Genomic DNA, 57,671 nt, shown 5'->3' with positions numbered 1-57,671 from the left:
TGTTCCCGCTGTACCTGATTCTGATCAACCTGTTTGTATTGCCCATTGCCGGTGCTGGCCTGATCAGCGACCTGCCCATCAGCATGGCGGATTTCTATGTGCTGCTGATTCCGCAGCAGGCCGGTGAGCAGGCCCTGACGCTGCTGGTGTTTATCGGCGGTTTCTCGGCAGCCACGGCCATGGTGCTGGTCACCACCATGACGCTGGCCACCATGGCCTCGAATCACCTGCTGCTGCCTCTGTTCGAACGCACCCCGGGCCTCAGGCGGGCGCGGGGTTCTCTGCTGCAGGTGCGCTGGGTGCTTATCGCGCTGATTCTGGTGTCGGCCTACGGCTTTGCCGTCGAATTCGCCGAGTCCTACCTGCTGGTGACCATTGGCCTGCTGTCCTTCGCCGCGGTACTGCAGTTCGCGCCGGCACTCTTTGGCGGTCTGTTCTGGAAGCGCGGCAACAGTGCCGGTGCGCTGGCGGGCCTGTGCGTCGGCTTCCTGATCTGGTGTTATACCCTGGCACTGCCCACCTTTATTCGCCAGGGCTGGTATGAACCTGGCCTGCTGACCGAGGGCCCCTGGGGCATAACACAGCTGCGCCCCGAAGCGCTGCTCGGGCTTGACGGCCTGCCAACCCTTACCCACAGCGTATTCTGGTCACTCCTGATCAATATCGGCGCCTATGTGCTGGGCTCACTGCTCTACAGCCCCGGCAAGGGCGAGCGCACCCTCACCAGCGACTTCCTCTCTGCCATGCTGCCACAGCAGCACCGCAGCCGGGCCCGTCACACCGGGCTGCATGCCTACATCGACCTCGCCCCCAAGATCGCCGAAGCCCGCAGCCTGCTGGCCAAATACCTCAGCAGCGACAAGGCAGAAGCTGCAGTGCACAACCTGCTGCAGGACTTGCAGGTGGCCGACAAGCCCCATATCACCATTATCGAACTGGTAGAGTTTCATCGCTCGCTGGAACATATCCTGGCCGGTGCCATCGGCGCCGCCAGCGCCCACAGCGCCATCGAAGCCTCAATCCACTACAGTGACCGCGAAGCTGCCGACCTGAAAGCGCTCTACAGCCATATAGTGAGCGAACTCAATGGCCCGCACCTGACGGCATCTGCGCTCAACAGCCCCAGTGCCGCAGCCCAGGGTTCTGCGGACCATTACGGTATGGTGAGCGAACTGCAACGCAGCATCGAAAAGCTGGAACAGAATATCAAGCAGCAGAAAAACGAGATCAGCCAGCTCGAAACCAAACTGGAAGAGCGCTATACGGATATTTTCCGCTACCGTATCGATGCCCAGAAACTGCTGCAGGAAAACGAGCTGCTACGCCGGGAACTCGGCGCCCTGCGGGCCGAGGATCAGCTGTAGGCTCGGCCCCAGGCAAGACGCCAACCCAGATCACAGAGCCCTTAACGCAAAAGACCGCCAACAGGCGGTCTTTGTATGAGGGGCTACCCGTAATGGGCAGCAGGCCGATCAGGCATCCTGCTTGTGCAGATGAACATCCATCTGCGGAAACGGAATACTGATGCCTTCCGCATCCAGGCGCAGCTTCACTTTTTCTGTGGTATCCCAAAGCACAGGCCAGTAATCGGCACTCTTGACCCAGGGACGCACATTGAAGTTCACGCTGCTGTCCGCCAGTGCCGCCACGGCAATGACCGGTGCAGGTTCGGCCAGTACACGCTCGTCTGCGGCCAGAATTTCGCCGAAGATGCGCTTGGCCTTGAGCAGGTCGGCGTCATAACCAATACCGAATACCATATCAACGCGACGTGTAGCGCGTTTGGAGTAATTGATGATCACGCCACTATAGATACCGCCATTGGGCACCACAACCTCACGGTTGTCGCCGGTACGCATGATGGTGCTGAAAATGGAAATATGCTCAACAATACCCGACACACCACCGGCCTCGATGAAGTCCCCTTCCTTGAACGGACGGAACACGATCAGCAGCACACCGGCGGCAAAGTTCTTCAGCGAATCCTGCAGTGCCAGACCAACCGCCAGACCCGCCGCACCCACCACGGCAATCAGCGATGTCGTATCCACACCCAGCTGATCCACCGCGGCGACAATCACGAACAGCAGCATCAGCACATTGCTGATCGCACTGATGAAGTTGATCAGCATCTGGTCAACCCTGGCCTTGCGCAGAATCCGGTCGAGCAGATTCAGTACCAGCTTGGCCAGCCCCCGGCCCACCAGAAAGATGGCCAGCGCAAAGAAAATATTGATCGCCCAGGGCACAGCATAGGCATCAATGTAGTCTGCATAGAACGTATCCATACACTCACTCCGTAAATTGAAAAAAAACCGCTTCCCGCTCCAGCCACCCCTGGCACTCGAACAGACCCAATACTGTCGGGTTAGCGCGACAAGCTACCGCCGTCGCGCGGCCAAATGACGCCCGATGGCGACATAGGATAATAAAATCCACCACGATCGCAACCGTTGTGACGTTACAGGGTTTCAGGATTTTTTTTCGGAACTATAATCAGGAACCTTGGACAGCGGTTATACGTCAGATACTGAGACTCTGCGCCGCACAGGCGGCATCACATTCAAGCCCGCTCCATCGGCAGGCAACCCGGCAACCAAGGACAACGACTTTCGAAACTCAATGATTATACTTCCGGACTCACGCACCCCGACACGACTCGCCACCGGCCTCATTCTGCTCGCCTCCCTTTGCCTGCAGCCGGTTTTCGCTCAACCAGGCCATGTCGCCGACGACGTTTACACCTTCTATCACAGTGGCCCGAGCAATCAGTACCGCATTGCCGGCCGGATTCGCAGCGGCGATGCCGTGGAAATTCTCAAGCGCGACGCCAGCACCGACTATATCCAGGTCAAGCTGGAAAACGGCCGTACAGGCTGGCTGCCCGGTGATCAGATCACCGAAGGGCAAAGCACCCTGGCCCGGTTGCCGGAACTGCAGGCCGCCCTGAATGAAAAAAGCACCACGACCGTGCAACAGGCCGATGAGATCGAACGCCTGCGCTCGGAACTGGCCGATATCAAGACCCGCAACCAGTCCTACGATGGCGAGCGCGACCAGCTTAATCGCCAGATCAAGGACCTGAACAACCAGATCGAGAACATGGATGACAGCAACCTGATGCGCTGGCTCACCCACGGCGGCCTGGTGGCACTGGGCGGCGTGCTGCTCGGACTGCTTATTCCCTACTTCCCGAAACGCCGCAAACGCAACACTGACTGGTTCTGATCACCCAGCAGATCGCTGCTCAGATAGTGGCAGTCACCGGCTGACTGTCGCTATTTCGCGTCGATTGTTTTGCCATTCGGTGCGTTTTTGATTGAATATTCATTAAAGGGCATAGATAATGCGACGCCTGTGTAATACGTGATCAATAGACAGCCACACCTATGCAACTCACCAAGCAGACCGACTACGCCATACGCGTACTCATCTACCTTGCCACCGCCCCTCGGAGCAAACTCTGCACCGTCGCGCAGCTGGCGTCTGCGCTGGATATCTCATCCAACAACCTGGCCAAAATCGTCAACCGCTTTGCCGCCCAGGGTCTGATCACCACAGTTCGCGGACGCCACGGTGGCATGATGATCAATACCGACACCCTGGACTACCGCATGGGTGACCTGGTGGTCTCGTTTGAAACCGATACGGAACTCGCTCGCTGCGAGCAGCCCCTATGCATATTGTCGACGCAGTGCCGCTGGCGCCAGATTCTGGCCGCCTCCCTGCACCATATGATCGAATACATGAACCAGTACCGCCTGCGCGACCTGCTGCACGACAGCGACTGGCTCGAGCAGGTACTTCAACTCGCTCCTCAGCCCCCCAGCGATAGTCTGCAATAATCATCCTCATTGCGATGCCCAATTGGTCGCACTTCAAGCCCCTGTGTTCTACTGGCCAGCACTAACTGACAGGAGCAGCACTATGGAACGCATTACCATTTTCGGCCGTGAAGGCTGCGGCTACTGCCGCCGTGCCAAAGAGCTGTGCGACATCAAATCCCTCAACTATCGCTATATCGATATTCAGCGCGAGGGCATCAGCAAGGCTGACCTGGAAAAGACCATCGGCAAGCCCGTGCTCACCGTGCCGCAGATATTTCATGGCCAACAGCACATCGGCGGCTACACTGAATTTGCGCGTCTGCTGCAACAGACCCCGGCCTGACCTGACCGGCAGCCAAGGCAGGTCCACGTCACCCGGCGCTGTCATAGTGGGCGCAGAACTGGTACAAAGGGAACATGTTGTTCGGGCAAAGGGCCTGGCGCATGCGCTGATTCACAGCACACTATGTCTGAAACGGAGGCATGCCATGCTTACTCTGACAATACTCGCGTTACTTGCAGGTGGCCTGATGATAGTGGCAACATCCGCCAAACACCGCGCCAGGCCGGAACCCCGCCTCATCCCGATACGGATAAGCGAAGACCGCAGGCCCCGACGCTAGACCGCCGGGCTCAGCCCCATAGCCGGCCAGCCAAACCGCTGGCCCGCTGCGTACGCCGCGCAATAACCCTTTTCAGCAGGTAATCCGGCGCATAAAGTTCGAATTGTTTGCGCGCCCGCGTGATCCCCGTATAGAGCAACTCCCGCGTCAGCACCGGCGCATCCTCAGGGGGCAGCAACAGCAACGTCTGATCGAATTCGGATCCCTGCGACTTGTGTACCGTCATGGCATAGACAGTGTCATGTTCCGGCATGCGACTGGGCAACAGCGCCCGCACCTCGCCCCCCTGATCAAACCAGACCCGCAACTCACCCTCGGCATTTTCCATGGTGATACCGATATCGCCGTTGAAAAGATCCAGCGCCCTGTCGTTGCAGGTGACGATCACCGGCCGCCCGGCATACCAGCTGGCGCCGGGCGCAATAAGCCCGGCGGCGGTCAGCGCCTGCTCTATACGCTCATTCAGACCCGCCACGCCATAGGGCCCGTTGCGCAACGCACAGAGCAGCTGAAAACGGTTGAATGCCGCCAGCACCTGCGCCGCCGGCTGCCGTGCCGCTATCGCCTGCAGATAATCCCGGTAGCCCTGCACACAGCGATCAATCAGCGTCTGATAGCCGGCACTGTCCAACCCGTGCCAGACGATATCGGCAAAGCCCCCCTGCCATAGCGCCTCAAACTGCGCCCCATCCCCCTGGTTGACCGCCCGGGCCAGGCGCCCGATGCCGCTATTCACACCAAAGCGGTAGCTGGTGCGCAGCTGCGCCAGGGAATCCGCGATGGGTCTTGCGTCCTGCGCCACCAGCACAGCACTATCAAGCCTGCAGGCCTGGGCCAGATAATCGGCCTGCGCCTGGCCGTAACGCAACTCGCCCGTCCAGCTGCAGATATCCCCCAGCACGCTGCCCGCCTCCACCGAGGCCAGCTGATCGCGGTCACCGATCAGGATCAGCCGCGCACTGTCTGGCAATGCCGCCAGCAAGCGCGCCATCATCGGCAAATCCACCATCGAGGCTTCATCCACGATCAGCAGATCCAGATGCAACGGGTTGTCGGTGTTATGGCGAAAGCCGCGACTGCCCGGGCGTACGCCGAGCAGCCGGTGCAGGGTCGAGGCGTCCTGCGGGATCAGGCGGGCCACCTCGTCGGCCAGATTGAGTCCTGCCCGCGCCGCCGAGATGGACTCCGCCATGCGGGCGGCGGCCTTGCCGGTCGGCGCCGCCAGGCGAATGCGCGGCCTGGCCCCCACCGCCAGCTGCTGCTCGATATAGAGCGCCAGCAACTTGATTACCGTGGTGGTCTTGCCGGTGCCGGGCCCGCCACTGATGACCGAGAAGCGCCGATTCACCGCCGCCGCCGCCGCAACCCTCTGCCAGTCCGGCTCCGCAGTGCCTGCGCCAAACAGCAGCTCCAGCGAGCGTCTAAGTGTATTGGGATCAACCTCCAGCGGCTCACTTCGCTGCAACAGAAAGCCTGCGACATCACATTCGAAACGCCAGTAACGCTGCAGGTAGAGCCGATCCAGCTCCAGCACCAGCGGCGTCAGGCGCTCACCAGCAGACAGTACTGCACCACCGGCAGCCGGGTCCGGCGTGCCACTGAACCAGGGCCGCAGCTGCTCACCCAGGCCAGGCGCGAGACTGTGCAGCAAGTCAGGCACCGCCGCCAGCGGCAGACAAACATTGCCGCGCCCAAGCTCAAAACTGGTGAGCGCCGCCAGCAGCAGCAGATTGGGATCCTGACAATGGCCGGTCTGGTGCACAAAGCGTGCAAACTGCACATCCAGCGAACGCAGGCCTCCGGGCACAACGGCGCTCTGCAACAGCTTCAGTATCTGCATCGCTCAGGCCTCCGCCAGGGTTAGACTCTGGCCGGCAAAGAGCCGGTCGAGGGATTCTATCAGGGCTCTGTCGGGCCTGCGCTGAAACACGCCAGGGCGCTCCTGTGCACCGACACGCATGCCGCGCACAAACAGATAGAAGACCCCGCCCATGTGGGTGTCGTAATCGTAATCCGGCAGGCGCTGGCGCAGCAGCCGGTGCAGCGCCAGGGTATAGAGCTGATACTGCAGATCGTAGCGGTGCTCGAGCATGGCGCCCTCCAGTGCCTCCTGTGCATAGGCTTGGGTGTCATGCCCCAGATGGTTGGATTTGTAATCGGCGATGTAATAGCGCTCATCGACGCGGAACACCAGGTCGACAAACCCCTTGAGCATGCCCTGCACGCGGTCAAACTGCAGCAGGCCGGCCCTGGCCGAGAGCGCATCGCCCTCGGCCAGCAAACGATTCAGGGCGCGGCAGTCGAGCCCCGCCACCGGCAACAGGAACTCCAGTTCCACCAGCCGATCGGCCGCCGCCACCTGGCGCAGGCAAACACCGTCAGCATCCAGGGGCGCATCCAGCACATCGGCCACCAGTTGCTCCAGCACCGGCTGCCACAAAGGGTCATAACCCTCCAGCTGCAGACGCTGCTGTACCACCTGCGCCAATACAGCCCCGCGGGCATCGGGGAAATCCAGCTGCTCGAAGAGCCCGTGCAGGAAGGTACCGGCGCGGGCCCCTTTGGGGAAACTGAATATATCCGCCTGTTCAATCAGAGGCGCCGCGCTATCAGCCTCGGCGACAACCTCCAGATCCAGCCCCGGCAACTCGGTGAGAGTCTGGCTGCGGCCATGGGAACTCAGCCCCGAGTAGCTGGCGATACGCCAGTTGCGCAAAATGGCGGTGCGAAACGCCCGCGCCTGCAGTGTCACCTCACCTTGCGATGGAGTCTGCAGGCTGCGCTCGTGCAGCGGTGGCTCGCATAACGCAATACCTGCTGCGCTGGCGAAATCCTTCAGACAGGCGCTCAGCTCGGCGGGGCTGGCGCCACGCAGCAACAGATAGCCCAGCGCGCTGGCCGGCAGCACACTCTTGTTGCCACGGCCAAGCCTGATATCACTGATACCCAGGTAGCAGGCGTGCACCGAGCGGGTCAGGGCCACGTAGAGCAGCCGCAGATCCTCGGCCAGGCGCTCGCCATCGGCCTGCTCCATGGACTCCCTGGCACCGCTGAGATCCAGCACAGTGCCCTGGTCTTCATCGTGATACAGGGCGGTGGAGGCGACCCGGAAACTGTTGGGAAAGGGCAACAGCACCACCGGATACTCCAGCCCCTTGGACTTGTGAATGGTCACCAGGGTCACGCGGTTGCGGTCGCTCTCCAGGCGCAGCTGCTGCGCGGTGCTGGCGCTATTGGGGTTTTGCAGGTGCTCACCAAACCAGCGCATCAGCCCCGGCATACCCTCCAGCTGCTGACTGGCTTCCTGCAGCAGCTCCGCCAAATGCAGCAGGTCCGTCAGGCGGCGCTCACCGCCCGGCAGCGCCAGCAGGGCCGGCGCGAGCTTGCGCTGCTCCAGCAGCTGGTGCACCATCGCCAGCACGCCAAGATTCTCCCAGCGCAGGTGATAATCCATAAACTGCGCCACCAGCGCTTCCCAGCAGCGCTCATCCTCATTCAGGGCGTTCAGCGCCGCCGCATCCTGCAGCAAAAGCCCACTGGCCAGGGCCGTACGCAGATAGCGCTCCTGCTGCGGCTCCTGCACAGCCTGCAAAATGCGGTAAAGGTCGATGGCTTCCTGGGTACTGAAAACACTGTCGCGGCCCGACTGATACACCGAAGGCACATTACGCCGTTGCAGTTCGCGCTGCACCGCCGCCGCCTCGTAGCGATCCCGCACCAGCACCGCCAGATCTGCGGCTTCCAGCGGCCGATCGCCCAGAGTCGCCTCTCCCTCCAGCAGCGTGACCACCTGACTGGCGCAGCTGGCGGCAAAACAGGCCAGGTAATCGGCCTTGGCGACAGGCTCGCCGGGCAGATGCCAGAGCGTCATTGCCGGCACCACGTCACCCTGCAGTTTCAAGGGTTTCTTGTCGGCATGGGCAGCAGCACGCACCGATACAAAGGGAATGTCCGCGTCATAGATGAAGGGGGCGTCATGGCGGGCAAAGAGCCGGTTGACCGCATCCACCATCTTCTGGCCCGAGCGCCAGTTGGTCTCAAGCGTGTAGTGATCCGCCACCGCCCGGCGCGCCTGGATATAGGTAAAGATATCGGCGCCGCGAAAGGCATAGATCGCCTGCTTGGGGTCTCCGATCATAAACAGGCCACAGTCCGGGGCCCCCGCATACAGAGTACTGAAAATACGGTACTGCTGCGGGTCTGTATCCTGGAATTCATCGATCAGGGCGACGGGATACTGCGCGCGGATGGCCGTCGCCAGGCGCTCACCGGCAACAGAGGCCAGCGCCCGGTCGAGACCACTGAGCAGATCGTCAAACCCCTGCACCCGGCGTTGTTGCTTGTTGCGCGCCAGACGCAGACGCACCTCGTGCAGCGCTTCGGTGAGAATCAGTTCGCGCAGCGGCGCCCAGCTGGTGCAGAGTTCCTCCAACTGCTCAAATAACAGATGTTCGGGCGAGACGCCGTTCTTTTTGGTTTTTTCGTAAAGACGGCTCTGGCAAAAGCGCTCCAGCACTTCGCTCAGCTTGCTATCCGGCAGCACCTGGGGCGATTCGCAGTAATCATCAATGGCCTGTAGCCAGACGGGCATCGAGGCCTTGCGGTAACTGTTGCCGTTCAGATCGGCGACCTGCAGCAAGGCCAGCAGATCATCCGTATTGCGGCTCCAGGCCTGTTTGAAGGCAGTAACGCGCAGATCCTGCTTGTGCCACTGCTCAAGCAGGTCAACCCCCGCCAGATCCGGCTCCAGCCGCAGACCATCGGTGGCCAGATGGGGCCGAATGTCCTTGAGCAGCCGACTGGGCTCGGCCCAGAGCGTCAGCACCTCGTCGGCCAGGGCATCCGGCAGGGTATAGACCCGCTGGCGCCAGTAGTCGAGCATGGCCTCGTGCAGCAGGGGTGCGTCATCCTGCTCCAGCTCGGTATCGAACAGGCTGCCGCTCTCAAACGCGTGCTGCTTGAGCATGCGCTGACAGAAACCGTGGATGGTGAATATGGCCGCCTGATCCATGTTGCGCGCCGCATCGCCCAGCAGCCTTGCGGCACCGGCGTGATCCGGCGTATCCGCCAGCAGCCCCTGGATAAAGCCATCATCGCTGGCGCCGCGCATAAAGGCACGCCGCGCCTCCTGGATGCGCGCCCGCACACGGTCGCGCAGCTCTCCAGTAGCAGCCTCGGTAAAGGTCACCACGAGGATTTCATCGACATCCAGCGGCCTTGCGTGGGCGCTGCCCTCAGCCCCGTGACCCAGCAGCAGGCGCAGATAGAGCGCGGCTATGGTGTAGGTCTTGCCGGTGCCGGCGCTGGCCTCGATCAGGCGCATGGCGTGCAGCGGAAAACTCAGGGAGTCCAGTATCTTATGGGCTGTCATGCTCAGGACGCCTCTTCAATGGAAGCCACAACATCACCGAACAGCTGCTCACTCAGGGACGGCAGCTGCACACTGATAGACTCGAAATCGGGCCAGGCCCGGGCAATGTAGGGATCGTCCCCCTCCCCCGGCACCAGAAAACCGGTATTGAAGGCATCCCGCGCCCGCTGCAGCGCCTGATCCTTGTCTTCCTCGGCAAGCCAGGCCCAGGCGGTATTCGGGGCCAGCGCCAAAGGTTCGCACAGGCCGCGACGATAGCCCGCCAGCAGGCGGTTGAGCGCCTCGATCGCCGCGTCTCTGTCTATGGGCTTGAAGCGCAGCGTCGTGACGCCGGCCTTGCGGTCCACCCCCAGATACTGACACCCCTTCAGGCCCGCCCCGGCAGACGCCACCAGATGCAGTATCCAGCCACGCAGATAGTCGTGTCCTTTCAGGCCCGCGGGGCGATAGCGGATCAGGCAGCCGTCATGCACGCCATCAAGCCAGCCGCTGAGCAGGCAGTCGTCCAGCTCAAGGCTGATTTCGTGCCGGGCGGCAGGGCTTGCCAGCAGGGGCTGCAGCGCCTGTGCCAGGGGTGCAACATCGGCCCGATGCCGATCGAGCAAGCGGGTGCCCGCCTTGCCCACCGGCAGCCCACCCTGGGCCATCAGCCGGCGCGCCAGCAGATCAAGCGGCTCTGCCCGCAACTGTGCCTGCAAAATCTGCTGCTTGAGGCCGTAACCTTCCAGGCCATCGAGGGCGAAGGGCTCTTCATCCAGGGTATCGACGCCCTGCTCGTGGAAACTGACCCGCAGCCTGCGCTGGAAAAAGTACCGACTGGGGTTGCGGTAGAACGCCAGCAGCTCATCGAGTTCCAGCTCAGCCACAGGTTCCGCCGCCAGGGGGGCAGCACAGAAGGGTTCCGCCACGCCACTTTGGCTGCAGGCAGCAGGCAGCCACTGGGCGGCATAGCTGAACAGCCGTGGCGATTCAGCATTGAAATAGCGCTCGCTGTAGGCGGTCAGCGGATGCTCGGTGACCAATGCCTGGCGCAACGCACGCGCACTGTCTTCAGGGCTCAGATCCCGATGCGCTGGCAGCACGAAGCCCTGGGCACTGTATTCGAGCAGCTCGCTCACCAGCACCGAGGGCACGCGCTCGCGGTTGTCCTGAATGGAACGGCCGATGTAGCTGATGTAGAGCAGGTCCCGGGCCGACAGCATGGCCTCGAGAAACAGGTAGCGGTCATCGTCACGGCGCGAGCGATCGCCCCGACGCGGATGCCGGGCGATAAGGTCAAAGCCCATGGGGGCCAGGGTGCGCGGATACACGCCTTCATTCATGCCTAGCAGACAGACAACCCGAAACGGAATGGAGCGCATCGGCATCAGGGTACAGAAGTTGACCGGCCCCACCATGAAACGCTGACTGCTGCGCTGCTCACCCAGACTCTGGGCCAGATAGTCCACCAGGATCTCGGCGCCCAGCGGCTCCTCGGAGGCCGCATCGGCCAGTTCCTGATGCAGGCCTTCCAGTACCCGGCGTACCTGGGACAACGCCAGCTCGTCCTCTTCATCGGGGGCGTAGCAGGCCTGCAGCAGGCGGTTGATTTCACTCACCCAGTCAGCCACCGGACGGGCACCGCGAAACAGCCCACAGGTTTCTTCCAGCAGGTCGATGAAGTCCGCCAGCGGGCCCAGCAGTACCGCGCCCAGCCCCTCAATTTCGCCATAGGGTGCCTGCTCCTGCCAGAGGCTGGTATCGTCCATCAGGGCATAGCCTGCCAGCATCCGGCGCAGGCCAAAACGCCAACTGTTCTGCTCGAACGCAGGCAGCGCCAGGGACTCACGCTGGCTGGCATCCAGCCCCCAGCGCACACCGGCCTGCTCGATCCAGGCCCGCAGCTGATCAAAGCCTTCATTGTCCAGACCAAAACGGCGCAGCGTGGCCGGCACTTCCAGCAGATCCAGCACCTCCGACACCCGCAGCCGGCTTTGCGGCAGCTGCAGCAGCGCCAGAAAACTCTGCAACAACGGGCTCTCCTGCTGCAGGGATCTGTCCGAGATCGCAAAGGGGATACGCCGCTCGTAGCGCGCGCTGCCAAACACCGCTTCTATATGGGGCGCGTAGGCGGCCACATCCGGCATCATGACAATAATATCCCGCGGCGCCAGAGTAGGATCGGCCTCGAACAGCGCCAGGATCTGATCCTGCAGCACTTCAAGTTCGCGCAACGGGCTATGGCAACTGTGCAGCTGCAGGGAGCGATCTTCCGGCGACAGCACTGTCTTGTAACGGGAGTCCTGCGCATCCGGCGGCTCAAGGCTGCGATCGTCCAGCTCCAGGATATCCCGCTGCACATGGCCCAGCAGCCTATCGGACGCCTGCAGCTCTTCCCCCGGCAGCTCGAAGAAATCAAATCCGGTGAGCTCCATATCCTGCAGCTGATGCAAATAATCGCGCCCCAGCTTGCCCATGGAGGCCAGCAGCGGATTGCCGCTTTCCAGGTACCCCGCGTTATCGGCGCTTCCCTGCCCCGCGCTGCCTGATTTGAAGAGCCGGCGGCTGAGCTTGGCCAGATAGGCCGGGTCAATAATGTCGCCCCAGTAATGGCGGCAAGGGTTGAGGATCATCAGGTGCACATCGATGCGCTGACCCAGCGCCTGCAGTGCCTGCAGGAAGGTCTGGGGCAGGGCTGAAATACCGAATACGAAGAGCCTGGACGACAACCCTTGTGGCGTGCGAGCCCCAAGGGCCTTTACAAAGGTCTGCTGCATATTGGCCCGGTGCCAGTGCGGCTGCCCCAGGGCTTGGGTTTTAGCCACCAGCGCACGCCACAGCAGCGGCTGCCAGGCCTGATCCCCGAGCGGCGCAGGCATCGCTTCAGAGCGATCCCAGGCTTCAATCCAGTCGGGTCTGTACACCAGGTACTGATCGAAGATATCGGCGATCTTGCCGCACAGCTGATAGCGCTTGAAGCCGGCCCCATCATCGTCCAAGTACTGACGCAGCGGCAGGAACTCCTCCAGCGGCAACAGCGGTGGCAACAGTTCCATCAGCTTCCAGGTCATGGCCTCCTTGCGATAGGCCGAACGCTCCGGCACCTCGGGCAGAAGCGCGGCGAAGCTCTCCCACAGGAAGGTGGCGGGCAGCGGAAACTGCACCGCGGCGGCAATACCCAGGCCCGCAGCCATTTCCAGCTTAAGCCACTGCGCCATGCCGGGGCTCTGTACCAGGATGGTTTCATCCTGAAAGGGATCGGGCAACGGATCGCGCTCGATCAGCAGCACCAGCAGGTCTTTCAGATTGGTCAACGAATGGGAGTGGTAGATCTGCAGCATGTCCTGTCCCTGGGAAACCGTGCGTACGTGAAGCCGCACCAGCTTTAAGTGTGCACGACGATGATGACGCCCTGGCGTCATCAGATTGTCGCAACCCGCGGGTCTAATAGTGACCATTCAAGCGATCGTCACGAACCGATTACGGGAGCCCAATCATGAATATTCAGCCCCAGAGTCCCGCCAGGCCCTTGCAGCCTCAGCCCAGGCCTTCGCAACAGAGCCGCAGCCAGTCGCGCCAGCGCCTGCTCAGCCGTGCCCGGGATATCCGCCAGCAGGCCCGCGGCACCACAGATCTGTGGCTGGCGGCACAGTATGAGGCCGCGGCCGAACTGCTCTAGACGCCCATCCAGGCTAACCAGGCGGCGGTTCCCTGGATGCCGTGATCGGCAGATTCGGCACTATGACCGGCTCAAACTGACCAAAACCTTCATCCAGGGTCCAGAGCGTTAACCCCTGCTCGACCCGCACTACACCGTCAAAGCGCTGACGCAGATACACCACCGCATCATCGAAGGCGTCTATGTCACACAGAATGACGCCGCCACGGCCATTCTCGGTACTGAACAAATAACTTTTCATTGCGCTCTCCTCGGGGGCCGAATCATCGCACAAAGCCGCACCCAGTTTAAGCCATTGCGTGTCGGCAGGGTCTTTGCCCCCACTGCAATTTCACGACGCTGCGCAGAACGTAAAAAAATCACGAAAGTAATTTACATCCGGACTTAAGACTTTGTCCGCATGCTGTTATTCTGATCACCATTAAGCCACCTTCGGTTGCCCCGCAAGCCCCCCTGACACAGAGCGTGAAGGCTGCACCGCGACCGGCACAGGCCAGAATTTTTAAAACTGTACGTCTGAGGTATGTCATGAAAAAGCAAGTCGTCATCATTGGCGGCGGGGCGGGCGGGCTCGAACTCGCCACCCGTCTGGGTCGCCGCTATGGCCGCAAGGGGATGTCGGTCACCCTGGTCGATTGCAACCAGACCCACCTGTGGAAACCGCTGCTGCATGAAGTAGCCACAGGCTCGCTGGACGCCGGTATCGATGAACTGAGCTACCGCGCCCAGGCCACCAACAATCATTTCCGTTTTCGCATCGGCCGTCTGGATGGATTGGATCGCAGCAATCGCACGGTGCACCTGGCCGCGGTGACCGATGAAGACGGGCTGGAAATTTTGCCGCAGCGCTCGCTCAACTACGACCTTCTGGTGCTCGCCATCGGCAGCATCACCAACGATTTCGGCACCCTCGGCGCCGCCGAGCACTGTGTCTTCCTCGACAGCCGCGAACAGGCCGAGCTATTCCGCCACAACTTGCTCAACGCCTACCTGCGCACCAGCGCCGATCCTCATCCGCTGAAGATTGCCATCGTCGGTGCCGGCGCTACCGGGGTCGAACTTTCCGCCGAGCTGTTCAACACCGCCAAGGAGCTGACCAGCTACGGCTTCGAACAGGGTGACGCCCAGCAGCTGGAAGTTAGCCTGGTGGAAGCCGGGCCGCGCATTCTGCCGGCACTGCCGGAGCGCATATCCGGTGCCGCCCACCAGGAACTGGAAAAGCTCGGCGTGCGCGTTCGAGCATCGACACCGGTGCGCGAAGTGACGGCAGAGGGTCTGATGACCGCCACCGACGAACTGATCGAGGCCCACCTGATGGTCTGGGCGGCCGGCATCAAGGCCCCCCCCGTTACCCGGAATCTGGACGGGCTTGAAGTCAATGCGCGCAACCAGCTGCTGGTTAACGCCAGTCTGCAGACCACCCAGGACCCAAGCATCTTTGCCCTGGGCGACTGTGCCGCCTGTCCAATGCCGGATGGCAAGGGCCAGGTACCGCCACGGGCCCAGTCGGCTCACCAGATGGCCTCTCACCTGCACCGCCATATCCGCAAGATTCTGGACGGCCAGCCCATACCGCCCTACGTTTACCGCGACCACGGATCCCTGGTCTCGCTAAGCCGCTTCAGTACCGTCGGCAGCCTGATGGGTAACCTGGGCGGCAAGAGCCTGATGATTGAAGGACGCCTGGCCAGGCTGGTGTACATCTCGCTCTATCGCATGCACCAGGTGGCGCTCTACGGCGTGACCAAAACCATCCTGGTGACCCTGGTTGATCGCATTAACCGGGTGCTACGCCCGCGCGTCAAACTGCATTAATCGATCATCAAGCAGTAACCTGCAGCCGACAAACCGCAGCTGACAAAACAGGGCCGCCCGGCCCTGTTTTCTCCTGCCCAAGCCGGCGTCATCCTCCCCTGCCCCGCAGGCCCATTCCGTTAGCGACAGATTCGCCACAGAGGCCGTCGTACGGGCCTTAGGCTGCCTGTCTGCAATTGCGCCAGTGCGGCGCTTGTGCGAGTATCGAAGGCAAACTCACCCGTTTGCTCCCATACGGACAAGGATTTCGGAGTTCAACCTATGCTCCACTCCCTCTCGACGCTGACGTCGCTGGTACAGGACATATCCCGCGCCGAAAACGCTGTCGCGGCCATGCGTCAGATCGTCGTCAAGCTCACTGAACTGTTTTCAGTACCCGTTTGCAGCCTTTATTTAAAGTCGTCATCCGAACAGCGTCTGGTTCTGGCCGCCACTGCTGGTCTGGCCGATGTGGCCGTCGGCAAGGTCAGCCTGGCACTGAATGAAGGCCTGGTCGGCAAGATCGGTCGTACGCTGCATCCACTGAATCTGGCCGATGCCCCGACCCACGACAAGTTCGTGTACATTCCCGAAACCCACGAAGCCCCCTACCATCAGTTTATGGGGGTGCCGCTGATTCACCTGCGCGAGCTGATCGGGGTACTGGTCATTCAGGGCACCGAGCAGCAGCGCTTCAGCCAGGATGCCGAGGCCTTTATGGTCACCATCGCCAGTCAGCTGGCCGGCACCCTGCAGTCGATACAACGCTCCGGCGCCTGGTTGCCGCAACAGCCCGTTACCCATGACATTGACCGCTACAGCGGCGTCAAGAGTGCCCCTGGCATCGGCTGTGGACGCCTGGAAGTACTGCACCTGAACCTTAGCCTGCAGGACATTACCCAGCAGCGCAGTACCAATATAGACGCCGACCTGGCTCGCTTTGAGGCTGCCGTCGCACGGCTGACGGACGAGCTGACCCTGGGGGCATCACGCCTGGGTGACAGCCTGCCCTCCGATATCGCCAACCTCTTTTCTGTCTATCTGATGATGCTGCAGAGCCCTGAGCTGCACGAGCGCACCGTGCAGCACATCCAGCAGGGCTTCAAGGCCAGCTGGGCGCTGCGCGAAACCATCGATGAACTGGCCGGCGCCTTCGACCAGGCACAGGACCCCTATCTGCGCGCCCGGGGCGAAGACATTCGCAATATCGGCAACCGCCTGCTGCGCCACATGCTCAGCAAGACCCCGCTGGATACCGCCAGCGAACAGCGCGAACTGGTACTGGCCAGCGACCTGATCAGCATTGCCGACCTGTCGATCTACCGCCCCGAGCAGATCAAGGGCATCATCTGCACCGCAGGCTCCGCGCTGTCCCACACCGGTATTGTCGCCAATGCCCTGGGTATTCCGGCGGTCATGGGGGTTACCAGCCTCGATCTGAAGAAATTCGATGGCGAAGAGGTCATTGTCGATGGCTATCGCGGCGAATGTATCCTGCATCCGCAACCTGCGCTGCTGAAGGAATACCGTCGCCTGCAGCACGCCGACGCCCAGTTTATCGACCAACTGGCCTGCCTGCGCGACCTGCCGGCCGAAACCCGCGACGGTGTGCGCGTGCAGCTGCTGACCAATACCGGCCTGCTGGCCGACGTGACCCCTGGCCGCAAGCACGGCGCCGAAGGCGTGGGGCTCTATCGCTCCGAAATTCCCTTCATGCTGCACGACAGCTTCCCGACAGAAGACGAGCAGTATGAAATCTACCGCCAGGTACTGAGCGCCTACTCGCCATTGCCGGTCTCCATGCGCACCCTGGATATCGGCGGTGACAAGCAGCTGCCCTACTTTGAGATTCGCGAGGACAACCCCTTCCTCGGCTGGCGCGGCATTCGCTTCACCCTGGACAACACCTCACTGCTGGTGACCCAGCTGCGCGCCATGCTGCGGGCCAATGTGGACAACGACAACCTGCGCCTGCTGATCCCCATGGTCAGTCGCATCGACGAGCTGGAAAGCTTCGTGCGCATCGTCGATGACACTCTGGAAGAGCTGCAGTCCGAGGGTGTCGCCGTGGTACGCCCGCCCATCGGCATGATGGTGGAAGTCCCTTCTGCGGTGCTGCTGTTGCCGCGCATGCTGAAGTACGTGGATTACGTCTCCATCGGCTCCAACGACCTGACCCAGTACCTGCTGGCGGTGGACCGCAACAATCCCAAGGTATCGGCGCTGTTCGACAATCTCAACCCGGTCATGCTGGTGGCGCTGGAGCAGATCGTCGCCCACACCCAGGCCGCCAATATCCCACTGTCGCTGTGCGGCGAAATGGCGTCGGACCCTGCCGCCGTATTGCTGCTGCTGGGCATGGGGCTGCGCACCCTGAGTCTGAACGCCCACAGCATTCCCAAAATCAAGTGGCTGATCCGCTCGGTCAACTGTACCGATGCCCAGGCGCTGCTGCACAAGGCGCAGCATCTGGCCAGCGAGGTGGAAATACGCGCCCTTATGAGCGAGGAACTCAAGCGCCTGGGGCTCAAGAACCTCAGTGGCCCGGAGCCCGCGACCATCGTCTGACGCCGCCAGCACCCAGCTGTGGCAACAAGTACCGGGCCCGGCAGCATTTTTGCTGTACATGGGCCCGAATACTGCACAGAATCTCAGCGACTCAATACCCGTTCAGGTTAGGGATCGATGCAGACACTCACCGAAAATCAGATTCTCGAGCGCATTCAAAACCGCACCCCGTTCAACGCCCGTCTGCGTGACGGTTCGCTGCACATTCGGGTGGACGAATACCTCCCCGTCGTCTGCACCGCATTGCACGGCGGCAGCCGCCTGCACAGCGACAGCCTGCAGCGCCTGGCGGTGGATGACAAGGCCCGCCTGCAACTGGAGGATCGCGGCAGCGACTGGCTGATCGAGCTGATGCCCATCGCCCTGTGCGTGCAGGATTCGCGTATCGATTACGATCTGAGCCTGCCGGCCAATCGCTGCGTGCGTAATGAAATTAACGATACCGCGCTCTGGCACAAGCCGGTAACCAAGACCATGCGTCACCGCGGTCAGGAACGCCACCAGCGCATTTACCGCATTCTGGACGCCCTGCTCTGGGTCATTGAAGAAGACCACAGCCACGCGGTGCTGTTCGATGTACACAGCTGTCCGTTCGAGGAAATGAAGGACGGCCACAGCAAGATTCATATCGCCACTGAAGATGTCGACAGCGAGCAGTGGAGCCCGCTGATCAAGCGCCTGCAGAGCCGCCTGGGTGAAATCGAGCTGCCGAACCTCGACAACCGCGTCAGCCTGGGCGAGCGCAATCACGGTGGCGGCTACACCTCAAGCCATATTGCCGAGCATCACAGCAACACCCTGACTATCCCGTTTGAGATCCAGAAGGTGTTCCTGGATCTGGACAGTGGCGCGCCCTTCCCACTGGTGGTGGATGCGCTGCGCCACGGCCTGCATGACGCCCTGCTGGAAACCACGGCGGACGCCAGCCGCACGCTGCCGGGCCCCTCCCTGCACCGCAACGACCTGATGCCCACGGAGCTTCCGCCCGAAGTACTGCTGGTCGACCGCGAACTGAAGAAGCTCGCACGGGGGCTGGAGACCCTGCTCTACATCAACCCCATCAACATGCCGGTTGAGCAGCGCCGCTTCTTCAAGCACCAGGGCCGCAAGGCGCCGAACTTTCGCTATCGCCAGCTCAAGATTGACCCTTACGCCCACCGTGAAAAGCTCTACCGTCTGCCGGTAGACTCCATTCGCGAGCCGGCGCTGCGCCAGCTGTACCGCCAGGTGATTGACGCCCTGGCCGAACGTATCGACATGCTGGTGAGCATCGGCACCGACAGCTTTCTGTACAACTCGCTGCGCTATTATGGCGAGCCCACGGCAGGCGAATTGGCCAACGCGCGCTTTTTGCTGCACGCCGCCGACCGCGCCGAAGAGCTCAACGGTCAGCAACTGAGTTCAAAGGAGATGATTCCGCAGTTCCAGCAGCTGGCCAAGGAATGGGGGCTCAAGTGCAAGGTGGAACTGTCGGACCGCCTGATCGCCGCTGCCATGGTGAACAACGGCCGCAAGGCCCTGCTGGTGCGCCGCTCGGCCAAAGTCAGCCCGGTGGAACTGCAGGCACTGGCGCACCACGAGCTGGGGGTGCACATGACCACCTCGCTCAACGCCAAGCAGCAGCCACTGGAAGTTTTTTCACTGGGTCTGCCCAACAACACCCATACCCAGGAAGGCCTGGCGATTTTCAGCGAGTATCGCTCCGGCAATCTGACACTCAAACGTCTGAAAAGCCTGGCATTGCGGGTTATCGCTGTGGATCTGATGATTCGCTACGGCGACTTCTGTCGCACCTGGCGCACCATCGTCGAAGACTACGGCACTGAACCTGAAGAAGCCTTCCGCGTCTGCACCCGGGTACACCGGGGCGGCGGCTTTACCAAGGACCACCTTTACTTAAGCGGCTTTCGCGATGCCTACCAGCTGCACAAAACGCGGGACATCACCGGGCTCTTTATCGGCAAAACCAGCTTCGAATTCCTCGATCTGATCGACGACCTGCTGGCCCGCGGCCTGCTGACACCGCCGACCTACCTGCCAGTGTGCCTCAACGCCCCCGGCAACTCGGCCCCTGAGATCGACTATCTGGTGTCCTGCATTCGTTAGGCGGGGAAAGAGGGACGAGATGAAAGGGAAAAGGGGAAAGAGATAGGAAAAAGAGGTTAACCGGACTGGCCGGTGCCGCGCAGAAGACGCGCGGCGCCGGCCACCTGTGACTCGCAACCTGGGCGCTTAATCCCGGGTCATTGCCTAAATATTGCGGGCAATGAGATAGAGCACAATACCGACGACAATCAGGCAAAAGATAACTTGCGATTGCAACGAACTCATTTTGCGCTTGCGAGCCGACTTCGTTGTGAAACCGCTAGCATTCGCCCCTTTTCTTTTGATGTTTTTCTTGTGTTTCTTCAAAGAGCTCATGGCCCATCCTTTGGATAGTTTTCAGTCAACCAGCTGACTCCAGAGCTTGAACGGCGCACAACGCTCCAGCACCTCAGCACCCTTGATCATCAGTACTTCGCCGGGCTCCAGCCCCTGCCAGTCGCCCCTGTCCAGCGCCTGACCGGACACCCGAATTCCACCCTCACTGCGGCCCAGAAAAAGACCGGACCTGTCTGGATCACCGGCCTGCTGATGGCCGTGCACAAACAGCAGTTCGCTGTCGGCATAAATGAAGTTGGCAAGCCCGAGCGGACGCATGCGGGCGGCGAAATCCGACACCACCGCCAGACGCACCTCGGGCAATGGCGTGTCCTCCAGCCAGAGTACCCGCATGCGGGACATCAGCACGCAAAACGCCCGCTCAGCCGAGGCATCACCTATGGGGGTGTAAACCCCGGTGGGAAAGGCCCGACTATCCTCCAGCCCCTGCAGCTCACCCTGCATGGCGAACAGATGCACAGTCCCCATCAGCTCACGGGCAAAGGGTTGGCAATTCGCCAGCCCAGCGGGCAAGTCCGCAGCCTCCCCCTGGCAGGCCAGCAACAGGCCACAGCCTTGCGTGGAGCCATCAATAAAACCAGACACCAGCCCGGCCCCGGCGGGATCCCGTATCAGCTGGGCATCCGCACCCTCATAACAGCCCAGCCCCAGATTCGCCGCAGGCACCTCCGATCGCGCCATGAACGCAACGAGAGACTGATTCAACGGGGTTTCAACGCCTGTATAAGCAAACAAAAGCGACACGACCACAACCTCCCTTTGAATGATTCAATTCTCTGCCCGGGCATACAGGCCCAGCATCACAGCCGCTATGGATTTAGCCGGACAACGGCTTGCTGACCACCCGCAACTGACAGAACTGGTGAAAGCCTTCGGCCGAACCATGAAAACCATAGCCGCTCTGACGCGCCCCCACCCAGGGGCATTCAACGGTACCAAAACAGCTTTTGTTGACGCCGATCATACCGGCTTCCAGGTGCCGTGCCACCTGCCAGGCACGGTCTTCGTCTTCACCGAACACCACAGCCCCCAGGCCATACTCGGTACTGTTGGCCAGAAACAGCGCTTCATCAAGATTGTCATAACCCTGAATGCAGAGCACGGGCCCAAAGGTTTCCTGCTGCATGATCCACATATCAGAGCGGCAATCGGTCAGCACTGTGGGGGTGATGTAGCGCGGCGGATGATCCTTGCCGCCATGCAGCAGCCGCGCCCCCGAGGCCAGCGCCTGCTCGATCTGATCCAGCACATGCTGGCGCTGACGGTCATGAATCATGGGGCCCAGCCTGGATTTGGCATCGTGCCAAGGGCCGGCAAGGTACTGCGCCGCCCGCTCCGTTACCCGCTGTTCGAAGCAGTCGAGCACCTGACGATCAACATACACCCGCTCGGTCGCCACACAAACCTGACCTGCGTTCTCAAAACTGTTGGCGCAGGCAAACTCGGCCGCGGCATCAAGATCGGCATCATCCAGTACCAGTAACGGATCCTTGCCCCCCAGCTCCAGCATCAGGCGTTTGAGCCCAACGGCTGCGCGGGTCATGATGTCTTTGCCCGCCTCGCGCGAACCGGTAAAGGCCACCATGTTGATATCGGCCTCCACCAGCGCCCGCCCCTGCTGATCGGGCCCCTGCACCACCTGCAATACACCCGGTGGCAGATGGCGATTGAGTACATCGGCATAGGCCTGAGCTATGAGTGGCGTTTCCTCCGACGGCTTGAACAGCACCGTATTGCCGCACAGCAAGGCCGGCAGCAGCATCCACTGCGGCATGGACATGGGATAGTTCCAGGGGCTGATCACGGCACAGACACCCAGCGGATCATAATAGAGCGTGGACTCGGTATCGCCATCGCTGCTGCGCCGCGACTGCAACGCCGCCACCGCCTGCTTGACCCGCGGTTCGATACTCTGGGCGCAGAAGCGCACCTCGCTGATCCCCTTGCGCAACGGCTTGCCCATTTCCTGGCTCAGCAGCTCGCCCAGGCGCTCAGACTCCTGCAGCAGATCCTCGGCGGCGCGCAACAGACATTCACCCCGGGCCTCGATACTCAGATGACTCCAGTTAGAGCGCGCGCCCCTCGCCGCGCACACCAGCGCAGGAATGGCATCCAGCGACGTGGTCGGGATTTCACCCACCGGTTCTCCCGTGGCGGGATTCAGGGAGATCAGATAAGTCATGGCAACACCTCCTTCAGCCTGACCTTAGGATAGTTGCTGCCAGACCCAGCCGCGAGCCCGGCGCCTGCGAAGAGCCTTGGCAGGGCTTTTATATGGCGGATTTCACACTGGGCTCACAGGCGCGCTGCTAGGGTGCTGTCGTACTCAACACCGGGACCCACGCCACCGATGAATGCACTGGAAACCCTCAACCAGACACTGTTCCTGTGGATCAACGCCACTGACCCGCAGCCCTGGCAACTGATGCTAAGCCGTATCGCCGCGCGCGACCTGATCTGGCTGCTGGCCGGGCCCCTGATTCGTCGCGGCTGGGTGTGTGAATGAGCCGCTACGAGCCTCTTCACCCACCCCTGCAACAGCAACCGCTGCAACAGCACCCGCGACTGAAAACCGGTGACACAATTCCCGCCACCCGCATGCTGCAGATGAGCCCCGCGACCCTGCGCTGGCGCCCGCTCGGGCTGATTCCGCTGCTGCTGTTCGTACTTGGCGTCGCACTGCTGGAAGTCTATGGGCTGGATCTGAAACTGGGGGATCTGCTGTATCGGCTGGAGGGCCATCAGTGGGCGCTGCGCGAACACTGGCTTACGGCCGGGCTTATCCATAACGGCGGCCGACTGCTGAGCTTCGGGCTCTTGTTGGTCGCTGTACTGGGCTGGAGTCTGAGCTGGATACGCCCAGGTCTGCGCCACTGGCGACCGGGTTTGAGTTATCTGATCAGCGCCGTGCTGTGCAGCGTGCTTATCGTCAATATCGCCAAGCGCCTCGCCGGACTCGACTGCCCCTGGAGCCTGCAGCGCTACGGCGCCGATCGTCTCTACCATTCCCTGTTCAGCCTGGACCCTGCAACGACCAGTGGCGGCAGTTGCTTCCCCGCAGGACATGCCAGCGCGGGCTATGCCTGGGTCGCTCTCTACTTCCTCGCCCTGCACCATTTCGGCGGCACCTCGGCACGGGCCCGCCGCTATAGACGCCTGGCGTTGCTGCCGGGCCTGGGACTGGGGCTCATATTCGGCATTTCCCAGCAGCTGCGCGGTGCCCATTTTATTTCCCACGATATCTGGACCCTGGCGATTTGCTGGTTCAGCGCGCTGCTGCTGTACCGCTGGCGTTTATGGCCGCAGCCCATCACGCCCAAATTCTGCTACAGTCGCTTTTGCGCCGGGACTTCCGGCTCCTAATCATGCTGTGACAAAGCAGGAACCCTTGATGCTATGAATGTGCTGGTCGCCGACGATGATGCCAATATTCTGGCGGGCATTGCGGACTTTCTTCAGTGGCGCGGCATCGACACCGACTGCGCCAGTCACGGCGCCCAGGTGCTTGAGCTGTGCCGTCAGCATCAATACGACGTACTGATACTCGATATCATGATGCCCAGGGTCAGCGGGCTCTCCGCCTGCCAACAGCTGCGCGCGCTGGGGGTTACTACACCCATCCTCTTTCTCACCGCACTGGATACCCTGGACGACAAGGTACGGGGCTTTCAGTCCGGCGCCGACGACTATCTGGTCAAGCCCTTTGCCATGGCGGAACTGGTGTGTCGGGTCGAGGCTCTGAGCAAGCGCGAGTCGCGCCAGATGCTGCGCCGCTTGTCCTTTGGGCCCCTGGCGCTGGATGTCGAACAGGCCACCGCCAGTCGGGAAGGCCAGCCCCTGAACCTCACCGCCCAGTCGTTCAAGCTGCTCAAGCACCTGGTCGCCAAGGCGCCCCGGGCCGTGCCCCGGGAAGAGCTGGAACAGCTGCTCTGGGGCGACAACCTGCCCAACAGCGATGCCCTGCGCTCACTGCTGTATCAGCTGCGCATGCAGCTGGACAAACCCTTCAGCCAGCCCATGCTCACCACGGTGCGCGGCATCGGCTTTCGGCTGACACTCCCCAGGGACACCCACGCGAATGAAACAGAGCTTTAGCCGCAAAATTCTGCTCACCGTCGGACTCTCAACCTGCCTGATCATGAGCCTGTACTGGCTGGTAGGCTGGCAGATGGTCGAGCGTATCGAATCCGAAAGCGTGCAGCGTTTCAGCAACTATATAGGCGCCCAGGTCGATCGCGTGCTGGCCAGCGAAGCGCCGTCCGAGACCCTCGAGTTTTTCGATATTCTGCATTTCTACGCCAACCGGAATTTACTGCCGCAGGACCTGCAGGCTTTCACGACAGAGGGTACCCACGAACTGCCCAACAGCGACCTGCTGGTGGTTCGCCCGCATCCGATCAGCGGTGAGCTCTATTACATGGTGCTACAGCAGCTGGAAGAACTGCTCGAAAGCGAAGCCCAGGAGGCGGCCGAGGTCGGCCTGGTCATGGGCGGCATTGCCCTGATTACCTTTGGCGCCATGGGGCTCACACTGCTGATTGCCTGGCATCTGACGGTACCCATCCGCCAGCTCAGCCGCCAGCTGGCCGATATAGATCCCACCAACCCGCGCCTCGAGCCCCTGCAGCGCAACGACGAGATCGGCTTTATGAGCCGCCAGTTCGCCTCCCTGCTCGAGCGGGTGTCGGACTTTATCCAGCGCGAGCGGGATTTCACCCGCTTTTCCAGCCATGAGCTGCGCTCGCCGGTGATGGTCATCCGCAGTTCAGCCGACCTGCTGCGTGAAACCCTGCCCGCCGACAACCTAAGCCAGCGCGCCCTGAAACGCATCGACGATGCCACAACCCGCATGAGCCAGCTGATTGAGGCCTTTCTCTGGCTGGGCCGCGAGGGCAAGGCCAGCAGTACCGCGCCGGTCAACCAGGCAGGACTGCAGGCCCTGATCGAGGAGCGCCTGGGCACCCATCCGGATCTGCGGGCCCGCGTCTCTTCACTGGCACTGGCGCCGTGCAGCTGGCCGGTGCCACCTTTTATTCTGTCGGTGATTATCGACAACCTGCTGCGCAATGCCCTGGTACACGGTAGCGGCGATATCATCATTAGCAACGACAACGACAGCCTGCTGATACAGAACCGCATTGGCGATCTCCCGCCGGACGAACGGGACAGCCATGGCTATGGCCTCATGATCGTGGAACAGCTCTGCGCCCAGGCCAACTGCCGTTTCGAGCTGGAACAGACACCACAGCAGTTCAGCGCCAGACTGATATTCACGCTTGTCTGACATCTGAATGATTTCCTAAGGCCGCCAAAGCCTCAGAGCAAGCAACCCCAGCCGACAGTGCCCGCCCCAAAACGCAGAAGCCCCGACCAGTCTCCCGGCCGGGGCTATTAGGTTGTTATTCATACCCTGGATTTCATGCCATGGGATTCATGCGTTTAACCTATACGAGACAGCTCAGGCTGGTCCCTGACTCGGATGCTGCTCCTGGAGCTGATCCATAACCGGCTCTGTCTGCTGCTGCACCGTACCTCTAGGCAGCGGCTGACGGCAACCGTCAAAGATATCCAGCCCAGGCTGGTACACCGACGTTGCAACCCCCATCAGCCCCAACACCGAGTGTGCCAGGTTGTCGTGACTCAGGGCCTGAGTACGCTTTGCCCCCAGGCAACGGGAATCCAGCCCGGTGCGCTGCTGCATGCCATCGGACAGCCAGGCCATAAAGGGCACATGGGTCTGCTCCTGCGGCGCAAACATATAGGGCATGCCATGCAGGTAGATATTGCCCTCCCCCAGGGATTCGCCGTGGTCAGACATGTACAGCATGGCGGTATCGTAGCCCTGCTGTTCGCTTTTGAGGAAGCCAATGACGCGGCTCAGAAAGTAGTCCGTATAGAGAATGCTGTTGTCGTAGGCATTGCGAATTTCGGTCTCGCTGCACGACTGCAGTTGGGTACTGCGGCATACAGGCGTAAACGTCTCGAACTGCTGCGGATAGCGCAGATAATAGGCCGGGCCATGACTGCCCTTCTGATGCAGCACTATGACCGCATCCCCTGTCGTACTTTCCAGATAGTCATCCAGCGCATTGAGCATGCCTTCGTCGTAACACTCCTGTGCCACACAGAACTCCGGCAACTCAAACACGGCGGTTTCCTGGCTTTCCACCCGATCACAGACACCCTTGCAGCCGGAATTATTGTCCCGCCAGAGCACCTTGACGCCCGCATGCTGCAATACATCCAGCAGGTTTTCGCGGTGACGTTCCGCCGCCTTGTCGTATCCATCCCGGCCGTTGAGGGAAAACATGCACGGCAGGGACTCCGCCGTACTGGTGCCGCAGGAGGCGGCCTCCTGGAAACTCACCACCGGCAGGGCGTTGAGCTGCGGATTGGTATCACGGGCGTAACCGTTGAGGCCAAAGTTCATTGCACGGGCGGTTTCGCCCACCACCAGCACCAGCAGCTTGCGCTTGCCATCCTCGATGGGGTCAGCCACCTGGCGGGCATCTTTCCCCAGCTGCTGCAACGGCACATTCACCGGATCATAGGCGCCCATGAGGTAACGGGTACCGTAGTAGAGATAATTGGAGGGCACCGCCAGATTGCGGATCTGGCGGTTATTGCGAAACAGCGATGAATAGTCCTTGTAGAAGAGCACACCGTTGGCACCTATCACCATCAGGCACAGAAACAGCGCCGCCGCCCGCCCCCTGAGCTCGGCAAATACCGGCCGGTAACGAATGCGAATGCTCATGGCCAGCAGCGCCGGCAGCACGCCGGTCAGCAGCAGATGCAGTATCAGGCCGGCATTGAGCAGCTCGGAGGCTTCGGCGGTATCGGTTTCGAACAGGTTCTGCACCATGCTGCGATCCACCAGAATGCCGTAGCTGTGCATGAAATAGGACACCGCACTGGCACTGAACAGAATAAAGATGGCCAGGGGCTTGAGAACCTGACGAAAACCAACCAGGGTCAGGCAAAATTGCAGCACCGCCACCATGAAGCTGAAAAAGGCCGCCATGAACAGCCAGCCCGCAATCTGACTGGATGCCGGCTGCGCCGATATCAGCTGCCACAGGGGACCGTTATAGAAGAGCGCCAGTACGGCACAGAGCAAGAGCCGAAACTGGCCACTGGACAGCGTCAGCTGCAGGCCTTTCAGGCGGGATACTCGCAAGGGGGTATTCATGGCAACACACACTCATGGCAGCAGGACTATGCGACCAGAGCATAAGCGCCTGTCTGTGAGTGCCATGTGAAATCCAGGCGGACGCTACTCCCTTGCTTGCCACCCTCGATCCTGCTCTTACCCTTGCACCTTGTACCTGCTTTTATCCCTTGCGCTCAGTCTGCAGCCTGCCGGCATCGGGTCAGACCGGCGATCAGCGCCATGGCCGCGAGCACCACCGGCAGCATCAGCCAGTTCATCATCACCCAGCCAAGGGATGCCTCGAGCCAGCCGGCCCCCAGGGCCGACAGCGCCACGCTGCTGAACACCAGAAACTCGTTGGCCGCCTGGGTACGGGCCTTTTCGGCGGGCCTGTAGGCACCGGTCAGAAAGGAGGTCGCGCTGACAAACATAAAACACCAGCCGGTTCCCAGCAGCACCAGCGCCAGCCAGAAGTGCCAGTGGCTCTGGCCCAGCAGGTTCACCAGGATACAGAGCAACATCAGTGCGCCGCCGACCAGCATCATCGCTGGAGCGCCAAAACGCTCCACCAGACGCCCGGTAAAGAATGCCGGCACAAACATCCCCAGCACATGCCACTGAATGACGTGAGCCGAGTCATCGAAGCTGAAACCCTGGCGAATCATGGCCAGGGGCGTGGCACTCATCAACAGGTTCATCACCGCATAGCCGACCATGCCCGCCACCACCGATATCACAAACACCGGCTGACGCATGATAGCGCCCAGCGGCCGCGATGCATCATTCGACTGATGAATCGACAGCGCCCCCAGGCGCACTGAGCGCAACAACACGAGCGCCAGGCAATAGAGCCCGAGGAGCCCGATAAAGCCCCCCAGAAAAGGGGTATCGGTAAACCAGACACGGCTGTGAATGGCGAGGTTCGGTCCCAGCACCGCCGCCAGCACACCGCCGGCCATGACCAGGGAAATGGCCCGGCTCTGCTGCCCAGGCGGCGCCGCTTCTATGGCGGCAAAACGATAGAGCATGCCAAAACCGATACCTATACCCAGCAGTAAGGTACCGAGGTTGAAGGCCCAGAAGCTGGTTTCAACAAGCGCAATAGCACTGCAGGCAGCCCCCAGCAGGCCGATCAGGTTGCCCAGATAAAAGCCGTTCTTGCGGCCAATGCGCTGCATGATCAGCGAGGCCGGAATCGTCGCCGCCATCAGACCGATAAACTGCATCGCCATGGGCAGGGTGATCAGCACCACCGATGGCGCCAGCTCCTTGCCAATCAGGGCATTTACCGACACCAACAGGATATTGCCGGTATTGAGCAGCGCCTGACACAGCGACAGCAGAATCACATTGGCATTGAAGGCTGATGCGGGGGGCATCACAGAAGACGGATCTGACACTGACATAAACCTTCCTGAACCTTCCTGGTTCTGATGAGCGACTGAAAACTCCGCGGCCAGGTGCTATGGCAGCGGCCAGTATCGGGCTCTGCCCTGCCCTTGGCAACCACCCTTGAGCACAGCGCCCAACAAGAACACAGAACCCAGACGGAATCCGCCTTGCGCTTTGCCGGGGGCAACGCATACTTGAGCGTGACATGCCTAATTCCCCGGTTTTCCCATTTCAGCGCCGCGACGGCCAGATGCGCATACTGACGCTGAATATTCAGGTCGGCCTGCAAACCTCGAGCTATATGCACTATGTAACCAGGTCCTGGAAGCATCTGCTGCCGACACGGGGTGCACGTAACAACCTGGAACGCATCGCGGAGCTGGCCTGCCACTTCGACGTGGTCGCACTGCAGGAGTGCGATGCCGGCAGCCTGCGTACGGCCCAGCTGAATCAGGTAGCTCATCTGGCAGAACGCGCCGGCTTCCCGTACTGGCACGCCGCCATTACCCGGGATCTGGCGCCCTTTGCCCGCCATTGCCTGGGCTGCCTGTCGCGCTGGCCATTGCGGGAAATACAATTTCATCCCCTGCCAGGGCGCTTGCCGGGGCGGGGCGCCCTGGAGGTGGAAGTGCGGCCACCGGGCTACGCGCCCCTGCGCCTGATCATTGCGCACCTGGCCCTGGGCCGTCAGACCCGGGCCCGCCAGCTGCATTTTCTCGCCGAGCTGATCGGCCGTGACAACGACACCCTGCTGCTGGGTGATCTCAACTGCGATCTGCCGGAACTCCATGCCCATCCCGGTATCCGCGATGCGGCCCTGCGCACGCTGCACAATGGTGAAACCTTCCCGAGCTGGCGCCCCAAGCGCTCGCTCGATCATGTGCTGGCAACACCCAGGATCGATGTCATCGATGCCAGGGTGCTGGATGAGCGCCTGTCAGACCACCTCCCCATTGCCACCCATATCCGCCTGCGGCTAGACCCGAGACCCGACCGCTAACCCAGCCGGTTCGACTAAAGCCGCGCCAGCAGTACCTGGCGGATTTCATGGTCGCTCAGTACCAGCGGGTTGGTTTTCATGCTGTTGCCGCCGCTACCGGCGATCACCCGGGGCAGATCGGCTTCGGTCATGCCAAAGACCGACAACCGGGGCAACTCAGATTCCTCAATCCAGCTGTCGAGCAAACCCACCAGCGCATCAGATCCAGCCTCGATGCTGTCTTCTTCTGCGCCCAGCCAGCCCGCCACCTGGGCGTATTTTGCCAGCGCAGGACTTTGCGGCATGCGTTCACGCAGCGCCGCTATGTTCATCGCCGTGGCCATCGCCAGCAAGGTACCGCAGGCCACGCCATGGGGAATGGGAAAGTAGGCCCCCAGCGGCGAGGCCATGCCGTGTACCGACCCCAGCCCGGCCTGGGCCAGACAGATACCGGACAGCATGGCGGCATAGGCCAGCTGGCTGTAGTCCTTCACCGGCGTTGCAGCGCCAGGATCAAAGCTCGCCGCAAAGGCCTGGATACCGCTTTGAGCCAGGGCATCGGTAAAAGCGCTGGCACGGGTCGATACATAGGCCTCCAGCAGCTGGGTGAAGGCATCCATGGCATTGGCCAGCAATACCTGGGGCGGACAGCTGTGCAGCAGATCCGGATCCACCAGCGCGATGCGCGGCAGCAGTTTTTCATCACGGAAGGATTTCTTGAAGCCGCCGACGCCATGGCGCGTCAGCACCGCGTTCTTGGTCATTTCACTGCCGGTGCCGGCGGTTGTCGGCACCGCCACCAGCGGCAGGCTCGGGCCCCGATAGGGCAATTCCGGCCCAACGCCCTCCAGATACTCCATCACCGAATGCTGCACCGGTAAAAGGCCGGCGATGGCCTTGGCCGCATCCAGCGCACTGCCGCCGCCAATCCCCAGCACCATATCAATGCCATAGTCACCGTAGTGGCTGACCACCTCATCCACCTGTTCGGGGCTGGGCTCACCGGCAATGGAGACCTGCACCCAGGCCACCCCCGCCGCCTGCAATTGACCCTGTAACCGCGCCCAGCGCTCAGTGCCGGTAAAGGACTGCCCCCCGGTGACGACCAATACCCGCGTACCCAGATTCGCCAGTTCAGCCGCCAGGCGATCAAAACTGCCGGGGCCAAAAATAATGCGCGGCAATGCCGCCACCCCAAAGGACGCAATGCCCGCAAGACCTGCGCCCATTTTGCTTGATTCCGACTCTGTACTGCTCATATCCCACTCCCTTGTCCATGCCGACCACCGCGGCGGATTCGCTATGCACCATAACATCAAAGCAAAAAAGCCGGCTGCCCCCAAGGGACAGCCGGCCGGCTTCACTGATGTTCAGCGCAGAAGCCTTGGAGCCTTTCGGGCCTAACCAATCGTAGCGAGGAAAAGGTCGTTTTGAGGCAGATTTTGAGCTCTTTTAAGGCGAATAGTGGTTCTATTCAACGAGAAAGAGCGCAAAAAAATGACCAAAATCGACTTTTCCGCAGTAGATTAGTGTTAAGTCCGACAGGCTCCTACCCCTTGCGGCCGGCTTCCCAGCTTTTCAGCAACTCGTCGTAGGGCACGGTTTCACCCTGGGGTTTCTCGTTGGCCAGTTTCGCCTTGGGCGCACCCGGCTGTTCCAGCCAGTAGCTGGCTTCGCGCGGTTCATTCAGCTTGGGACCGCACTCGCCCTGCACACCGGCCCGCTCAAGACGCTGCAGTACCTTGTCCTGGGCGGCGGCCAGGCCATCGAGGGATTCCTGTGGCGATTTCTCGCCGCTGGCGGCTTCCGCAATGTACTGCCACCACAGCTGTGCCAGCTTCGGGTAATCCGGCACGTTGGTGCCCGTGGGCGTCCACTGGGTGCGGGCCGGGCTGCGGTAGAACTCGACCAGGCCGCCGAGCATGGGTGCCGCTGCGGTCATGGCATCGGAGTTGATGTCAGACTCGCGGATCGGCGTCAGGCCCACCAGGGTCTTCTTCAGCGAGACGGTTTTGGACACGGTGAACTGGGCATAGAGCCAGGCCGCCAGGCGCTGTTTTTCCGGGGTGGACTTGAGGAAGGTCCAGGAACCTGTGTCCTGATACCCCAGCTTCATGCCCTCTTCCCAGTAAGGTCCCTTGGGAGACGGCGCCATGCGCCACTTGGGCGTGCCGTCTTCGTTTACCACCGGCAGCCCCTTCTCGGTCATGCTGGAGGTAAAGGCGGTGTACCAGAAGATCTGCTGCGCCACGCCGCCCTGGGCGGGCACGGGGCCGGCTTCAGAGAAGGTCATGCCCTGAGCTTCCGGCGGGGCATACTTGCGCAGCCACTCAACGTACTTGGTGGTGGCGTACACCGCCGCCGGGCCATTGGTGGCGCCGCCGCGCTCGACGCTGGAGCCCACCGGGCTGCAGCCTTCTACCCGGATGCCCCACTCATCCACGGGCAGACCGTTGGGCAGGCCCTTGTCGCCGGCACCGGCCATGGAGAACCAGGCATCGGTAAAGCGCCAGCCCAGGGACGGATCCTTCTTGCCGTAGTCCATGTGACCGTAGACAGTCTCGCCGTCGATCTGCTTGACCTTCTCGCTGAAGAACTCGGCGATATCCTCATAGGCGGACCAGTTTTTCGGCACGCCCAGCTCGTAACCGTAGATGTCCTTGAACTTGGCTTTCAGATCGTCACGGGCGAACCAGTCGGCACGGAACCAGTAGAGGTTGGCGAACTGCTGATCCGGCAACTGGTACAGTTTGCCATCGGGGCCTGTGGTGAAGTCCAGACCGATGAAGTCCGGCAGGTCCAGGGTCGGCAGGGTGAAGTCCTTGCCATCGCCTTCGATCATATCGGAAATGGGCACCACCTTGCCGTAGCGAAAGTGGGTGCCGATCAGGTCGGAATCGTTGATGTAGGCATCGTAGATATTGCGGTCGGACTGCATCTGGGTCTGCAGTTTTTCCACCACATCCCCTTCCTGGATCAGGTCATGGTTAACCTTGATGCCGGTAATCTCTTCAAACGCCTTGGCCAGCACCTTGGCCTCGTATTCGTGGGTAGCAATGGTTTCGGATGCCACATTGATGGTCATGCCGCGGAACGGCTTGGCCGCTTCGGTGAACCACTGCATTTCGGTAATCTGCTGCTCCGGCGTCAGGGTCGAGGTGTCGAACTCCTCGGCGGCCCACTTGTTGGCAGCATCCAGATACTGGTCCGCATAGGTTTGTACACTGACGCCCAGGGTCGCGGCGGCAATGGCAACACGCAGCAGCAGCGCCTGTGGCAATTTATTATTCTTGATCATCGTCAACCTCATTGGAGTTGATTGCATTTCAGGTGGTCGCGGCAACGCCATGTCACCTTGATCCGCCTGTCTTTCTTATTACCGGTGCGACTCTGCAGCCGCACCGGGGCTTGGGTTAAGCAGTCTTGTGTAAAACACCCTTGCAGCTTGGGTTTCAGCCCCAGCGCAGCACGATCGCCAGCCAGATCACGGAAATCCCCAGTGGCAGCCACAGCGCCATGTCGGTCAGGCCGACATACACCAGGTGGAAGTAGGCGCTCACCAGCAGGCCGATAAAGAGCCTGTCCCCGCGGGTGGTGGCGATCGGCAGAAAGCCCTTGCGCTCGACACAGGGCGAGTACAGTTCGTAGGCCGTCATGCAGACCAGGATGATGCCAATGGTGGTGAAGAATATTGCGACCGGTAAGGTCCAGGCCATCCAGCTAATCATTATTCGTCTCCTTATACCCGGCCCAGGGCAAAGCCCTTGGCTACATGGTTGCGTACAAACCAGATCACCAGCAGACCCGGCAGTATGGTGAGCACACCGGCCGCGGCCAGTACTCCCCAGTCGACCCCGGTGGCCCCCACGGTGCGCGTCATGATGGCGGCGATGGGCTTGGCTTCCACCGATGTCAGGGTGCGCGCCAGCAACAGCTCGACCCAGGAGAACATGAAGGCGAAGAAGGCCGTCACACCGATACCCGAACGGATCATGGGCAGGAAAATACGGGCAAAGAAGCGCGGAAAGCTGTAACCGTCGATATAGGCGGTTTCATCGATTTCCCGCGGCACGCCGGACATGAAACCTTCCAGGATCCAGACCGCCAGGGGCACGTTGAACAGGCAGTGCGCCAGCGCCACGGCTATATGGGTGTCGAACAGCCCCACGGACGAGTACAGCTGGAAGAACGGCAGCAGGAAGACCGCGGGCGGCGCCATGCGGTTGGTCAGCAGCCAGAAGAACAGGTGCTTGTCGCCGACAAAGCGGTAGCGGCTGAAAGCGTAGGCCGCGGGCAAGGCCACCAGCAGGGTGATCACTACGTTCATCGATACATAGATGATGGAGTTGATATAGCCCGAGTACCAGGTGGCATCGGTGAAGATCACCAGGTAGTTGTCGAAGGTGAAGTTGCTCGGCCACAGGCTCAAAGACCCCAGAATTTCTTCATTGGTCTTGAATGACATATTGATGAGCCAGTAGATGGGCACCAGCAGGAACAGTATATAGAGCGTGATGCCGACGATTTTGCGTTTGGTCATGTTCATGATTCGGGCCTCACTTCGCCTTGTCCATATAGGTGATGGTCGTGAAGAACAGCCAGGACACCAGCAACACGATCAGGAAGTAAATCAGCGAGAATGCCGCCGCCGGCCCGAGGTCAAACTGGCCGATGGCCATCTTGGTCAGGGTCTGGCTGAGGAAGGTGGTCGAGTTGCCAGGGCCACCGCCTGTGAGCACAAAGGGCTCGGTATAGATCATGAAGCTGTCCATGAAGCGCAGCAGAATACCGATCACCAGCACGCTCTTGAGGCGCGGCAGCTGGATGTAGCGGAACACTGCCCACTTGGACGCCCGGTCAATCTCGGCCGCCTGGTAGAAGGCCTCCGGAATGGCCCGCAGGCCCGAGTAGCACAGCAGTGCCACCAGGGAGGTCCAGTGCCAGACATCCATCAGCAGCACGGTGGCCCAGGCATCGCCCGTATTGGAGGCGTAGTTGTAATCGATTCCCATGGCATTCAGTGCCCAGCCGAACAGGCCTATGTCCGCGCGACCAAAGATCTGCCAGATGGTGCCCACCACGTTCCAGGGAATCAGCAGCGGTATGGCCAGCAGAATCAGGCACAGCGAGCCCATGCGGCCCTGGGTGGGCATCATCAGTGCGACGCCGATACCGAGCGGAATCTCGATGGCCAGCACCGAGAACGAATAGATGAACTGGCGCAGCAGCGAATCATGCAGGCGCGGGTCGCGCAGCACTTCGCGGTACCAGTCCACACCCACGAAGTAGGCATTGTTCTGGTCAAAAATGTCCTGCACCGAGTAGTTCACCACGGTCATCAGCGGAATGACCGCCGAAAAGGCCACCAGCAGGAACACCGGCAGTACCAGCCACCAGGCTTTGTTGTTTTCAGTCTTGATGATCATCGGGCTTGCTCCTCAAACAGGAACTCATCGATATAGAGCTTCAGCCACTGCTGCGGGAAACTCACATAGGCACGACCATTGGGCACTTCGCGGTCTTCATCCATGCGGGCCTTGAGCGTCTGCCCGCCCAGCTCGAAGGTGACGATCTTGTAGGTGCCAAGGTCTTCGGTGTGCTGCACCTGGGCCTCGAAGGCATCATCGGTGGGACCATCCCAGATATGCACGAACTCGGGGCGGATACCGATCTTGAGGTTGTCGCTGGGCACCAGTGCGAGGTGCTCGTTCAGCTCATCGCTGAGCGGCACCTTGAAACCATCGAAACTGACCCCGCCTTCACAGCGGCGCACCTCGATCAGGTTCATGCCGGGACTGCCGATAAAAAAGCCCACGAAGGTATGGTTGGGCGACTCGAACAGCTCCCGCGGCGTGCCGAACTGCACGATCTGGCCGCCGTACATCACCGCAATCTTGTCGGCGAAGGTCGAGGCCTCCAGCTGGTCGTGGGTCACGTACACCATGGTGATATTGAACTGCTCATGGATCTGCTTGAGCTTGCGGCGCAGCTTCCATTTCAGGTGCGGGTCGATCACGGTCAGGGGCTCATCGAACAGGATGGCCGAGACATCGTCCCGCACCAGGCCACGTCCCATGGACACCTTCTGCTTTTCGTCGGCGGTCAGGTTCTTGGCCTTGTTGTGCAGCACCGGGTGCAGCTCCAGAATCTCGGCGACTTCATTCACCTTGGCCCGCACCTTGGGCTCCGGTACCTTGGCATTGCGCAACGGGAAGGCCAGGTTGTCGAACACCGTCATGGAGTCGTAGATCACCGGGAACTGGAACACCTGGGCGATATTGCGATCCTTGGGAGAGAGTTCATTGACGCGCACATTGTCGAACAGCACCTCGCCCTCGGACGGTGCCAGCAGACCGGAAATGATGTTCAGCAGGGTACTCTTGCCGCAGCCGGACGGGCCCAGCAGCGCATAGGCGCCACCCTGGTGCCAGACATGGTCCATTTCCCGAATCGCGTAGTCCGAAGGGCTTGTGGGTTTGTCACTGTAGCTGTGGGCGAGTGATTTCAGGTGTATCTCAGCCATGGTTAGCTACCCCCTGCGCCGGGCGGACTTCGGGTGTCGCCGATAGCCGTGCAGCGACTCGCGCCCTCGTGGCGCTGTCCGCACAGGATTTCAGATTTTTTTCACACATGGTTGGCAGCCCCCTGGACCAGACGCGTCGGTGCCTGCAGCATGGCGCCACTCTTGTCGAACACGAACAGCTTGTGGGTTGGCAGATACACCTTGATCGGCGCATCGGTGCGGTATTCGTGTACCCCCGACAGCTGCAATACCAGGCTAAAGTGGCGGTTCTTGACGTGCATGAAGGTTTCGGAGCCACTGATTTCCGCCAGCTCGACCTGCATGGCCAGCTCCAGGTCATCGTCATTGCGCGGCACCAGGCCGATATGGCTGGGGCGCACACCGAAGCTGTAGTCACCGGGTGTCAGATCGCGCAGATCCTGGTTGAGCGGAAAGTGGGCGTATTCATCGAAGGTGACTTCCGTCTCGGAGACGCGACCGCCCAGCAGGTTGATGGGCGGCTCGCTGAACAGCGCCGCCGAGGTCACGTTCACCGGCTGACGGTAAACAGCATTCACCGGGCCCGACTGAATAATACGGCCCTCATGCAACAGGGTGGTGGTGCCCCCCAGCGCCAGCGCTTCGTTGGGCTCGGTGGTGGCATAGATGGCGATGGAGCGACGCTCCTTGAACAGCTCACGCAGCTCCATGCGCAGCTCTTCGCGCAGCTTGTAATCCAGGTTCACCAGGGGTTCGTCAAACAGTATCAGGCTGGCATCCTTCACCAGCGCCCGCGCCATGGCGGTGCGCTGCTGCTGCCCGCCGGAGAGTTCCAGTGGCAGGCGATCCATAAAGGGATCGATGCGCAACATGGCCGCCGTTTCATCAACACGCTTTTTGATCTGGGATTCCGGCATTTTCGACAAACGCAGTGGCGAGGCTATATTTTCCCGTACCGTCAGGTTGGGGTAGTTAATGAACTGCTGGTAAACCATGGAGACATTGCGCTGCTGCACCGGCATGCCGGTGACATCGGCGCCGTCCATCAGCACTCGGCCCTGGGTCGGTTTATCGAGCCCGGCCATCAGTCGCATCAGAGAGGTTTTGCCGGCCAGGGTGTGGCCCAGCAGGACATTGAAAGATCCGGGTTCGAAGCTGATATTCGCATCGCTGATGAATGGCACGCCATCCACCACCCGTGTGATGTTTTCCAGTGTTAGCGACATAGTGTCGTCCCTTGTTCTTATTGTCATGGCTGCCTGCTCAGGCGGCCGGTGCACTGCGAACTCTGCGGCTCACAGCTTTTTCGAATACGAACAAAGGAAAGCGAACATCGTGCCAAAGTACAAAAACGTACCAAATAAAATTACAACTATATGTTTTTTAACGATAATTAGTAAAATAATCAAAAACACCTCATGAGTATAAATGTTCGACTTCGAACATTTATATTCAAAACACTGTTGACTGAACAGTCAATTGAACAGATGATTGAACACTCAACGCCCTGTTCAACCCTGTCACAGACTGAACAGGGCACCGGGGAACACCGGGCAGGGATGAAGTGGCTATAGTTTCCCGGACACACAGACGCAGGTAAGATCACCTGCCCATAAAGGTGTGTGTCATGAATCAGAACAAAACCAATTCTTATACAGCTGAGTTCAGAGAAGCCGCCGTCAAGCTGGCGGTAGAGTCGGATCAATCTATCAGCCAGACCGCCAGAGAGCTCGGTGTCAACGTTAACACGCTGCATACCTGGATCCGCAAGTATCACGGTAAGCAGGATGTCAGTTCCGGTAACCAGGTGGATGATCAGCATCTGTATGATGAGTTGAAAAAACTGCGGCGAGATAATGCCCGACTCAAAGAGGAGCGTGAGCTGCTAAAAAAGGCGGCCGCCTTCTTCGCCAAGGAATCTCGCTGAGGTACGCCTTCATTGAGGCTCAACAGGGTGCGTTCAACACTGCCCTGATGTGCCGGGTGTTTGAGGTATCCCGCAGTGGCTATTACGAGTGGCGGTCAAGGCCGCCCAGCCAAAGAGATCAGCAGGACGAGGCGTTGAAGGCCAAGATACGTGAACAGCACGACGTAAGCCGCGCAACCTATGGAACACGACGTATCCAGCAGGCTCTGGCTGGAGCGGATGAGACGGTCAGCCGTCGCCGGATTGCCCGATTGATGAAAGAAGAAGGCCTTGAGTGCAAGACACGGCGAAAATTCAAAGCGACCACGAACTCGAAGCACGACAAGCCGATCGCTCCGAACCTTCTGAATCGCAACTTCTCAGCTGAGAAGCCGGATCAGGCCTATGTCGGCGACATCACCTACAGTGTGCCCGGAGTTCGGGGCGAGCAAGGATGCTTAAACGAACCACGAGTCTATCTGGAATGTTAGGCGGAAATATCAGGACAGTAATTTTCGCGTTACCCCATCGACTGTGACGGTGGTGAGCCTGAGCGGCAGTGACCTGCGGTATGCCCGCAGGGTGATGTAACCCGCTGACAACGGGGATTGAGGCGAGATCACTAAGCCAAGATGATCCTCAAGGCTAAATGTTGAAAGGCTGAAGAACATGAACCCATTCATCCGCCTCTGGGGGTTGAAATGTCACCACGGCTTACGTGATCTGATAAGCCGTACAGAAAGGGAAGGCAGTTTGACATGTAAGCGCTGCCGACCGAAGGAACCGTACAAATATGACGGGTTCCGGGACAGCAGAATCCATCACAGACGGGACTGCTGCTTTCTGTCAACTTGCAGCACGCAAGGATAAAGAGTGCGATGGGCAGCCTCCTCAACATGTTTGAGTCCAGATAGATGAACCGGGGAAGGTCAATGTCGGATGCCAAGGTGGCATGACGCCGATGCCGCATTGACTGACGGAGCTTCCGTAGTAGTCCGCGATGGGGAAAGCTCATTACATGGCGAAGGGGAGCAGTTTGAATGTGTTTGCCAAGCAAACTACCTGACCTAACAGGGTGAAGACCTTTGATAATCAGCGAAATGCAATGCAAGCTGGCCACATGGACGACAGCGGACCCCACTCGACGAGTTGACCGTTTGTTGCGCCTGATAGCACAGCCTGGCTGGTTGGCTGAAGCCGCCCGTATTACCCTGTCTTCCAAAGGCGCACATACGCCTGGCGTTGATGGGGTGGGCAAAGCGACGCTACTTGCCACGCTGCCAGAAATCCTGGAGACACTTCGGGGGGAGCTCCTCTCGGGTGCCTACCAACCGCTACCGGCCCGCCGGGTTTACATTCCCAAGGCCAATGGTACGCAACGGCCACTGGGCATCCCAACCCTCAGAGACCGCATCGTTCAACGAGCGATGCTCATGGCGATGGAACCCATCTGGGAGAGTGATTTTCATACGCTCTCGTATGGTTTCCGACCTGAACGCAGTGTCCACCATGCCATCCGTACTGTGAAATTACAGCTCACAGACAGTACCGCGACAAGGGGGCGCTGGGTCATAGAGGGTGACCTGTCCAGTTACTTCGATACCGTGCATCATCGCCTCCTGATGAAGGCTGTACGGCGCAGAATCAAAGATAATCGGTTCTTAGTGCTGCTATGGCGTTTTATCAAAGCTGGGCACATTGATGCCGGACTCTTTCGGGCTGCCAGCGAAGGGGTACCCCAAGGGGGCGTTATATCGCCGCTGTTGTCGAATATCATGCTACATGAGTTTGACCAGTATCTGCATGGACGCTACCTGAGCAAGAAAGCCCGCAATGACCGATTGTACTGGAACCGCAGTATCCAGATCGGTCGAAGTACGGCCATCCGGGAGAATTGGCACTGGAAACCCGCTGTTGCTTACTGTCGTTATGCCGATGACTTTGTACTCATTGTCAAAGGGACTAAAGCACAAGCTGAAGCGATCCGGGAGGAGTGCCGGAGCGTGCTCGAAGGGAGGCTGAAGCTGACACTGAACATGGACAAAACCAAGATTACCCATGTGAATGACGGCTTTGTCTTTCTGGGACATCGAATCATCCGTAAACGCAGCCGTTACGGTGATATGCGGGTGGTCTCGACGGTCCCTCGAGAGAAGGCTAAGAACTTCGCGGCATCGCTGACGGCCATGCTGTCAGGCAATTATAGTGAAAGTAAAATCGACATGGTTGAAGCTATCAATCGTAAACTGAAAGGCTGGTCGACGTTCTATAAGTTCGTTGATTTTAAGGCCAAAATATTCGGTCACATTGATGGTGTCGTGTTCTGGAAACTGGCCCACTGGCTGGGCCGCAAGTACCGTTCTCGAATCAAGCCACTGATGCGCCACTGGTTCAAGCGCCCGGCACCCGGTCAAAGCAAGACCTGGGTACTGTACGGTAAAACGAATCATGGCAACCTCTGTGGTGCCGTCCTGCACCGACTTGTTGGACAGGGCAAGAAACGGTTCCTGTGGCGTCTTCCAGAGGGTAACCCCTATCTGAGGACAGCGCCCAAGAGCACGTATACCTCGCGTTTTACTGAAGTGGCTATGGCGCTCGCCAGCAGTTGAACGGAGAGCCGGATGCGCTGAAAGGTGCACGTCCGGTTCGGAGAGGAGAGGCAGGGAAATAGTTTGACTACGCCTTGCCTCTTACTCTACTACCGACACGGGAAGGATGGCTCTATCTGGCCGTCTTTATTGACCTTTGCTCGCGCGCTGTTGTGGGTTGGTCGATGGGTAAGCGGATGCCGGCATCGTTGGTGAATGACGCCCTGAAGATGGCGATCTGGAAACGGCGGCCAAGTGCCAAACTATTGGTCCATAGTGACCGAGGTAGCCAGTATGCCTCTGATAGTTTTCAGCGCTTGCTGAAGAAACATGACTTCCGGTGCAGTATGAGTCGCAAGGGAAATTGTTGGGATAATGCCCCAGCAGAGAGCTTCTTTCACACCCTGAAGACCGAGCTGATCTATCACGAGGACTTCAAGACACGGGAAGACGCGAAGCAGGCCATCTTCGAGTACATCGAGGTGTTTTATAACCGGGTGCGACTGCACTCCAGCAATGATTACATGAGTCCTGTGGACTATGAATCAGCGCTACGAGCAGCCGCTTGAAAATGTGTCCGGAAAACTGTTGCCAGATCAGGACGCAGCTGAACAGCACACTATAAAAACAATAAAGAGCCAACCCCATGCGCATTCCGAACAGCGATACCGAACATGACAGCCTGATCCTCGATTCCTGGGACCGCTGCCGCTCGTTCGGACTGGAGCACGACAGCCAACCCGGGCTGCAGCAACTGGGCAGCTCCGAGTGCAAGGTACTGCGTGAGGAACACAACTCACTGGTGCACACCACCGGGCAGGAAGTACTACCCTTCTATGAAAATATTCTCTCCAACAGCAAATGCATGATTCTGCTTACCGACTGCCGCGGTCAGGTACTCAATGGCTGGGGTGATCAGCGCTTTGTCGGCCAGCGCCAGAAGGCCTTTTTCCAGCAGGGCACCAGCTGGCTCGAAAAGACCCACGGCACCAATGCCATAGGCACCGCCATCGCCTCCGGTCAGGCGGTGCAGGTGCAGCGCGATGAACACTTCCTCAAAGCCAACCGTTTCATGATTGGCTCTGCGGCCCCCATTTTCGATGTCAATCGCGACCTGTTGGGCGTACTGGATGTCTCCAGCGATGCCTACCTGCCCCAGGCCCATACCCTGGGCATGGTCAAACTGATGTCACAATCGGTGGAAAATCGCCTCATCATCAACACTTTCGGCGCTGAACACTTCTTGCTCACCTTCAATACCAATCTGGACAACCTCGACAGCCAGTGGTCCGGCCTGCTGGTATTCAACGAAGAAGGCACCATTATTTCAGCCAACAGGCGCGCCGAGCTGCTGCTGGGGTACGACCTGGCACTGGTCAGCATCAGCCAGCTGTTCGATTGCCCCCTGCGCGAGCTTAAAAACCAGCCCGAATTGCAGCCGCTGCAGCTCAGAACCCCCGGCCAGCATCATATGTACGGCGTGGTCAAAAGACCCATAGAACGGGTGATTCAGGCGGTGGATTTTCGCCAGCACAAAGCCGATGGCAACAGCACCCCGCCAGGCAGTCCGTCGGGCGACAACCGCACAGCACCGACTGCCGGCAATGGCGTCATCGGACTGGACCAGATCGGGTACGGCGATGCCCGCGTTGATCGCTGCGTACGCCAGGCCGAACGTATTATCGAAAAGGACATCCCCATTCTGATCCACGGCGAAACCGGCGTCGGCAAGGAAGTGTTCGTCAAGGCGCTGCACCAGCACAGCTCGCGCAGCCGCTTTGCACTGGTGGCGGTCAACTGCGCCGCCATTCCAGGCGAGCTGGTGGAGTCCGAGCTGTTTGGCTATGAAAAAGGGGCCTTTACCGGGGCCAGCAACAAGGGCGCCATCGGCCTGATTCGCAAGGCGCACAAGGGCACGCTCTTTCTTGATGAAATCGGCGAAATGCCACTCCAGGCCCAGGCGAGACTGCTGCGCGTGCTGCAGGAACGCAAGGTCACCCCGCTGGGCTCCACCGAGTCCTACCCGGTGGACATCAAGCTCGTTTCCGCCACCAACCGCTGCCTGCGCAGCCAGGTGCAGGAGGGGCTCTTTCGCCAGGACTTATACTACCGCGTCACCGGTTTGAATATCGAGCTGCCGCCGCTGCGCGAACGCACCGACCGGCGAAATCTCTTCCAGCAGGTGCACCTGATGCACCGCGACCCCAGCCAGAGCGCGCCCCTGTCCGAGGAATTACTCAACCTGTTCGACCAGCACCCCTGGCCCGGCAACATTCGCCAGCTGATCAGTGTTCTGCAGATTGCCCTGGCGATGGCGGACGAGGATGCTATCGAGCCCTGGCACCTGCCCGATGACTTCTTTCAGGATATAGAACAGCAGCGTAATGCCCTGCCCGAGCCCACGGGCAGCGCGCCGGTAAACACGCTAACGACTCGCACCCTGCCGGAGAAAGAAGCCGCCCCTTGGCCTGCAAGCACAGCAGCGGCGCCAGCGCAGGATGCAACCTCGACAGACGAGACACTGGCGGCCTACAGCCTGCATGAGGGCAATATATCCCGCACTGCCAAGGCGCTTGGCATCAGCCGCAACACCCTTTACAAGCGCCTGCGCGATCTCGGCCTGCGTCAGAGCTAAGCGACCCGAAGCAACCGCTCGCATAACAAAAAGCCGCCACTCCTTGATGGGAGCGGCGGCTCTTTAAGGTCACCCGGGGGTAGCGGGTTAGTTCGTCTGCACCTTGGATACAGCTTTTTTCCAGCCATCATAGAGGCCGTCACGACGGGCCTTGTCCATGCGGGGCTCAAAGCGGCGATCACACTGCCAGAGTTTTTCCAGTGATTCCAGCGAATCAAACACCCCTACTCTCAGCCCCGCCAGATAGGCTACGCCCAGCGCTGTGGTTTCGATGATTTTGGGCCTGTCGACGGTCGCGCCCAGAATATCGGCCAGATAGCTCAGCACCCAGTTGTTGACGACCATGCCGCCATCCACCCGCAGCGCCACCGGGCGCACACCGTCGCTCTCCATGGCCTTTTGCAGGTCCTTGGTCTGGTAGCAGACCGACTGCAGGCCCGCAGTCACGATCTCCTTGATGCCGGTATCCCGGGTCAGACCAAAGATGGCGCCGCGGGCATTGGGATCCCAGTGCGGCGCGCCAAGCCCGGTGAAGGCCGGCACCAGATAGACACCGTGATCGAGGGATGTCTGCTCCGCCAGGGGTTCTGCATCACTGGCACCACGAATCAGCTGCAGGCCATCACGCAGCCACTGGATGGTAGCGCCGGCCACAAAGATACTGCCCTCGAGCGCATAGGTAGGCACACCGTTCAGCCGATACGCCACGGTGGTCAACAGCCGATGTTCGGACTTGAGCGCCTTGAGGCCGGTATTGAGCATCAGAAAACAGCCGGTGCCATAGGTGCTCTTGGCCATGCCCTCGCGAAAACAGGTTTGCCCGAACAGCGCCGCCTGCTGGTCGCCAGCAACACCACAGACGGGTATCGCAGCCCCCAGCAATGCGGTATCCACCCACCCGAAGTCATCGGATGAGTCCATCACCTGGGGCAGCATGCTGGCCGGGATATCAAACAGATCCAGCAGTTCCTGATCCCACTGCTGGCTATGAATATTGAACAGCAGGGTGCGCGAGGCATTGGTGGCATCGGTGCGATGTTCACGCCCGCCGGTCAAATGCCACAGCAGATAGGTGTCCACTGTGCCGAAGGCCAGCTCACCGCGCTCGGCACGTTCACGCGCGCCCGGCACCTGCTGCAGTATCCAGCGCACCTTGGTGGCGGAAAAATAGGGGTCAATCAGCAGCCCGGTTTTGGCACTAATGAAGTCTTCCAGCTCCTGTTGCTTGAGCGACTCGCAGTACTTTGCCGTACGCCTGTCCTGCCAGACGATGGCATTGTAAAGCGGCTCGCCGGTGACGCGATCCCATACCAGGGTGGTTTCACGCTGATTGGTAATACCGATAGCGGCAATCTGCTGGGCCTCGATACCGCACTTGGCGATGACATCGCGACAGGTCTGCAGCACCGTACCCCAGATATCGGCCGGTTCATGCTCGACCCAGCCATCTTCTGGAAAGTGCTGCGCAAACTCCTGCTGGCTGGTCGCCAGAATCTGACCTTCGCCGGAAAAAACAATGGCCCTTGAGCTGGTAGTGCCCTGGTCGATAGCCAGTAGATACTTAGTCATGATTCGCCCCGCAGTTCACAAATGTTCTTTTTTGTTCGTATTCTTACCATTAGATCACTAAAAACCAAGCAGTATTTTCTTTTTCCATCATCACCACTCCGGTACAGCCAGGCCGCAGCTGCCATTTTTGCGCTATAAGTCCTTAAAACTATGAGATAATCAGCGCAATTACAGGCACCCTGGCAGAATCAATGCAATCCGCTGCGGCGAAGCGCCCTGATCAGCGCCAGCGCCGACATTGCCCCTGAAGGAAGAGTACAAGCCATGACACAGCGGCGCAGACAGGACCTGATTCTCGAGAAGGTCCAGGCCACCGGTTTTGTCACCATCGACGAGCTGGTCGAGCACTTTCAGGTGACGCCCCAGACCATCAGGCGCGACCTGAACCAGCTGGCACAGGATAACAAGCTGCGACGCCACCATGGCGGCGCCGGCGTTGAATCCAGCACCGAAAACACCGCCTACCAGGCGCGCAAGATCATGGATTTGGACGCCAAGGAAAAGATTGCCCAGCAACTGGTCAAGATCATCCCGGATGGCGCCTCACTGTTTATCAATATAGGCACCACCACCGAAACTATCGCCCGCGCCCTGCTCAACCACAACAATCTGCGCGTGGTGACCAACAACCTGCACGTAGCCTCGATTCTCTGCGCCAAGGAAGACTTTACCGTGATAGTCGCCGGCGGCGAGGTGCGTAACCGTGACGGCGGCATCGTCGGCGAAGCCACGCGGGACTTCATCAACCAGTTTCAGATGGATTTTGGCATTATCGGCATCAGCGGCATCCACAGTGACGGCACTCTGCTGGACTTCGACTACCGCGAAGTGCGGGTCGCACAGACCATTATTGCCAACTCCCGCCAGGTACTGCTGGCGGCGGATCACTCCAAGTTTGGTCGCAACGCCATGGTACGCCTGGGCAATATTGTGCAGGCCGACCACTTCTTCACCGACCAGACCCCGCCGGCGGAGATACGCCAGCAGCTGATCGACCATCAGGTGGAACTGCACGTCGTCTGAGGGCTGCGCCCTCAGTCCTGACGATCCACCCTGCTACACGCTTCCCCCTTGAGCCCCCCTTTCTTGCTGTCCTTACCAGCCCACGCTTAGCTGCGAACACAAGGCTGCAGCGGCATTCTTTACTCACAATTTCCTGCAATATCAGCGCGCCAACATTCGCATCGCCACCACTGCACTCATCAACCCGAATATATTTCATCAAAATAATGTTCGTTTATGATTGTTTGTTTTCGTTATCGAATAGTATAGTTGTATCCATCGTCTGATAGCCCTGCGGGGCATCGGCTCAACTACAGGATTCAGGGAGGCCCGCTTCTGGCCCCCTGCCGACGCGGAGACAGACACAGCATGACCTCTGAACAGACAGTCCAGGATCTCATCGTCATCGGTGGTGGCGTTAATGGCGCCGGTATCGCCATGGATGCGGCCGGTCGCGGCCTGCAGGTGATGCTCTGTGAAATGGATGATCTGGCATCGGCCACGTCCTCCAGCAGCAGCAAGCTGATTCACGGCGGTCTGCGCTATCTGGAGCATTACGAATTTCGCCTGGTACGCGAAGCCCTGGCGGAGCGCGAGTGCCTGCTGCGCAATTCGCCCCATATCATGTGGCCACTGCGCTTTCGCCTGCCCCACAGGCCCCATCTGCGTCCGGCCTGGATGATTCGCGCCGGCCTGTTTCTGTACGACAATCTGGCCAAGCGCGAACTGCTGCCCGCGTCCAACGGCATCAGGTTTGCGCCCCAGGGCCCGCTGAACAACGACATTAGCCGAGGCTTTGAATACTCCGACGGCTGGGTCGACGATGCTCGCCTGGTGGTACTGGTCGCCATGGCGGCCCGGGAGAGAGGCGCCGACATACGCACCCGTTCCCGCGTAATCAAGGCCGAACGCGAAGGCGAGCTCTGGGCGGTCACGCTCAAGTGTCAGCGCAGCGGCAACGAAGAAGTGCATTACTGCCGCGCCCTGGTGAACGCAGCCGGCCCCTGGGTCAGCCGGCTGTTCAACGAAACCATGACGATCCCTGCGCCCAAGCAAATCCGCATGGTGAAGGGCAGTCATATAGTGGTGCCGCGTATTCATGACGAGCATCAGGCCTATATTCTGCAGAACGAAGACAACCGCATCGTCTTCGTGATTCCCTACGAAGACAATTTCTCGCTGGTGGGCACCACCGATGTCGACTACCAGGGCGACCCGCGGGATGTCGCCATTTCGACGGAAGAAACCGACTACCTGATCTCGGTGGTGAACAGTCACTTCAAGCACAAGATTGCCGTCAGTGATGTGGTCTGGAGCTACTCCGGTGTGCGTCCGCTGATGGACGGTGAAGCCGACTCCGCCCAGAAAGCCTCCCGCGACTATGCCTTTGAAACCGACGCCGCCCCCGGCAAGGCACCGCTGCTGTCGGTGTTTGGCGGCAAAATCACCACCTACCGCAAGCTGGCGGAAGCGGCCACCAACAGCATTTGCGAGCACTTCCCCCAGGCCCGTGGCGGCTGGACCCGCACCGCGGCCCTGCCCGGTGGCGACTTCGAAAACCAGCACAAGCTGCTGAGCCAGCTCGCGCGCCAGTACCCCTGGCTACCGGTGGCGCTGGCACGCCGTTTTGTGCGCACCTATGGCACCCTCAGCCACAGCATTCTTGAGGGGTGCAGCACCACCGAGGATCTGGGCACGCACTTTGGCGCCACCCTCTATGCACGGGAAGTACGCTATCTGGTCGAACAGGAGTGGGCACTGGAGGCGGAGGACGTGCTGTGGCGACGCACCAAGCAGGGACTCTACCTGCAGGAAGCTGAATGTGCCGCCGTTGCCACCTACCTGAAAGAGCTTCTGAGCGAGGCACCATTGACGCTGATCTCAAAGCGCGGCTGAGCGCTCTGCCACCGCATATCCAGCCGTAGAACACACAGTCGTCAAACCCGACCAGAGCCGAGCGCAAAGGCCCGCGCTCTGGCCTATTAAATATTCCTGCATGTCCGCCAGGCTTGTAACAACGGGCCAGCCTATATCTGACCATCCAGTCATAAATCCATCCCGCCATACCCTCAGCGACTGCCCGGGCGGGCTATAATGTCCGGCCATTCCAGCCTGAAACTGCCTTGGTGACTCCTGCTCGCCTCTTCCTGACCGGCGCCCGTGACACCCTGCCACTGATACTGGCGGCCATCCCCTTTGGCATCGTCTATGGCGCGCTGGCCACCAGCAACGGTCTATCCCAATGGGCAACCCTGGCCATCTCCCTGTTTGTCTATGCAGGCTCCGCCCAGTTTATCGCCGTGACCCTGCTGGCCAGCGCCGCCGCCCTGCCGGTAATTCTGCTGACCGTCTTCGTCGTCAATCTGCGCCACATGCTCTATGCCGCCATGGTCGTCGCCTTTATCGGCATAGTGGTGCCAGCACTGCAAAGCCGCGCCCAGTGGGCATGTGCGTTCAGTGCTGGCGTCTGCTCACTGCTGACCTGGGACTGGCCGCATCAGAGCGGCCTGCTGTTAACGGCCCTGGTGGCCATCACTGTGGGGGGCGTGCTGGAGCGACGCGATAACAAAGCATCCAACCTGCCGGCATATACAGCCGAGACGCCAACAGCTGCGCAGGAAGAGGGTTCAAAATGAATGAATGGATTCTGATTGCCGGCATGGCCGCATTGACCTTTGGCCCGCGCTATCTGCCGCTGGCCCTCGCCGGGCGGGTACGCATACCACCGCTGATCGAACAGGCGCTGCGCTTTGTGCCCATCGCCGTACTCAGCGCGATCATCACCCAAACAACGCTTATTCGTGGGGGTGCACTGGATTTCGACCTGGGCAACGCCCATCTGCTGGCGGCGGTGGCCGCCTGTATCGTCGCCTGGCTCAGCCGCGGACTATTCCTCACAGTCGCGTCCGGAATGCTGGTCTATGGCTTTGCGCTCTGGCTGCTATGAGAGCAGCGCTGATTGGCGTCAATGCAGGCGCAGCGTCAGGGTATCGCCACGCTGCACCAGCTCCAGATCCTTCATGAAACTCATGCCCAGCAAGACGATGTCCCCCGGCATGCCGGGGTTTATATTGCCGGCCACATTTCGCAGCACTATGGAGCCCAGGCGTACTTCGTCCAGCTGAGTATCGTACACTGTGACCAGGCCGTTGGCGGTGGTGGCCTGGCTGGCATGGCCCTTCTTCAGGCCCAGCCGTGTGGCCAGGGACAGCGGCACGCTGATGCGCGTCGCCCCCGTATCCACCAGAAACTGCACCGCCTCGCCGTTGATGCGCCCGGGCGCTATATAGTGCCCGCTACGGCTGCGCTGCAACACCACTTCTACAGGGCCAGCACCGTCCACCACCATCAGGTCAGCGTTGGGGTTGTGCTGATCCTCCAGCCAGTGTTCAAAACCCAGCACCAGCACTGCCAGTAACGACAGCCAGGCAGCAAACCACATCAGACGACCGGCACGAGGTTCCCGGGGGTTGGAATCATTCATGCTTTTAAAGGCAGCTCGCAACGCGTTTAGTTCATTATCGAGTCAGGCTTGAAGCAGCCTGACGCCGACTCGCCCGGCAAAAGCATAACACGCCACACCGGCATTCAGACCGCAGCGCAGCACGCAGCGGGATCCAGGGCTGACCGTGAAAAACTGCGCAGCATCGAGGCCGGCCGAGTGAGTCGATAAAAAGTGAATGAATTTAACAGATGTAGTGCCGCCACACGGGCATCATCAAAATCATAATCTGCGTCAAATGCCGGTATTAAAGGCGCTTAACAGCGACCATGCCGAGGAATCGCCGGCCAGCGGAGAACAAATAGATGAATATTTCTAATCATTAAGCTGAAAAAGCGTCGTTTGAGTCAATATCGTCGACTGAGTACTATGGCGCCATCAAATGATTGCAGCGCTCTACGGAGCCAATGGTTTGGGGACCGGCAATTACTTGCAACCGTGACACGAGGCAAACGCGATGAATAGCACAGAGCAGACTGAAAAAACCGTAGCGCAATTCGACATCAACAACTTCGACTTGCAGGACATCATGGACCGCGCCCGCGCTGAGCGCTCCAAGACTTTTTACGCGTTTTTCAAGTCGCTGTCGCTGAGTCGCCGCCAGGTGGTGCCGGTGTGGGAACAGGCTTTCAAGCAGCTGTTCGCCCGCTTCAGCCACTGAGTTACCGCTTTTCCTGTGATACCTGTTTGATTTACTTGTTGTTCGTTTTTTTCGGTCGGCCCCGGTAACCCGGGACCGGCCTTTTTTATGTCTGCACGAACCTGCCCGTCCAGGGATACACAGGCGCCGGGACCCGATTCCAAGGCGGATACGCGTTAAACGCGCAAACCACCATCCATCTCGACAATCCGACCGGTAAAGAAATCGTTCTCGATGATGTATTGCAGCGTGTGAGCCATTTCCGACACTTCGCCCAGGCGCTTGAGCGGCACCGCCTGCAACATGCGCTCGATGGCTTCGGGTTTCATTTGCGCGGTCATCTCGGTGGCGATCACGCCCGGGGCGATACCGCCGACACGAATGTTGTAGCGCGCCAGCTCACCGGCCCAGCTGGTAACCATGGTCGCGACGCCCGCCTTGGTGGCTGAATAGTTGGTCTGCCCCATGTTGCCGGCGCGGGACACCGACGAAATATTCACGATCACGCCGCCCTCGCCCTGCTCCGCCATGATGGCAGCCGCCTCCCGGCCACAGAGGAAAGTCCCGGACAGGTTGACATTGACCACCGAAGACCACTGATCAAAACTCATTTTTCCGACCAGCTTGCCGTCTTTCAGCTTGATCAACAGGCCATCACGCATCAGGCCGGCATTGTTCACCAGGCCATGCAGGGCGCCAAAGTCGCGCCTGATGGCGACAAAAACGCTTTCCACCTGGTCTTCCACGGAAATATCACACACATAACCCCGTGCCCGGACACCGGCCGCTTCCAGCTGCTGAACCGCTGCATCCAGGCTCGCCTGGTTCAGGTCAATCAGCGCCAGCTGGCCACCCAGGGACGCCAGGTGCTGCGCCATGCCAAACCCAAGGCCACGGGCACCGCCGGTGATTACAAATACTTTGCCGTCAATTTGCATGCTGAGACTCCTGCGTCGACTGGTTGCTGTTTTTTGTTACTTGCCACTTTGTTATAGACCAATAGCGCCAAGTTGACGTTAACGTAAAGATTACCTCGACAGGAGAGCGAAGGCGAGCAAAAAATAAGTGTTTACCCCTGCGGATGTTGGCATCTCTGACCCGCGCAATACTGACCAACACAAAAAAACGGCGGACTCGTGTCCGCCGTTATCTGCCGGTATCACTGCAGGGGCTGCAAGGCAGGCGCTACACCAGACCGGCCTGCTGCATGGCACTACTGATTTCCGGCAGGATGCTGGCGTCATCAATGGTCGAAGGTGCCTGGTAGCTGTCACCAACGGCGATCTTGCGCAGTATGGCCCGCAGAATCTTGCCAGAACGGGTCTTGGGCAAGCGCTGCACCACCAGAACACGGCGAAAACAGGCCAGTGCGCCCACCTGTTCCCGCACCCGTTGTACCAGTTCCGCCTCCAGCCGGGCCCCGTCAATGTCCTCTCCGGACTTGAGCACCACCAGCCCCACCGGCAACTGGCCCTTGAGCGCATCCTGCACGCCGATCACGGCACACTCCGCCACCGCCGGATGACCGGAAACGACCTCTTCCATTTCCCCGGTGGAAAGCCGGTGCCCCGACACGTTGATCACATCGTCGGTGCGGCCGGTGATAAATACATAACCGTCTTCATCTTTGAAGCCACCATCGCCGGTATGGTAGTACCCGGGAAAGAGGCGCAGATAGGCATCGGCGAAACGTTCAGGCTGATTCCAGATACTCCAGGTCACACCCGGCGGCATGGGCAGACGCACGCAGATATTACCCGATTCCCCCGTCGCGACTTCCTCGCCATCGCCGTCCAGCACCCGGATGTCATAGCCCGGAATCGGCTTGTTGGTGGAGCCCAGGCGCGGCGCGGAAGGGTTGTCCCAGCCGGTCATGGCCGAGGTCATGGGCCAGCCGGTTTCGGTCTGCCACCAGTGGTCCATCACCGGCACGCCGAGCAGCCCCGCCAGCCAGTCGTGGGTGGAGGAGTCCAGCTTTTCGCCGGCCACAAACAGGCGCTTGAGGCTAGACAGGTCGTAGGCTTGGCTCAGACGCCCCTCGGGGTCTTCCTTGCGCACGGCCCTAAAGGCGGTGGGCGCGCAGAACATGGCATTGACGCCATAGTCTTCAATCACGCGCCAGTAGGCACCGGCATCGGGGGTACGCACCGGCTTCCCCTCGTAGAACACGGCACTGCAGCCCCCCATCAACGGGCCGTAGACGATAAAGGAGTGGCCCACCACCCAGCCGATATCGGATGCCCCCCACCAGACATCGCCAGGTGCCATGCCGTATACATTGCGCAACGCATACAGCAGTGCCACGGCGTGGCCGCCATTATCGCGCACTATGCCCTTGGGCTGTCCGGTGGTGCCGGAGGTATAGAGAATATACAGCGGGTCGGCGCCCTTCACCGGCACACAGGCAGCGGATTCAACGCCACGCTGAACCTCGTGCCAGTCAAGATCCTGTGGGGCCCGCATCTCGGCACGCAGCAGCGGACGCTGCAGCACCAGGGTATGGGCCGGTTTGTGTGTCGCCAGTGCAATGGCCTTGTCGACCAGCGGCTTATAGGCAATGGTCTTGTCCATCTCGATACCGCAGGAGGCGGTCAGAATCAGCCGCGGCTTGGCATCGTCAATCCGCACCGCCAGTTCATTGGCGGCAAAACCGCCAAACACCACCGAGTGCACCGCACCGAGCCTGGCGCAGGCCAGCATGGCCACCGCCGCCTCAGGTACCATCGGCATGTAGATCACCACTCGGTCGCCCTTGCCGACACCCAGTGTTTTCAGCGCACCGGCAAAGCGCGCCACCTGGCCCAGCAACTCGGTGTAGCTGATCGCCTGCTTGACGCCGCTGACCGGCGAGTCGTAATAGAGCGCAACCTGATCGCCGCGGCCCTGCTCGATCTGCCAGTCGAGCGCCAGATAGCAACTGTTAAGCTCGCCATCGGCAAACCAGCAATGGCTGCCCTGGGGCGTTTCTTCAACTATGGTGACGGGCTTTTTGAACCAGGCAATCTGTTCGGCCTGCTGTGCCCAGTAAGCCTGCGGATCTTCCAGCGACTGACGATAAGCGTCGGTATAGTCCATTGCGCTACCCTCGTATTGTTGTTTTTGTCAGCGGAAACGGGCGCCGTTGGGGCGGCCCCCAAAAACAGGGGGAGTGGCTTATTCGCTGTCGCGATAGAGGTTCAGCAGGCTGGAGAAATCCAGCCCGCCGTTACCCTGGGCCTTGTGCAGGCTGAAAAGGGCGCGGGCAGCGGACCCCATGGGGACGGGGGCGGCACTCTGCTGGCTCAGATCCATGGCCAGCCCCAGATCCTTGAACATCAGGTTGGTCTGGAAACCACCCTGATACCCTTTCGAAGCAGGTGCCGTCTCCATCACGCCGGGCCAGGGGTTGTAGACATTCAGCGCCCAGTTACCGCCGGAGCTCTGCTGCATGATCTCGGACAGAACCGCAGGATCCAGGCCATTCTTGACCCCCATGTTGAGCGCTTCGCAGGTGCCGGCCATCAGTATTGCCAGCATCATGTTGTTGCAGGCCTTGGCGATCTGGCCGGCGCCATGATCACCGGCATGGAAGATATTCTTGCCCATCACATCGAGTATCGGCTTGGCGCGCTCGAACTGGGCGGCAGAGGCGCCCACCATAAAGCTCAGGGTGCCGGCCTGGGCCCCACCCACGCCGCCGGACACAGGCGCATCGATAAAGTCGCGGCCACGCTCGGCGGCGATGGCGCAAACCCGTTTAGCAACATCGGCCTCAATGGTGGAGCAGTCGATAATGAGGGCGCTGGGGGCGATAAGCTCGAGCAGCGGCTCGGGCCCGCTGACGTAGAGCCCTTCCACATGACGCCCGGCCGGCAGCATCGATATGACAAACTCGGCATCCTTCACCGCACCCGCCGCGCTCGCTGCCTGAACGCAGCCCTCGGAAACGGCATGGGCCAGGGCCTCGGCGGACAGGTCATACGCCTGCACCCGGTGACCGGCCGCCGCCAGATTGTGGGCCATGGGGCCACCCATATTGCCCAGCCCGATAAATGCGATCGTAGCCATGATAGGTATCCTTCTTGTTATCTGTCTTAATTCAGTAACGGGCCTGGGGTTCAGGCCGACGATTGATCAATGCGCCGCTGTTTTTCAAGCTCTGGGCCAGAGGCTTAAGCTCACAGATCTGCCAGTGGCTGTTCCTGCCCAAGAGGGTTGGCGAAGAGTTCTGCGATAAAGGCCGGATCCACCGCCTCCAGTGATCCGTAGCGCCATTGCGGCTTAGCGTCCTTGTCGATCAGCAGGGCGCGCACGCCCTCGGCAAACTCACCCTGGCGGCAACACTGCAGTGACAGCAGTAATTCCTGCTGGAAGACTTCGCGCAGCGACAGATGCCGGCTGCGCTGCAGCTGTGCGCCAATCAGTTGCAAGGAGAGCGGGCTGCCGTTGCGCACCGCTTTCTGGGCCCGCAGAACCCACTTGTCATCAGACTCCAGCGCCAGCAAGGCCGCCACTATGGCCTCTACACTGTCGTGATCGGTCAGGCTGCGGATCAGGTCGAAATGCTCGCGAATGGGGGCCGGCTGTGTGTCGAAACAGCTGCGGGATTCGCCCTCAAGCTCACGCAGTATGCGGCTGACGGTACCGCCGGCATCGCCATTCCAGGCTTCGCTGGCCAGCCGGCTCAGCAGGCCCTCGCGCAGACCCGCATCGATCGCGCGATCCGCCAGCCCCAGGAAGATGGCATCGCGGGCGTTAATCGGGTTGCCGGTGAGCCCCAGAAACAGTCCGGTGCCGCCCGGCATGCGGTTCAAAAACCAGCTGCCGCCTACATCCGGATAGAGACCAATGCTGACCTCAGGCATGGCCAGGTGCGAGGTCTGGGTCACCACGCGGTGACTGCAGCCATTCATCAAGCCCATGCCGCCGCCCATGACGATGCCGCTGCCCCAGCAGATAATCGGCTTGGGGCTGGTATGAATGGCGTAGTCCAGACGGTATTCACGGCTGAAAAACGCCTGGGGAAAATCCGTATCGGCTTCGCCGGTCATGGCCTTGTACAGGTTGACGATATCACCGCCGGCGCAAAAGGCCTTGTCGCCGCTGCTGTCCAGCAGAATGGCCACCACACGCGCATCGGCCTGCCAGCGGTCCAGCTGCGGCTGAATCAGGTCGATCATCTCCAGCGTCAGGGCATTAAGCGTACGCTCGGAGTTCAGCCGGATCTCGCCGATCAGGTGACCGCTCTGGGTGGGATGTTCAGAAAATAGTACGGCGCTCATGCAGGACTCCTCAGCAGTTTTTCCAGTGCGGTGCGCGCTTCTCGAGAAAGGCATTAACGCCCTCGCGCTGATCTTCGCTGTGGAACAGATCCACGAACAGCTCCCGCTCCAGGATGTAGCCCTGGTCCAGCGGCCGGCTGCGGCCCGACTGAATCAGTGTCTTGCAGGCACTCACCGCCACCGGGCTTTGCTGCGCCACCTGTTCGGCCAGCGCCAGGGCACGCTCAAGCCCCAGCCCGCGGGCAACCACCTCCTCCACCAGACCAATTTTCTCGGCGCGGGCCGCATCGATACGCTCGCCACACAGAATCATGCGCTTGGCCCAGCCCTCGCCCACCAGCAGCGCCAGGTTCTGGGTGCCGCCGGCGCAGGGCAGCAGGCCCACCTTGGCTTCGGGCAGTGCCATCTGTGCCTGCTCCTCGGCGATACGGATATCACAGGCCAGCGCCACTTCGAGCCCGCCCCCCATGGCAAAACCGTTGATGGCGGCGATGGAGACACCGCGGAACCGGCTCAGGGCCTCGAAGGCTTCACCGAAATAACGCGCCATGTCCCGGGCCACGGCACGGTCACCCTCGGCGAACAGCTTCAGGTCGGCGCCGGCGGAGAAAAACTTCTCGCCCTGGCCGGTCAGCACCAGGGCATAGATGTCCCCGTCCTGATTGAGTTCCTCCACCAGCACCTTGAGACCCCTGAGGCTGTCGGCGGTCCAGATATTGGCCGGCGGGTTGTTCATCGTCACCAGGGCTGTATGGCCGCGGCGTTCACACATAAGACTGTCGTTCATCGTCTACTCCCTGTTCGAGGTGCTTCCTGTCACTACTGAAAAATCAAAGCAGGTCGGCGGCGTTTTCGGCCAGAAGCCTGCGCGAAATAATCAGCCGCATGACTTCGTTGGTCCCTTCCAGAATACGGTGCACCCGGCTGTCGCGCAGGTAGCGCTCCAGCGGATACTCCTTGATATAACCATTGCCGCCGTGCAGCTGCAGCGCCTCGTCACAAACCCGGTAGCCGGCATCGGTGGCAAAACGCTTGGCCATGGCGCAGTAAGTCGAGGCATCCACATGCCCCTGATCCAGCTTGCTGGCAGCAAGGCGCACCAGCTGACGCGCCGCGACCAGCTCGGTCGCCATATCGGCGAGCTTGAACTGCAGCGCCTGAAAGTCAGCCAGCCGCTTGCCGAACTGGCGCCGCTCCAGCATGTAGTTGCGCGCGTCATTCAGCGCCTGCTGGGCAGTCCCCAGTGAGCAGGTGGCGATATTGATACGACCACCATCCAGGCCCTTCATGGCCAGCTTGAAGCCCTCGCCTTCCGATGCCAGCAGATTGGCCACCGGCACCTTGACGTCATCAAAGGTAATCGTGCGGGTGGGCTGACTGTTCCAGCCCAGCTTGTCTTCCTTGCGGCCATAACTGACGCCATCGCTGTGGGCATCAATCACCAGAGCCGATATCCCGGCAGCACCAGCGCCACCGGTGCGGGCCATGACCACCAGCACATCGGTACTGCCGGCGCCGGAAATAAAACACTTGCTGCCATTGACCACATAATGATCACCCTCGCGCCGCGCCGTGGTTTTGAGCGAGGCGGCATCGGAGCCCGCGTTGGCTTCGGTCAGGCAGTAGGAGCCAAGCTTCACGCCACTGATCAGATCATCGGCGTAAGCTTCCCGAGCGCCGGCGCTGCCAAAGCTCGCCACCATCCAGGTCACCATGTTGTGAATGGTGAGGTAGGCGGTAGTAGAGGTGCAGCCCATGGCCAGCTGCTCGAAAATAATATGTGAGTCCAGTCGGCTCAGCCCCATGCCACCGTGCTCCTCGGCGGTATAGAGACCACAGAAGCCGAGTTCACCGGCTTTTTTGAGCACATCTACCGGGAAGTGCGCTTTCTCGTCCCACTCGGCGGCATGGGGCGCGAGTTCATTGTCGGCAAAGGCGCGGGCCATATCGGCAAACGCCTGTTGCTCTTCGTTTAATTCAAAATCCATGCATGTGCCTCCGCAAAAGCCCGGGGCCCTGCAGCGCCCCGAGTGTCGTCTGTTACTGCAGCTGTTATTTAAGCTGAATGGTCATGTTGGGACCGCCGGCAATATCGTCTTCGAACCAGCGCGCGGTGACGGTTTTGGTTTCAGTGTAGAAACGCACCGCCTGTTTGCCATAGGCATGCTGATCACCGTAGAAGGACTTTCTCCAGCCGGTGAAGGAGAAGAACGGCAGGGGCACCGGGACCGGCACGTTGATGCCGACCTGGCCAACCTG

The 57,671-nt window shown here is 60.3% G+C and carries 48 protein-coding genes and 1 pseudogene (2 of these 49 running past the window's edge); 23 read left to right on the top strand and 26 right to left on the bottom strand.

Annotated elements, in window-relative coordinates:
* Nucleotides 1–1,364, top strand: the 3' portion of a protein-coding gene (locus A8C75_RS07155; protein ID WP_067380017.1) for a sodium:solute symporter family protein. The gene continues 844 nt to the left of window position 1, outside the view; only the last 1,364 of its 2,208 coding nucleotides appear in the window; its start codon lies off the left edge, out of view; the stop codon is at nucleotides 1,362–1,364.
* A gap of 108 nt (nucleotides 1,365–1,472) precedes the next feature.
* Here A8C75_RS07155 and A8C75_RS07150 read toward each other — a convergent pair whose 3' ends face one another.
* Entirely contained in the window at nucleotides 1,473–2,288 is an 816-nt protein-coding gene (locus tag A8C75_RS07150) for a mechanosensitive ion channel family protein (RefSeq protein WP_067380014.1), read from the bottom strand.
* Nucleotides 2,289–2,622: 334 nt separating this feature from the next.
* On the opposite strand from A8C75_RS07150, the gene A8C75_RS07145 reads away from it, so the two are divergent.
* From A8C75_RS07145 to A8C75_RS07135, 3 genes are all read left to right on the top strand, one after another.
* Nucleotides 2,623–3,228, top strand: coding sequence for a TIGR04211 family SH3 domain-containing protein (locus tag A8C75_RS07145; protein WP_067380011.1), 606 nt, complete (start codon nucleotides 2,623–2,625; stop codon nucleotides 3,226–3,228).
* Nucleotides 3,229–3,389: 161 nt separating this feature from the next.
* On the top strand, nucleotides 3,390–3,845 hold the full coding sequence (locus tag A8C75_RS07140; RefSeq protein WP_067380007.1) for an RrF2 family transcriptional regulator: 456 nt from the start codon (nucleotides 3,390–3,392) through the stop codon (nucleotides 3,843–3,845).
* An 82-nt stretch (nucleotides 3,846–3,927) separates the two neighbouring features.
* Nucleotides 3,928–4,170 carry a GrxA family glutaredoxin gene (locus A8C75_RS07135; protein ID WP_067380004.1) on the top strand — a complete coding sequence of 81 codons (243 nt, stop codon included), beginning with the start codon at nucleotides 3,928–3,930 and terminating at the stop codon, nucleotides 4,168–4,170.
* Between the two features lie 290 nt (nucleotides 4,171–4,460).
* On the opposite strand, the gene recD is transcribed toward A8C75_RS07135, so the two are convergent.
* The 3 genes from recD to recC are packed head-to-tail and all read right to left on the bottom strand — an operon-like array spanning nucleotide 4,461 to nucleotide 13,141.
* Complete coding sequence (gene recD, locus A8C75_RS07130; RefSeq protein WP_227819854.1) at nucleotides 4,461–6,290, bottom strand: exodeoxyribonuclease V subunit alpha; 1,830 nt, start codon at nucleotides 6,288–6,290, stop codon at nucleotides 4,461–4,463.
* Nucleotides 6,291–6,293: 3 nt separating this feature from the next.
* Nucleotides 6,294–9,821: an exodeoxyribonuclease V subunit beta gene (gene recB, locus A8C75_RS07125; protein WP_067380002.1), complete on the bottom strand. Its 3,528-nt coding sequence runs from the start codon at nucleotides 9,819–9,821 to the stop codon at nucleotides 6,294–6,296.
* A gap of 2 nt (nucleotides 9,822–9,823) precedes the next feature.
* Nucleotides 9,824–13,141 carry an exodeoxyribonuclease V subunit gamma gene (recC, locus tag A8C75_RS07120; protein ID WP_067379999.1) on the bottom strand — a complete coding sequence of 1,106 codons (3,318 nt, stop codon included), beginning with the start codon at nucleotides 13,139–13,141 and terminating at the stop codon, nucleotides 9,824–9,826.
* Between the two features lie 155 nt (nucleotides 13,142–13,296).
* Between recC and A8C75_RS07115 the strand changes: the two genes are divergently transcribed.
* Complete coding sequence (locus A8C75_RS07115; protein ID WP_067379996.1) at nucleotides 13,297–13,479, top strand: hypothetical protein; 183 nt, start codon at nucleotides 13,297–13,299, stop codon at nucleotides 13,477–13,479.
* 13 nt (nucleotides 13,480–13,492) lie between these two features.
* On the opposite strand, the gene A8C75_RS07110 is transcribed toward A8C75_RS07115, so the two are convergent.
* Nucleotides 13,493–13,720 (bottom strand): hypothetical protein, encoded by a 228-nt coding sequence (locus tag A8C75_RS07110; RefSeq protein ID WP_067379993.1) that lies wholly within the window; start codon nucleotides 13,718–13,720, stop codon nucleotides 13,493–13,495.
* A gap of 287 nt (nucleotides 13,721–14,007) precedes the next feature.
* Between A8C75_RS07110 and A8C75_RS07105 the strand changes: the two genes are divergently transcribed.
* The 3 genes from A8C75_RS07105 (at nucleotide 14,008) to A8C75_RS07095 (ending at nucleotide 19,947) form a co-directional block, all read left to right on the top strand.
* Nucleotides 14,008–15,294, top strand: coding sequence for an NAD(P)/FAD-dependent oxidoreductase (locus A8C75_RS07105; RefSeq protein WP_067379990.1), 1,287 nt, complete (start codon nucleotides 14,008–14,010; stop codon nucleotides 15,292–15,294).
* Nucleotides 15,295–15,555: 261 nt separating this feature from the next.
* The gene (gene ptsP, locus A8C75_RS07100) at nucleotides 15,556–17,841 is read left to right on the top strand and encodes a phosphoenolpyruvate--protein phosphotransferase (RefSeq protein ID WP_067379987.1); all 2,286 of its coding nucleotides are present in this window, start codon (nucleotides 15,556–15,558) and stop codon (nucleotides 17,839–17,841) included.
* Nucleotides 17,842–17,958: 117 nt separating this feature from the next.
* Nucleotides 17,959–19,947, top strand: coding sequence for a flavohemoglobin expression-modulating QEGLA motif protein (locus A8C75_RS07095; RefSeq protein WP_067379983.1), 1,989 nt, complete (start codon nucleotides 17,959–17,961; stop codon nucleotides 19,945–19,947).
* Between the two features lie 144 nt (nucleotides 19,948–20,091).
* On the opposite strand, the gene A8C75_RS23575 is transcribed toward A8C75_RS07095, so the two are convergent.
* The 3 genes from A8C75_RS23575 to A8C75_RS07085 all read right to left on the bottom strand — a co-directional run bounded on the left by A8C75_RS23575 (nucleotide 20,092) and on the right by A8C75_RS07085 (nucleotide 22,465).
* On the bottom strand, nucleotides 20,092–20,262 hold the full coding sequence (locus A8C75_RS23575; protein WP_157890235.1) for a hypothetical protein: 171 nt from the start codon (nucleotides 20,260–20,262) through the stop codon (nucleotides 20,092–20,094).
* 21 nt (nucleotides 20,263–20,283) lie between these two features.
* On the bottom strand, nucleotides 20,284–20,988 hold the full coding sequence (locus A8C75_RS07090) for a class II glutamine amidotransferase (protein WP_067379980.1): 705 nt from the start codon (nucleotides 20,986–20,988) through the stop codon (nucleotides 20,284–20,286).
* A 112-nt stretch (nucleotides 20,989–21,100) separates the two neighbouring features.
* Complete coding sequence (locus A8C75_RS07085) at nucleotides 21,101–22,465, bottom strand: aldehyde dehydrogenase family protein (protein WP_067379976.1); 1,365 nt, start codon at nucleotides 22,463–22,465, stop codon at nucleotides 21,101–21,103.
* A 168-nt stretch (nucleotides 22,466–22,633) separates the two neighbouring features.
* On the opposite strand from A8C75_RS07085, the gene A8C75_RS23570 reads away from it, so the two are divergent.
* From A8C75_RS23570 to A8C75_RS07070, 4 genes are read left to right on the top strand one after another with little or no spacing between them, the layout of a single operon-like run.
* Nucleotides 22,634–22,789: a hypothetical protein gene (locus tag A8C75_RS23570; protein ID WP_157890234.1), complete on the top strand. Its 156-nt coding sequence runs from the start codon at nucleotides 22,634–22,636 to the stop codon at nucleotides 22,787–22,789.
* Nucleotides 22,786–23,646: a phosphatase PAP2 family protein gene (locus A8C75_RS07080; RefSeq protein ID WP_120785171.1), complete on the top strand. Its 861-nt coding sequence runs from the start codon at nucleotides 22,786–22,788 to the stop codon at nucleotides 23,644–23,646. Before A8C75_RS23570 ends, A8C75_RS07080 begins: the two co-directional genes overlap by 4 nt.
* Before the next feature lie 33 nt (nucleotides 23,647–23,679).
* Complete coding sequence (locus tag A8C75_RS07075; RefSeq protein WP_067379973.1) at nucleotides 23,680–24,378, top strand: response regulator transcription factor; 699 nt, start codon at nucleotides 23,680–23,682, stop codon at nucleotides 24,376–24,378.
* Nucleotides 24,362–25,567 (top strand): sensor histidine kinase, encoded by a 1,206-nt coding sequence (locus tag A8C75_RS07070; protein ID WP_067379971.1) that lies wholly within the window; start codon nucleotides 24,362–24,364, stop codon nucleotides 25,565–25,567. Before A8C75_RS07075 ends, A8C75_RS07070 begins: the two co-directional genes overlap by 17 nt.
* A 174-nt stretch (nucleotides 25,568–25,741) precedes the next feature.
* On the opposite strand, the gene A8C75_RS07065 is transcribed toward A8C75_RS07070, so the two are convergent.
* Nucleotides 25,742–27,475 carry a phosphoethanolamine transferase gene (locus A8C75_RS07065; protein ID WP_067379968.1) on the bottom strand — a complete coding sequence of 578 codons (1,734 nt, stop codon included), beginning with the start codon at nucleotides 27,473–27,475 and terminating at the stop codon, nucleotides 25,742–25,744.
* 155 nt (nucleotides 27,476–27,630) lie between these two features.
* Complete coding sequence (locus A8C75_RS07060) at nucleotides 27,631–28,842, bottom strand: MFS transporter (protein WP_084783839.1); 1,212 nt, start codon at nucleotides 28,840–28,842, stop codon at nucleotides 27,631–27,633.
* Nucleotides 28,843–29,033: 191 nt separating this feature from the next.
* On the opposite strand from A8C75_RS07060, the gene A8C75_RS07055 reads away from it, so the two are divergent.
* Entirely contained in the window at nucleotides 29,034–29,828 is a 795-nt protein-coding gene (locus A8C75_RS07055; protein WP_067379962.1) for an endonuclease/exonuclease/phosphatase family protein, read from the top strand.
* 14 nt (nucleotides 29,829–29,842) lie between these two features.
* Here the strand turns inward: A8C75_RS07055 and A8C75_RS07050 are convergent, their stop codons facing one another.
* The 7 genes from A8C75_RS07050 to A8C75_RS07020 all read right to left on the bottom strand — a co-directional run bounded on the left by A8C75_RS07050 (nucleotide 29,843) and on the right by A8C75_RS07020 (nucleotide 37,535).
* The gene (locus A8C75_RS07050) at nucleotides 29,843–31,066 is read right to left on the bottom strand and encodes an iron-containing alcohol dehydrogenase (RefSeq protein ID WP_067379960.1); all 1,224 of its coding nucleotides are present in this window, start codon (nucleotides 31,064–31,066) and stop codon (nucleotides 29,843–29,845) included.
* A 290-nt stretch (nucleotides 31,067–31,356) separates the two neighbouring features.
* The gene (locus A8C75_RS07045; RefSeq protein WP_067379957.1) at nucleotides 31,357–33,105 is read right to left on the bottom strand and encodes an ABC transporter substrate-binding protein; all 1,749 of its coding nucleotides are present in this window, start codon (nucleotides 33,103–33,105) and stop codon (nucleotides 31,357–31,359) included.
* Between the two features lie 154 nt (nucleotides 33,106–33,259).
* Complete coding sequence (locus tag A8C75_RS07040) at nucleotides 33,260–33,532, bottom strand: DUF2160 domain-containing protein (RefSeq protein ID WP_067387057.1); 273 nt, start codon at nucleotides 33,530–33,532, stop codon at nucleotides 33,260–33,262.
* A gap of 14 nt (nucleotides 33,533–33,546) precedes the next feature.
* On the bottom strand, nucleotides 33,547–34,353 hold the full coding sequence (locus A8C75_RS07035; RefSeq protein ID WP_067379953.1) for a carbohydrate ABC transporter permease: 807 nt from the start codon (nucleotides 34,351–34,353) through the stop codon (nucleotides 33,547–33,549).
* Nucleotides 34,354–34,363: 10 nt separating this feature from the next.
* The gene (locus tag A8C75_RS07030; protein ID WP_227820008.1) at nucleotides 34,364–35,230 is read right to left on the bottom strand and encodes a carbohydrate ABC transporter permease; all 867 of its coding nucleotides are present in this window, start codon (nucleotides 35,228–35,230) and stop codon (nucleotides 34,364–34,366) included.
* Nucleotides 35,230–36,330, bottom strand: coding sequence for an ABC transporter ATP-binding protein (locus tag A8C75_RS07025; RefSeq protein WP_067379949.1), 1,101 nt, complete (start codon nucleotides 36,328–36,330; stop codon nucleotides 35,230–35,232). The genes A8C75_RS07030 and A8C75_RS07025 overlap by 1 nt, the downstream gene beginning before the upstream one ends.
* Before the next feature lie 101 nt (nucleotides 36,331–36,431).
* The gene (locus tag A8C75_RS07020; protein ID WP_067379945.1) at nucleotides 36,432–37,535 is read right to left on the bottom strand and encodes an ABC transporter ATP-binding protein; all 1,104 of its coding nucleotides are present in this window, start codon (nucleotides 37,533–37,535) and stop codon (nucleotides 36,432–36,434) included.
* Between the two features lie 401 nt (nucleotides 37,536–37,936).
* Between A8C75_RS07020 and A8C75_RS07015 the strand changes: the two genes are divergently transcribed.
* The 5 genes and pseudogenes from A8C75_RS07015 to A8C75_RS06995 all read left to right on the top strand — a co-directional run bounded on the left by A8C75_RS07015 (nucleotide 37,937) and on the right by A8C75_RS06995 (nucleotide 43,438).
* The gene (locus A8C75_RS07015) at nucleotides 37,937–38,236 is read left to right on the top strand and encodes a transposase (RefSeq protein ID WP_067379942.1); all 300 of its coding nucleotides are present in this window, start codon (nucleotides 37,937–37,939) and stop codon (nucleotides 38,234–38,236) included.
* 134 nt (nucleotides 38,237–38,370) lie between these two features.
* On the top strand, nucleotides 38,371–38,706 hold the full coding sequence (locus A8C75_RS07010; protein WP_157890233.1) for an IS3 family transposase: 336 nt from the start codon (nucleotides 38,371–38,373) through the stop codon (nucleotides 38,704–38,706).
* Between the two features lie 594 nt (nucleotides 38,707–39,300).
* Nucleotides 39,301–40,824 carry a group II intron reverse transcriptase/maturase gene (gene ltrA / locus A8C75_RS07005; protein WP_067379935.1) on the top strand — a complete coding sequence of 508 codons (1,524 nt, stop codon included), beginning with the start codon at nucleotides 39,301–39,303 and terminating at the stop codon, nucleotides 40,822–40,824.
* Between the two features lie 80 nt (nucleotides 40,825–40,904).
* Nucleotides 40,905–41,372: pseudogene (locus A8C75_RS07000) on the top strand (IS3 family transposase); the annotation flags it as partial.
* 77 nt (nucleotides 41,373–41,449) lie between these two features.
* Complete coding sequence (locus A8C75_RS06995; protein ID WP_067379932.1) at nucleotides 41,450–43,438, top strand: sigma-54-dependent Fis family transcriptional regulator; 1,989 nt, start codon at nucleotides 41,450–41,452, stop codon at nucleotides 43,436–43,438.
* 87 nt (nucleotides 43,439–43,525) lie between these two features.
* On the opposite strand, the gene glpK is transcribed toward A8C75_RS06995, so the two are convergent.
* Nucleotides 43,526–45,007, bottom strand: coding sequence for a glycerol kinase GlpK (gene glpK / locus A8C75_RS06990; RefSeq protein ID WP_067379923.1), 1,482 nt, complete (start codon nucleotides 45,005–45,007; stop codon nucleotides 43,526–43,528).
* Between the two features lie 264 nt (nucleotides 45,008–45,271).
* Here glpK and A8C75_RS06985 point away from each other — a divergent pair, with 264 nt between their 5' ends.
* The 4 genes from A8C75_RS06985 to A8C75_RS06970 all read left to right on the top strand — a co-directional run bounded on the left by A8C75_RS06985 (nucleotide 45,272) and on the right by A8C75_RS06970 (nucleotide 48,956).
* On the top strand, nucleotides 45,272–46,030 hold the full coding sequence (locus A8C75_RS06985; protein ID WP_067379920.1) for a DeoR/GlpR family transcriptional regulator: 759 nt from the start codon (nucleotides 45,272–45,274) through the stop codon (nucleotides 46,028–46,030).
* A 348-nt stretch (nucleotides 46,031–46,378) separates the two neighbouring features.
* A complete protein-coding gene (gene glpD, locus A8C75_RS06980; protein ID WP_067379917.1) occupies nucleotides 46,379–47,905 on the top strand; it encodes a glycerol-3-phosphate dehydrogenase in 1,527 nt (508 codons plus the stop codon).
* Nucleotides 47,906–48,135: 230 nt separating this feature from the next.
* On the top strand, nucleotides 48,136–48,645 hold the full coding sequence (locus tag A8C75_RS06975; RefSeq protein ID WP_067387056.1) for an AzlC family ABC transporter permease: 510 nt from the start codon (nucleotides 48,136–48,138) through the stop codon (nucleotides 48,643–48,645).
* Nucleotides 48,642–48,956 (top strand): AzlD domain-containing protein, encoded by a 315-nt coding sequence (locus A8C75_RS06970; protein WP_067379914.1) that lies wholly within the window; start codon nucleotides 48,642–48,644, stop codon nucleotides 48,954–48,956. The genes A8C75_RS06975 and A8C75_RS06970 overlap by 4 nt, the downstream gene beginning before the upstream one ends.
* A gap of 18 nt (nucleotides 48,957–48,974) precedes the next feature.
* On the opposite strand, the gene A8C75_RS06965 is transcribed toward A8C75_RS06970, so the two are convergent.
* Nucleotides 48,975–49,493, bottom strand: coding sequence for a retropepsin-like aspartic protease family protein (locus tag A8C75_RS06965; protein ID WP_067379912.1), 519 nt, complete (start codon nucleotides 49,491–49,493; stop codon nucleotides 48,975–48,977).
* 475 nt (nucleotides 49,494–49,968) lie between these two features.
* Between A8C75_RS06965 and A8C75_RS06960 the strand changes: the two genes are divergently transcribed.
* On the top strand, nucleotides 49,969–50,172 hold the full coding sequence (locus tag A8C75_RS06960; protein ID WP_067379902.1) for a hypothetical protein: 204 nt from the start codon (nucleotides 49,969–49,971) through the stop codon (nucleotides 50,170–50,172).
* A gap of 155 nt (nucleotides 50,173–50,327) precedes the next feature.
* Here A8C75_RS06960 and A8C75_RS06955 read toward each other — a convergent pair whose 3' ends face one another.
* From A8C75_RS06955 to A8C75_RS06925, 7 genes are all read right to left on the bottom strand, one after another.
* Nucleotides 50,328–51,089, bottom strand: coding sequence for an SDR family oxidoreductase (locus A8C75_RS06955; RefSeq protein ID WP_067379900.1), 762 nt, complete (start codon nucleotides 51,087–51,089; stop codon nucleotides 50,328–50,330).
* Nucleotides 51,090–51,336: 247 nt separating this feature from the next.
* A complete protein-coding gene (locus tag A8C75_RS06950; protein ID WP_067379897.1) occupies nucleotides 51,337–53,226 on the bottom strand; it encodes a propionyl-CoA synthetase in 1,890 nt (629 codons plus the stop codon).
* A 78-nt stretch (nucleotides 53,227–53,304) separates the two neighbouring features.
* Nucleotides 53,305–54,198: a 3-hydroxyisobutyrate dehydrogenase gene (gene mmsB / locus A8C75_RS06945; RefSeq protein WP_067379894.1), complete on the bottom strand. Its 894-nt coding sequence runs from the start codon at nucleotides 54,196–54,198 to the stop codon at nucleotides 53,305–53,307.
* 110 nt (nucleotides 54,199–54,308) lie between these two features.
* Entirely contained in the window at nucleotides 54,309–55,412 is a 1,104-nt protein-coding gene (locus tag A8C75_RS06940) for an enoyl-CoA hydratase/isomerase family protein (protein ID WP_067379891.1), read from the bottom strand.
* Nucleotides 55,413–55,422: 10 nt separating this feature from the next.
* Complete coding sequence (locus A8C75_RS06935) at nucleotides 55,423–56,199, bottom strand: enoyl-CoA hydratase (protein WP_067379888.1); 777 nt, start codon at nucleotides 56,197–56,199, stop codon at nucleotides 55,423–55,425.
* A gap of 43 nt (nucleotides 56,200–56,242) precedes the next feature.
* On the bottom strand, nucleotides 56,243–57,400 hold the full coding sequence (locus A8C75_RS06930) for an acyl-CoA dehydrogenase family protein (RefSeq protein WP_067379880.1): 1,158 nt from the start codon (nucleotides 57,398–57,400) through the stop codon (nucleotides 56,243–56,245).
* Between the two features lie 64 nt (nucleotides 57,401–57,464).
* A protein-coding gene (locus A8C75_RS06925; protein WP_067379877.1) for a CoA-acylating methylmalonate-semialdehyde dehydrogenase crosses the window boundary here: on the bottom strand, nucleotides 57,465–57,671 show its 3' portion. Its footprint extends 1,287 nt past the window's final position; only the last 207 of its 1,494 coding nucleotides appear in the window; the start codon falls outside the window, past its right edge — the gene reads right to left on this strand; it ends in the stop codon at nucleotides 57,465–57,467.

Origin of the sequence: Marinobacterium aestuarii (assembly GCF_001651805.1) — a bacterium.
Lineage (GTDB): Bacteria > Pseudomonadota > Gammaproteobacteria > Pseudomonadales > Balneatricaceae > Marinobacterium_A > Marinobacterium_A aestuarii.
The sequence above is the reverse complement of the archived record's forward strand: the minus strand, read 5'-3'. Positions and strand labels throughout refer to the sequence as shown.

Bases quoted from the DNA above. Each gene is read 5' to 3' on its own strand.
- A8C75_RS06935 (WP_067379888.1), bottom strand. From the start codon at position 56,199: ATGAACGACAGTCTTATGTGTGAACGCCGCGGCCATACAGCCCTGGTG.
- recC (WP_067379999.1), bottom strand. From the start codon at position 13,141: ATGCTGCAGATCTACCACTCCCATTCGTTGACCAATCTGAAAGACCTG.
- A8C75_RS07140 (WP_067380007.1), top strand. From the start codon at position 3,390: ATGCAACTCACCAAGCAGACCGACTACGCCATACGCGTACTCATCTAC.
- A8C75_RS23570 (WP_157890234.1), top strand. From the start codon at position 22,634: ATGAATGCACTGGAAACCCTCAACCAGACACTGTTCCTGTGGATCAAC.
- A8C75_RS07135 (WP_067380004.1), top strand. From the start codon at position 3,928: ATGGAACGCATTACCATTTTCGGCCGTGAAGGCTGCGGCTACTGCCGC.
- A8C75_RS07095 (WP_067379983.1), top strand. From the start codon at position 17,959: ATGCAGACACTCACCGAAAATCAGATTCTCGAGCGCATTCAAAACCGC.
- A8C75_RS07115 (WP_067379996.1), top strand. From the start codon at position 13,297: ATGAATATTCAGCCCCAGAGTCCCGCCAGGCCCTTGCAGCCTCAGCCC.
- A8C75_RS23575 (WP_157890235.1), bottom strand. From the start codon at position 20,262: ATGAGCTCTTTGAAGAAACACAAGAAAAACATCAAAAGAAAAGGGGCG.
- A8C75_RS06985 (WP_067379920.1), top strand. From the start codon at position 45,272: ATGACACAGCGGCGCAGACAGGACCTGATTCTCGAGAAGGTCCAGGCC.
- A8C75_RS07020 (WP_067379945.1), bottom strand. From the start codon at position 37,535: ATGTCGCTAACACTGGAAAACATCACACGGGTGGTGGATGGCGTGCCA.
- A8C75_RS06955 (WP_067379900.1), bottom strand. From the start codon at position 51,089: ATGCAAATTGACGGCAAAGTATTTGTAATCACCGGCGGTGCCCGTGGC.
- A8C75_RS07015 (WP_067379942.1), top strand. From the start codon at position 37,937: ATGAATCAGAACAAAACCAATTCTTATACAGCTGAGTTCAGAGAAGCC.
- recD (WP_227819854.1), bottom strand. From the start codon at position 6,290: ATGCAGATACTGAAGCTGTTGCAGAGCGCCGTTGTGCCCGGAGGCCTG.
- A8C75_RS06970 (WP_067379914.1), top strand. From the start codon at position 48,642: ATGAATGAATGGATTCTGATTGCCGGCATGGCCGCATTGACCTTTGGC.
- mmsB (WP_067379894.1), bottom strand. From the start codon at position 54,198: ATGGCTACGATCGCATTTATCGGGCTGGGCAATATGGGTGGCCCCATG.
- A8C75_RS07025 (WP_067379949.1), bottom strand. From the start codon at position 36,330: ATGGCTGAGATACACCTGAAATCACTCGCCCACAGCTACAGTGACAAA.
- A8C75_RS07150 (WP_067380014.1), bottom strand. From the start codon at position 2,288: ATGGATACGTTCTATGCAGACTACATTGATGCCTATGCTGTGCCCTGG.
- A8C75_RS06940 (WP_067379891.1), bottom strand. From the start codon at position 55,412: ATGAGCGCCGTACTATTTTCTGAACATCCCACCCAGAGCGGTCACCTG.
- glpD (WP_067379917.1), top strand. From the start codon at position 46,379: ATGACCTCTGAACAGACAGTCCAGGATCTCATCGTCATCGGTGGTGGC.
- A8C75_RS07060 (WP_084783839.1), bottom strand. From the start codon at position 28,842: ATGTCAGTGTCAGATCCGTCTTCTGTGATGCCCCCCGCATCAGCCTTC.
- A8C75_RS06965 (WP_067379912.1), bottom strand. From the start codon at position 49,493: ATGAATGATTCCAACCCCCGGGAACCTCGTGCCGGTCGTCTGATGTGG.
- A8C75_RS07035 (WP_067379953.1), bottom strand. From the start codon at position 34,353: ATGAACATGACCAAACGCAAAATCGTCGGCATCACGCTCTATATACTG.
- A8C75_RS07145 (WP_067380011.1), top strand. From the start codon at position 2,623: ATGATTATACTTCCGGACTCACGCACCCCGACACGACTCGCCACCGGC.
- A8C75_RS07085 (WP_067379976.1), bottom strand. From the start codon at position 22,465: ATGACTTATCTGATCTCCCTGAATCCCGCCACGGGAGAACCGGTGGGT.
- A8C75_RS07055 (WP_067379962.1), top strand. From the start codon at position 29,034: ATGCCTAATTCCCCGGTTTTCCCATTTCAGCGCCGCGACGGCCAGATG.
- A8C75_RS07050 (WP_067379960.1), bottom strand. From the start codon at position 31,066: ATGAGCAGTACAGAGTCGGAATCAAGCAAAATGGGCGCAGGTCTTGCG.
- A8C75_RS07075 (WP_067379973.1), top strand. From the start codon at position 23,680: ATGAATGTGCTGGTCGCCGACGATGATGCCAATATTCTGGCGGGCATT.
- A8C75_RS07045 (WP_067379957.1), bottom strand. From the start codon at position 33,105: ATGATCAAGAATAATAAATTGCCACAGGCGCTGCTGCTGCGTGTTGCC.
- A8C75_RS07105 (WP_067379990.1), top strand. From the start codon at position 14,008: ATGAAAAAGCAAGTCGTCATCATTGGCGGCGGGGCGGGCGGGCTCGAA.
- A8C75_RS07065 (WP_067379968.1), bottom strand. From the start codon at position 27,475: ATGAATACCCCCTTGCGAGTATCCCGCCTGAAAGGCCTGCAGCTGACG.
- glpK (WP_067379923.1), bottom strand. From the start codon at position 45,007: ATGACTAAGTATCTACTGGCTATCGACCAGGGCACTACCAGCTCAAGG.
- A8C75_RS06960 (WP_067379902.1), top strand. From the start codon at position 49,969: ATGAATAGCACAGAGCAGACTGAAAAAACCGTAGCGCAATTCGACATC.
- A8C75_RS06950 (WP_067379897.1), bottom strand. From the start codon at position 53,226: ATGGACTATACCGACGCTTATCGTCAGTCGCTGGAAGATCCGCAGGCT.
- A8C75_RS06930 (WP_067379880.1), bottom strand. From the start codon at position 57,400: ATGGATTTTGAATTAAACGAAGAGCAACAGGCGTTTGCCGATATGGCC.
- A8C75_RS07110 (WP_067379993.1), bottom strand. From the start codon at position 13,720: ATGAAAAGTTATTTGTTCAGTACCGAGAATGGCCGTGGCGGCGTCATT.
- ptsP (WP_067379987.1), top strand. From the start codon at position 15,556: ATGCTCCACTCCCTCTCGACGCTGACGTCGCTGGTACAGGACATATCC.
- A8C75_RS07080 (WP_120785171.1), top strand. From the start codon at position 22,786: ATGAGCCGCTACGAGCCTCTTCACCCACCCCTGCAACAGCAACCGCTG.
- recB (WP_067380002.1), bottom strand. From the start codon at position 9,821: ATGACAGCCCATAAGATACTGGACTCCCTGAGTTTTCCGCTGCACGCC.
- A8C75_RS06995 (WP_067379932.1), top strand. From the start codon at position 41,450: ATGCGCATTCCGAACAGCGATACCGAACATGACAGCCTGATCCTCGAT.
- A8C75_RS07070 (WP_067379971.1), top strand. From the start codon at position 24,362: ATGAAACAGAGCTTTAGCCGCAAAATTCTGCTCACCGTCGGACTCTCA.